Annotated in this window: 54 protein-coding genes, 1 tRNA gene, 4 pseudogenes and 1 riboswitch (2 of these 60 only partly in view); of the genes and pseudogenes, 37 read left to right on the top strand and 22 right to left on the bottom strand. The window is 53.6% G+C overall.

Translation table 11 applies throughout. The features are described 5' to 3' along the window. The 4 genes from mutY to EH206_RS17765 form a co-directional block, all read left to right on the top strand. On the top strand, positions 1-1,058 hold the 3' portion of the coding sequence (gene mutY, locus EH206_RS17750) for an A/G-specific adenine glycosylase (RefSeq protein ID WP_009114199.1). It extends 34 nt beyond the left edge of the window; 1,058 of the gene's 1,092 nt are visible here — the last part of the coding sequence; its start codon lies beyond the left edge, outside the window; the stop codon is at positions 1,056-1,058. Next, positions 1,055-1,327 carry an oxidative damage protection protein gene (locus tag EH206_RS17755; RefSeq protein ID WP_009114200.1) on the top strand — a complete coding sequence of 91 codons (273 nt, stop codon included), beginning with the start codon at positions 1,055-1,057 and terminating at the stop codon, positions 1,325-1,327. Before mutY ends, EH206_RS17755 begins: the two co-directional genes overlap by 4 nt. A 55-nt stretch (positions 1,328-1,382) precedes the next feature. Beyond that, positions 1,383-2,456, top strand: a complete 1,074-nt coding sequence (mltC, locus tag EH206_RS17760; RefSeq protein WP_009114201.1) for a membrane-bound lytic murein transglycosylase MltC — start codon at positions 1,383-1,385, stop codon at positions 2,454-2,456. Positions 2,457-2,545: 89 nt separating this feature from the next. Continuing rightward, entirely contained in the window at positions 2,546-3,607 is a 1,062-nt protein-coding gene (locus tag EH206_RS17765; protein WP_009114202.1) for a helix-turn-helix domain-containing protein, read from the top strand. Here EH206_RS17765 and EH206_RS17770 read toward each other — a convergent pair. Next, entirely contained in the window at positions 3,543-4,583 is a 1,041-nt protein-coding gene (locus tag EH206_RS17770) for an alpha/beta hydrolase family protein (protein ID WP_009114203.1), read from the bottom strand. The two genes, EH206_RS17765 and EH206_RS17770, sit on opposite strands and share 65 nt — an antisense overlap. Positions 4,584-4,785: 202 nt before the next feature. On the opposite strand from EH206_RS17770, the gene EH206_RS17775 reads away from it, so the two are divergent. The 4 genes and pseudogenes from EH206_RS17775 to EH206_RS23445 form a co-directional block, all read left to right on the top strand. After that, positions 4,786-5,409 (top strand): TetR/AcrR family transcriptional regulator, encoded by a 624-nt coding sequence (locus tag EH206_RS17775; protein ID WP_009114204.1) that lies wholly within the window; start codon positions 4,786-4,788, stop codon positions 5,407-5,409. 39 nt (positions 5,410-5,448) lie between these two features. Continuing rightward, entirely contained in the window at positions 5,449-6,126 is a 678-nt protein-coding gene (locus EH206_RS17780; RefSeq protein WP_009114205.1) for a type 1 glutamine amidotransferase domain-containing protein, read from the top strand. Positions 6,127-6,164: 38 nt separating this feature from the next. Next, positions 6,165-7,622 carry a coniferyl aldehyde dehydrogenase gene (locus EH206_RS17785; protein ID WP_009114206.1) on the top strand — a complete coding sequence of 486 codons (1,458 nt, stop codon included), beginning with the start codon at positions 6,165-6,167 and terminating at the stop codon, positions 7,620-7,622. A 14-nt stretch (positions 7,623-7,636) separates the two neighbouring features. After that, positions 7,637-7,789: pseudogene (locus tag EH206_RS23445) on the top strand (amino acid permease); the annotation flags it as partial. 125 nt (positions 7,790-7,914) lie between these two features. Here EH206_RS23445 and EH206_RS17795 read toward each other — a convergent pair. Together EH206_RS17795 and EH206_RS17800 are read right to left on the bottom strand one after the other, a co-directional pair. Continuing rightward, entirely contained in the window at positions 7,915-10,071 is a 2,157-nt protein-coding gene (locus tag EH206_RS17795; RefSeq protein WP_009114207.1) for an ornithine decarboxylase, read from the bottom strand. A 233-nt stretch (positions 10,072-10,304) separates the two neighbouring features. Continuing rightward, positions 10,305-10,628: a hypothetical protein gene (locus EH206_RS17800; protein ID WP_136163998.1), complete on the bottom strand. Its 324-nt coding sequence runs from the start codon at positions 10,626-10,628 to the stop codon at positions 10,305-10,307. Positions 10,629-10,727: 99 nt separating this feature from the next. Between EH206_RS17800 and EH206_RS17805 the strand changes: the two genes are divergently transcribed. Both EH206_RS17805 and EH206_RS17810 read left to right on the top strand, forming a co-directional pair. Continuing rightward, positions 10,728-10,803: transfer RNA gene (locus EH206_RS17805), tRNA-Phe, on the top strand. 161 nt (positions 10,804-10,964) lie between these two features. Continuing rightward, complete coding sequence (locus EH206_RS17810; RefSeq protein WP_009114274.1) at positions 10,965-12,236, top strand: tyrosine-type recombinase/integrase; 1,272 nt, start codon at positions 10,965-10,967, stop codon at positions 12,234-12,236. 434 nt (positions 12,237-12,670) lie between these two features. Here EH206_RS17810 and EH206_RS17815 read toward each other — a convergent pair whose 3' ends face one another. Further along, entirely contained in the window at positions 12,671-13,540 is an 870-nt protein-coding gene (locus EH206_RS17815) for an integrase domain-containing protein (protein ID WP_009114275.1), read from the bottom strand. Between the two features lie 475 nt (positions 13,541-14,015). On the opposite strand from EH206_RS17815, the gene EH206_RS17825 reads away from it, so the two are divergent. After that, a complete protein-coding gene (locus tag EH206_RS17825) occupies positions 14,016-14,222 on the top strand; it encodes a hypothetical protein (RefSeq protein ID WP_040343412.1) in 207 nt (68 codons plus the stop codon). Between the two features lie 83 nt (positions 14,223-14,305). Here the strand turns inward: EH206_RS17825 and EH206_RS17830 are convergent, their stop codons facing one another. Continuing rightward, positions 14,306-14,527: a helix-turn-helix domain-containing protein gene (locus EH206_RS17830; protein WP_009114276.1), complete on the bottom strand. Its 222-nt coding sequence runs from the start codon at positions 14,525-14,527 to the stop codon at positions 14,306-14,308. Beyond that, positions 14,524-14,985, bottom strand: a complete 462-nt coding sequence (locus EH206_RS23450; RefSeq protein ID WP_009114277.1) for a hypothetical protein — start codon at positions 14,983-14,985, stop codon at positions 14,524-14,526. The genes EH206_RS17830 and EH206_RS23450 overlap by 4 nt, the downstream gene beginning before the upstream one ends. A 513-nt stretch (positions 14,986-15,498) precedes the next feature. Between EH206_RS23450 and EH206_RS17840 the strand changes: the two genes are divergently transcribed. The 6 genes and pseudogenes from EH206_RS17840 (at position 15,499) to ccdB (ending at position 20,662) form a co-directional block, all read left to right on the top strand. Beyond that, the gene (locus tag EH206_RS17840) at positions 15,499-16,431 is read left to right on the top strand and encodes a COG2958 family protein (RefSeq protein ID WP_009114278.1); all 933 of its coding nucleotides are present in this window, start codon (positions 15,499-15,501) and stop codon (positions 16,429-16,431) included. Between the two features lie 342 nt (positions 16,432-16,773). Further along, entirely contained in the window at positions 16,774-17,556 is a 783-nt protein-coding gene (locus tag EH206_RS17845; protein WP_009114279.1) for a type IV toxin-antitoxin system AbiEi family antitoxin domain-containing protein, read from the top strand. After that, positions 17,543-18,472: a nucleotidyl transferase AbiEii/AbiGii toxin family protein gene (locus tag EH206_RS17850; protein WP_009114280.1), complete on the top strand. Its 930-nt coding sequence runs from the start codon at positions 17,543-17,545 to the stop codon at positions 18,470-18,472. Before EH206_RS17845 ends, EH206_RS17850 begins: the two co-directional genes overlap by 14 nt. Before the next feature lie 542 nt (positions 18,473-19,014). Further along, positions 19,015-20,019, top strand: a pseudogene (locus EH206_RS17855) (tyrosine-type recombinase/integrase); the annotation flags it as partial. Between the two features lie 113 nt (positions 20,020-20,132). After that, a complete protein-coding gene (gene ccdA / locus EH206_RS17860) occupies positions 20,133-20,351 on the top strand; it encodes a type II toxin-antitoxin system antitoxin CcdA (RefSeq protein WP_009114282.1) in 219 nt (72 codons plus the stop codon). A gap of 5 nt (positions 20,352-20,356) precedes the next feature. Beyond that, positions 20,357-20,662 carry a type II toxin-antitoxin system toxin CcdB gene (gene ccdB / locus EH206_RS17865; RefSeq protein WP_009114283.1) on the top strand — a complete coding sequence of 102 codons (306 nt, stop codon included), beginning with the start codon at positions 20,357-20,359 and terminating at the stop codon, positions 20,660-20,662. Positions 20,663-20,780: 118 nt separating this feature from the next. Here the strand turns inward: ccdB and EH206_RS17870 are convergent. Beyond that, positions 20,781-20,921: pseudogene (locus tag EH206_RS17870) on the bottom strand (CcdB family protein); the annotation flags it as partial. 46 nt (positions 20,922-20,967) lie between these two features. After that, positions 20,968-21,381 (bottom strand): RidA family protein, encoded by a 414-nt coding sequence (locus tag EH206_RS17875; protein ID WP_009114284.1) that lies wholly within the window; start codon positions 21,379-21,381, stop codon positions 20,968-20,970. Between the two features lie 530 nt (positions 21,382-21,911). Between EH206_RS17875 and EH206_RS17880 the strand changes: the two genes are divergently transcribed. The 3 genes and pseudogenes from EH206_RS17880 to EH206_RS17890 all read left to right on the top strand — a co-directional run bounded on the left by EH206_RS17880 (position 21,912) and on the right by EH206_RS17890 (position 24,334). Beyond that, positions 21,912-22,325 carry a GNAT family N-acetyltransferase gene (locus EH206_RS17880; protein WP_009114285.1) on the top strand — a complete coding sequence of 138 codons (414 nt, stop codon included), beginning with the start codon at positions 21,912-21,914 and terminating at the stop codon, positions 22,323-22,325. A 28-nt stretch (positions 22,326-22,353) separates the two neighbouring features. Continuing rightward, a pseudogene (locus EH206_RS17885) lies at positions 22,354-23,043 on the top strand (helix-turn-helix transcriptional regulator). 19 nt (positions 23,044-23,062) lie between these two features. Continuing rightward, on the top strand, positions 23,063-24,334 hold the full coding sequence (locus EH206_RS17890) for a cytosine permease (protein WP_009114286.1): 1,272 nt from the start codon (positions 23,063-23,065) through the stop codon (positions 24,332-24,334). Between the two features lie 69 nt (positions 24,335-24,403). Here EH206_RS17890 and EH206_RS17895 read toward each other — a convergent pair whose 3' ends face one another. Further along, positions 24,404-25,288: a LysR family transcriptional regulator gene (locus tag EH206_RS17895; RefSeq protein ID WP_009114287.1), complete on the bottom strand. Its 885-nt coding sequence runs from the start codon at positions 25,286-25,288 to the stop codon at positions 24,404-24,406. Positions 25,289-25,396: 108 nt separating this feature from the next. Here EH206_RS17895 and EH206_RS17900 point away from each other — a divergent pair, with 108 nt between their 5' ends. Both EH206_RS17900 and ydfZ read left to right on the top strand, forming a co-directional pair. Then, positions 25,397-26,476 (top strand): tartrate dehydrogenase, encoded by a 1,080-nt coding sequence (locus EH206_RS17900; protein ID WP_009114288.1) that lies wholly within the window; start codon positions 25,397-25,399, stop codon positions 26,474-26,476. Positions 26,477-26,665: 189 nt separating this feature from the next. Continuing rightward, a complete protein-coding gene (ydfZ, locus tag EH206_RS17905; protein ID WP_009114289.1) occupies positions 26,666-26,872 on the top strand; it encodes a putative selenium delivery protein YdfZ in 207 nt (68 codons plus the stop codon). A gap of 114 nt (positions 26,873-26,986) precedes the next feature. Here the strand turns inward: ydfZ and EH206_RS17910 are convergent, their stop codons facing one another. The 5 genes from EH206_RS17910 to manD form a co-directional block, all read right to left on the bottom strand. Next, a complete protein-coding gene (locus EH206_RS17910; protein WP_009114290.1) occupies positions 26,987-27,673 on the bottom strand; it encodes a GntR family transcriptional regulator in 687 nt (228 codons plus the stop codon). Between the two features lie 208 nt (positions 27,674-27,881). Next, positions 27,882-29,372, bottom strand: a complete 1,491-nt coding sequence (locus EH206_RS17915; protein WP_009114291.1) for a mannitol dehydrogenase family protein — start codon at positions 29,370-29,372, stop codon at positions 27,882-27,884. A gap of 70 nt (positions 29,373-29,442) precedes the next feature. Further along, a complete protein-coding gene (locus EH206_RS17920) occupies positions 29,443-30,813 on the bottom strand; it encodes an MFS transporter (RefSeq protein ID WP_009114292.1) in 1,371 nt (456 codons plus the stop codon). Positions 30,814-31,028: 215 nt separating this feature from the next. Beyond that, positions 31,029-32,048, bottom strand: coding sequence for a Zn-dependent oxidoreductase (locus EH206_RS17925; RefSeq protein ID WP_009114293.1), 1,020 nt, complete (start codon positions 32,046-32,048; stop codon positions 31,029-31,031). Positions 32,049-32,059: 11 nt separating this feature from the next. Continuing rightward, on the bottom strand, positions 32,060-33,274 hold the full coding sequence (manD, locus tag EH206_RS17930; protein ID WP_009114294.1) for a D-mannonate dehydratase ManD: 1,215 nt from the start codon (positions 33,272-33,274) through the stop codon (positions 32,060-32,062). A 799-nt stretch (positions 33,275-34,073) separates the two neighbouring features. On the opposite strand from manD, the gene EH206_RS17935 reads away from it, so the two are divergent. The 3 genes from EH206_RS17935 to EH206_RS17945 are packed head-to-tail and all read left to right on the top strand — an operon-like array spanning position 34,074 to position 37,111. Further along, complete coding sequence (locus EH206_RS17935; protein ID WP_009114295.1) at positions 34,074-34,778, top strand: 4Fe-4S dicluster domain-containing protein; 705 nt, start codon at positions 34,074-34,076, stop codon at positions 34,776-34,778. Beyond that, the gene (nrfD, locus tag EH206_RS17940; protein WP_009114296.1) at positions 34,771-35,730 is read left to right on the top strand and encodes a cytochrome c nitrite reductase subunit NrfD; all 960 of its coding nucleotides are present in this window, start codon (positions 34,771-34,773) and stop codon (positions 35,728-35,730) included. Before EH206_RS17935 ends, nrfD begins: the two co-directional genes overlap by 8 nt. A 4-nt stretch (positions 35,731-35,734) precedes the next feature. Continuing rightward, the gene (locus EH206_RS17945; protein ID WP_009114297.1) at positions 35,735-37,111 is read left to right on the top strand and encodes an MFS transporter; all 1,377 of its coding nucleotides are present in this window, start codon (positions 35,735-35,737) and stop codon (positions 37,109-37,111) included. 11 nt (positions 37,112-37,122) lie between these two features. On the opposite strand, the gene alkB is transcribed toward EH206_RS17945, so the two are convergent. Further along, complete coding sequence (gene alkB / locus EH206_RS17950) at positions 37,123-37,782, bottom strand: DNA oxidative demethylase AlkB (protein WP_009114298.1); 660 nt, start codon at positions 37,780-37,782, stop codon at positions 37,123-37,125. Then, positions 37,772-38,866, bottom strand: coding sequence for a bifunctional DNA-binding transcriptional regulator/O6-methylguanine-DNA methyltransferase Ada (gene ada, locus EH206_RS17955; RefSeq protein WP_009114299.1), 1,095 nt, complete (start codon positions 38,864-38,866; stop codon positions 37,772-37,774). Before ada ends, alkB begins: the two co-directional genes overlap by 11 nt. A 207-nt stretch (positions 38,867-39,073) precedes the next feature. On the opposite strand from ada, the gene EH206_RS17960 reads away from it, so the two are divergent. Then, positions 39,074-39,754, top strand: coding sequence for a DNA-3-methyladenine glycosylase family protein (locus EH206_RS17960; RefSeq protein WP_040344085.1), 681 nt, complete (start codon positions 39,074-39,076; stop codon positions 39,752-39,754). Between the two features lie 41 nt (positions 39,755-39,795). Here EH206_RS17960 and EH206_RS17965 read toward each other — a convergent pair whose 3' ends face one another. Next, entirely contained in the window at positions 39,796-40,287 is a 492-nt protein-coding gene (locus tag EH206_RS17965) for a multidrug/biocide efflux PACE transporter (protein WP_009114301.1), read from the bottom strand. Positions 40,288-40,403: 116 nt separating this feature from the next. Between EH206_RS17965 and EH206_RS17970 the strand changes: the two genes are divergently transcribed. The 3 genes from EH206_RS17970 to tehB all read left to right on the top strand — a co-directional run bounded on the left by EH206_RS17970 (position 40,404) and on the right by tehB (position 44,600). Beyond that, a complete protein-coding gene (locus tag EH206_RS17970; protein WP_009114302.1) occupies positions 40,404-41,303 on the top strand; it encodes a LysR family transcriptional regulator in 900 nt (299 codons plus the stop codon). Between the two features lie 427 nt (positions 41,304-41,730). Further along, positions 41,731-43,374 (top strand): class I fumarate hydratase FumA, encoded by a 1,644-nt coding sequence (gene fumA / locus EH206_RS17975; RefSeq protein ID WP_009114303.1) that lies wholly within the window; start codon positions 41,731-41,733, stop codon positions 43,372-43,374. A 365-nt stretch (positions 43,375-43,739) separates the two neighbouring features. Further along, positions 43,740-44,600 (top strand): SAM-dependent methyltransferase TehB, encoded by an 861-nt coding sequence (gene tehB / locus EH206_RS17980; RefSeq protein WP_009114304.1) that lies wholly within the window; start codon positions 43,740-43,742, stop codon positions 44,598-44,600. A gap of 60 nt (positions 44,601-44,660) precedes the next feature. Here tehB and ribB read toward each other — a convergent pair whose 3' ends face one another. Continuing rightward, positions 44,661-45,314: a 3,4-dihydroxy-2-butanone-4-phosphate synthase gene (ribB, locus tag EH206_RS17985; RefSeq protein WP_009114305.1), complete on the bottom strand. Its 654-nt coding sequence runs from the start codon at positions 45,312-45,314 to the stop codon at positions 44,661-44,663. Positions 45,315-45,442: 128 nt separating this feature from the next. Beyond that, positions 45,443-45,633: riboswitch (FMN riboswitch) on the bottom strand. A gap of 161 nt (positions 45,634-45,794) precedes the next feature. Here ribB and ubiK point away from each other — a divergent pair. Then, positions 45,795-46,082 carry a ubiquinone biosynthesis accessory factor UbiK gene (gene ubiK, locus EH206_RS17990; protein WP_009114306.1) on the top strand — a complete coding sequence of 96 codons (288 nt, stop codon included), beginning with the start codon at positions 45,795-45,797 and terminating at the stop codon, positions 46,080-46,082. Positions 46,083-46,128: 46 nt separating this feature from the next. On the opposite strand, the gene yjeH is transcribed toward ubiK, so the two are convergent. Both yjeH and zipA read right to left on the bottom strand, forming a co-directional pair. Next, positions 46,129-47,382: an L-methionine/branched-chain amino acid transporter gene (yjeH, locus tag EH206_RS17995; protein WP_009114307.1), complete on the bottom strand. Its 1,254-nt coding sequence runs from the start codon at positions 47,380-47,382 to the stop codon at positions 46,129-46,131. Positions 47,383-47,463: 81 nt separating this feature from the next. Then, on the bottom strand, positions 47,464-48,417 hold the full coding sequence (zipA, locus tag EH206_RS18000) for a cell division protein ZipA (protein WP_009114308.1): 954 nt from the start codon (positions 48,415-48,417) through the stop codon (positions 47,464-47,466). A 224-nt stretch (positions 48,418-48,641) separates the two neighbouring features. Between zipA and cysZ the strand changes: the two genes are divergently transcribed. The 5 genes from cysZ (at position 48,642) to crr (ending at position 53,565) form a co-directional block, all read left to right on the top strand. Next, complete coding sequence (gene cysZ / locus EH206_RS18005; protein ID WP_009114309.1) at positions 48,642-49,415, top strand: sulfate transporter CysZ; 774 nt, start codon at positions 48,642-48,644, stop codon at positions 49,413-49,415. A 152-nt stretch (positions 49,416-49,567) separates the two neighbouring features. Then, on the top strand, positions 49,568-50,536 hold the full coding sequence (gene cysK / locus EH206_RS18010) for a cysteine synthase A (RefSeq protein ID WP_009114310.1): 969 nt from the start codon (positions 49,568-49,570) through the stop codon (positions 50,534-50,536). Between the two features lie 448 nt (positions 50,537-50,984). Further along, the gene (ptsH, locus tag EH206_RS18015) at positions 50,985-51,242 is read left to right on the top strand and encodes a phosphocarrier protein Hpr (RefSeq protein WP_009114311.1); all 258 of its coding nucleotides are present in this window, start codon (positions 50,985-50,987) and stop codon (positions 51,240-51,242) included. Positions 51,243-51,288: 46 nt separating this feature from the next. Then, positions 51,289-53,016, top strand: coding sequence for a phosphoenolpyruvate-protein phosphotransferase PtsI (ptsI, locus tag EH206_RS18020; protein WP_009114312.1), 1,728 nt, complete (start codon positions 51,289-51,291; stop codon positions 53,014-53,016). Between the two features lie 39 nt (positions 53,017-53,055). Then, entirely contained in the window at positions 53,056-53,565 is a 510-nt protein-coding gene (gene crr, locus EH206_RS18025) for a PTS glucose transporter subunit IIA (RefSeq protein WP_009114313.1), read from the top strand. Between the two features lie 111 nt (positions 53,566-53,676). On the opposite strand, the gene EH206_RS18030 is transcribed toward crr, so the two are convergent. Beyond that, positions 53,677-54,999, bottom strand: coding sequence for an ATP-binding protein (locus tag EH206_RS18030; protein ID WP_009114314.1), 1,323 nt, complete (start codon positions 54,997-54,999; stop codon positions 53,677-53,679). After that, positions 54,999-55,679, bottom strand: coding sequence for a response regulator transcription factor (locus EH206_RS18035; RefSeq protein ID WP_009114315.1), 681 nt, complete (start codon positions 55,677-55,679; stop codon positions 54,999-55,001). The genes EH206_RS18030 and EH206_RS18035 overlap by 1 nt, the downstream gene beginning before the upstream one ends. 185 nt (positions 55,680-55,864) lie before the next feature. Here EH206_RS18035 and EH206_RS18040 point away from each other — a divergent pair, with 185 nt between their 5' ends. Both EH206_RS18040 and EH206_RS18045 read left to right on the top strand, forming a co-directional pair. After that, on the top strand, positions 55,865-57,064 hold the full coding sequence (locus EH206_RS18040; RefSeq protein ID WP_009114316.1) for an efflux RND transporter periplasmic adaptor subunit: 1,200 nt from the start codon (positions 55,865-55,867) through the stop codon (positions 57,062-57,064). A 2-nt stretch (positions 57,065-57,066) separates the two neighbouring features. Beyond that, a protein-coding gene (locus tag EH206_RS18045) for a MacB family efflux pump subunit (RefSeq protein WP_009114317.1) crosses the window boundary here: on the top strand, positions 57,067-57,378 show its 5' portion. It continues 1,641 nt past the right edge of the window; only the first 312 of its 1,953 coding nucleotides appear in the window; the start codon lies at positions 57,067-57,069; its stop codon lies beyond the right edge, outside the window.

The raw sequence follows: 57,378 nt of genomic DNA on the forward strand, positions 1-57,378 counted from the left end.
TGAACTGGTACCAACGCTATGGCCGCAAAACCCTGCCGTGGCAGCTTGAGAAAACGCCGTATAAAGTATGGCTGTCCGAAGTGATGTTGCAACAAACGCAGGTCACCACGGTTATTCCCTATTTCCAACGCTTTATTTCCCGCTTCCCGGACGTGAAAGCGCTGGCCGCCGCGCCGCTGGACGAAGTGCTGCACCTGTGGACCGGGCTGGGCTATTACGCCCGCGCCCGTAATCTGCACAAGGCGGCACAGACCATCGTCGCCCGGCACGGCGGCGAATTCCCGGTTACCTTCGACGAGGTGGCGGACCTGCCGGGCGTCGGGCGTTCCACCGCCGGCGCCATACTCTCGCTGTCGCTGGGGCAGCATTACCCCATTCTCGACGGCAACGTAAAGCGCGTGCTCGCCCGCTGCTACGCGGTGGACGGCTGGCCGGGCAAGAATGAGGTGGAAAAAAAGCTGTGGGCCATCAGCGAAGATGTCACTCCGGCGCAGGACGTCGGCCGGTTTAATCAGGCGATGATGGATCTGGGCGCCATGGTGTGCACCCGCAGCCGCCCCAAATGCGAGCTTTGCCCGCTCAATACCGGCTGCGCGGCCTACGCCGATCACAGCTGGGCGCGGTATCCCGGCAAGAAACCCAAACAGACGCTGCCGGAAAAAACCACCTGGTTTTTACTGCTGCAACAGGGCGGCAAAATATGGCTGCGGCAGCGCCCCGCCGTCGGCCTGTGGGGCGGGCTATTCTGCTTTCCGCAATTCGACGAACGCGGCGAGTTGGAACTCTGGCTGCAACACCGTGGTCTGAACGCTGACGGATTGCAACAGCTGGTGGCTTTCCGCCACACGTTTAGCCATTTTCATTTGGATATCGTGCCGTTATGGCTGAATGTCTCACAACAACACTCCTGCATGGATGAAGGCGCGGGTCTCTGGTATAACTTAGCGCAGCCGCCTTCCGTCGGACTGGCTGCCCCGGTCGAGCGCCTACTGCGCGAGTTAGCCCGACCACAACCGACACTATTGAATTCCTGCGCCATTGATGAGGAAGAAGCATGAGCAGAACGATTTTTTGTACTTTTTTACAGCGCGAAGCCGAAGGGCAGGACTTTCAGCTCTATCCGGGCGAACTGGGCAAACGCATCTATAACGAAATATCCAAAGAAGCCTGGGCGCAGTGGCAAACCAAGCAAACCATGCTGATTAACGAAAAGAAACTCAGCATGATGAACGTCGAAGATCGCAAGCTGCTGGAACAGGAAATGATCAAGTTCCTGTTTGAAGGTAAGGACGTACATATCGAAGGCTATACGCCTCCGAGTCATTGATATTGCAGGGCCTGACGGCCCTTTTGCGTCCTTATTCCCGACACGGCTTTATTATATGAAGAAAATTTTAGCTCTGCTGGTTATCGCACCGTTACTGGTTTCCTGTTCAGGAAACAAAAGCAGCACCGACAATGAAGAATTTATCAAGGATACCAACGCTTTTGATATTCTGATGGGGCAATTCGCCCACAATATCGAGAATATCTGGGGCATAAACGAGGTGCTGATTGCCGGGCCGAAAGACTACGTAAAATATACCGATCAATATCAGACCCGCAGCCACATCAACTTCGATGCCGGCACCATCACCATTGAAACCATTGCGCCGACGGACTCCACCGCCAGCCTGCGCCAGGCGATTATCACCACTCTGCTGATGGGTGACGACGCCACCAACACCGACCTCTATTCCGACGCCAACGACATCCAGATCAGCCGGGAGCCGATGCTGTACGGCCAGGTGCTGGACAACACCGGCCAGGCCATCCGCTGGGAAGGCCGCGCCGCCAGCTTTGCCGATTATCTGCTGCAAAACCGGCTGCAGAGACGCACTTCCGGGCTGCACGTTATCTGGTCCGTCACCATTCAGCTGGTTCCCAACCATCTGGACCAACGCGCGCACAAATACCTGCCGCTGGTGCGTAAGGCCGCCGAGCGCTATGGCATTGAAGAGTCGCTTATCCTGGCCATCATGCAGACGGAATCCAGCTTCAACCCCTATGCGGTAAGCCGTTCCGACGCTCTGGGACTGATGCAGGTGGTACAGCACAGCGCCGGCCGCGACGTGTTCAAAATGAAAGGAAAATGGGGGCAGCCGAGCCGCAGCTATCTGTTCGATCCGGAAAACAACATTGATGCGGGCACCGCCTATCTGTCGATTCTGAAGAACAGTTATCTGGCCGGCATCAACAACCCCACCTCGCGCCGCTATGCCGTGATCACCGCCTATAACGGGGGCGCGGGCAGCGTACTGCGGGTGTTCTCCAGCGACAGAAGCCGCGCGGTAAGCGTTATCAACAATATGTCGCCGGGCGAGGTATACGACACGCTGACCACCAAACATCCGTCCGGCGAGTCGCGGCGTTATCTGTACAAAGTGAATACCGCGCAGAAAAATTATCGCCGCTAGCGCGTAACCGCCGGCAATATCGGCCGAGCCTGCGGCATCATTATCCGCAGGCTCGGCATCATTATATCACCGCTTATCAAAGGACTGGCATGCCTGCGATACCATTGCCTTTTATTACCGCGTTCCTGTTGATGGTACTGTTTTTGCGCTTTCGACGTTTAAACGGCAAAAAACGCGCCGCAAGAACAGCAACCGCGTTTGTCGCAACCAGCTGTCTGGCCATCACCCTGTGCGGATTACGCTGGGGAACATCGCTTGCGCCGCCCCCTTTTTTGCAGCCGATCGCCGCCTCCGCAATACCTCCGCTGTTTTGGCTATGCATGACATCGGCTGAATCTGACCGGACGCAAAACGTATGCCGCTTCTGGCATCTGCTGCCAGTGGCCCTCGTCGCGGTTCTGGCGATAATGAAAACGAACCTACTCGATTTATCACTGGTGATGATTTACGGCGGCTATGGCATCGCGCTGATTTACGCGGCACGCGGCTCGTCATCTGACCAGCCTTTATGGCAGAAGACGACGTTTCTGGCCGGCGTTTACTTTATCCTCTCCGGCATGGCGGATATCGCCATCGCGCTTGATTTGGGTATGTTTGGCGGTCGGCGGGCGCCGCAGATTATCGCCGTCGCCCATATCGCCACGCTGATGGTTCTGACGTTTCTGATAGTGACCAGGAATGCCGCCCCGACGGTAATATCAGCGACAGGACGAGGCATTTCCGCAGTACCTCCAGCCAGCCCCGACGACCGGACGCTGGCCGATAAGCTGGATCAATTTATCCGCATCAATAACCTCTACACCGACCCAAATATGACGCTCCAACGCCTGGCAAGGCGGATGGGCATACCCGCCAGGAAAATTTCGGAAGCCATTAATCGCGTCCACGGGCGCAATATCTCTCAGGTAATGAATGGCTACCGTATTGATGAAGCGAGGCGATTGCTCAGCCAGACGGATTCACGTATCACCGATATCATGCTGGCCTGCGGTTTTCAGACAAAATCAAACTTCAATCGAGAGTTTTTGAAATCCACGGGGATAAGCCCCAGCCAGTGGCGACGCGCCAACGCTTCATCAGCATCCGCTACTTCCGTTGCCATGCCTGCGCCAGAAAGCCGTCGATCTTCTCGATCAGCGCAAGATGAATAGCCTCACGGGAGCCCGCTGCGCCATCCGTGCAGATAATGCCTTCACCCGGCTCTGACGCATTGATGAGATCTACCGCCCCCGGCTTGCAAAGTTGCATAAAGCTGAAATGCGTGGCCGCGGCGACTTCCCAATATTGGGACGTTTTTTCCGGCAGAAACTTCATCAGATACTGTGATTCAAGCGAGGCCGGAAGAACGGGATCGGGAACACCGGCGGCGATAATCAACACGGGCAACGTCACGGCGGCCAGGCTCGCCGGGGTAAACCCTCTTGCCAGTCCCAGATCCAGTGAAACCGCCGCGGTAATCCGTTTGTCCCGCGCGGATTCGCCAAGCTGCGCCCTCGCGGTGGCGCCTTTCCCTACGCCCATCGCCTGATAGATCTTACAGGAAGCGAGTTGCGCATGTGTCAGGCAATCTTTTTCAAACTGCTCAGCGTTAAAACGCGCCCCGGCAATGGCTAACGCCGTCCACCCGCCCAGTGAATGCCCGACGACGGCAACCCGATCGGATGCCGTATTCCCTGCGATATCCGGTTTTTCCTGCAAAGCGGTAATCACCCGGCTGATATCGTTGGGACGCAGCCAGAGCTCGGCCGCTACCGCCGGATTCATATCCATAAAAGTCGTGCCGGGATGGTTCGGCGCCGCCACCACATACCCTTTTTGCGCCAGCGCGTGGGCCAGCCAAAGCTGATTGCGCCAACTTCCGCCATAGCCGTGGGAAAGAATCACTAAAGGATGTAAACCGGCCTGCGGCCGTGCCTGCTTAATCACCGGCACGCCGAAGAACGCGGGATTTTCGCCAAGCGATTCGCTTTCCCCGATCGCCGCCGTCGGATACAGCACCGCCACGCTAAGCGCGCGCCCGTTCTTTCCGTCGGCCAAATCAAGATGCCGGTATCCCACTGACTGAGAAGCCAGCGCAGGAAAACACACCAGCCAGCCCCAGATAAAAATGATAAATGCAGATTTCATTACAAGACACTCCGTATTTATAAAGATAAACAAACAGCGTCTTTTTACTGAGAGCGCACGCCACGCGCGACCTGAAACGCTATTCAGTACCTTTTATTTTCCAGGATAGCCTTTCTTCTGCTTAAGTCTTCAGCACTGGCGAACCGGACAAACCAGTAATTTTTTATAGACGACCGGTCTATTAACAAGTTAGAGTAGGCGCATGAAAACGACACGCAAAGCTGAACTCACCCGCCAACATATCCTCGACATCGGTCGCAAGCTGGTGCTGCGCAAGGGGTTTATCGGGGTGGGTCTGAAGGAAATACTCGACGCCTGCAACGTGCCCAAAGGTTCGTTCTATCACTACTTCGCGTCCAAGGAACAATTTGGCTGCGAACTGCTGGAGCAGTACGTCAGCGATTATCAACAGCGCCTGGAGCTGTTGCTGGCGCCGGACGCCGGCAGCGGGCGCGAGCGCCTGATGCGCTATTGGACGGCATGGATCGACGATCCGCTGCTGGGCGGCTGGGCCGAGCAGTGCCTGGTGGTCAAGCTCGCCGCCGAAATCGCCGACCTGTCCGAGGACATGCGCCTGATCCTGTGCGATGGCGTAACGCGGCTGGTGGCGCGCATTGCAGCAACGGTGGCGGACGGCCAGCGCGACGGCTCGCTGCGCTCGGCGCAGGCGCCGCTGGCTACTGCTCAGATGTTGTACCAGCTCTGGCTGGGCTCCGCCCTACTGTCTAAACTGAATCAAGACCCGGCGCCGTTGCGGCAAGCGTTAGCGACCACCGAATTACTGCTCACCGCGACGGGCAGCGTGGCTGACACCCGCTCGCCTTGATGCTGCTCAGTGAAATTCACCCCCCAAGGAATTGTTGATATGAATATTTTGATTGTTCTCACCTCACACGACCGCCTTGGCGATACCGGCAAGAAAACCGGTTTCTGGCTGGAGGAATTCGCCGCCCCTTACTACGTGTTCAAGGACGCCGGCGCAAATCTGACGCTGGTTTCGCCGCTGGGCGGTCAACCGCCGCTGGATCCCAAAAGCGACGAACCGGAAGCGCAGACCGCCGCCACCGAGCGTTTCCGTAAGGATCCGCAGGCGCAACGGGCGCTGGCCAACACCGGTAAACTGGCCGACGTGCGCGAAGCCGATTTTGACGCCGTATTTTATCCCGGCGGCCACGGCCCGCTGTGGGATCTGGCTGAAGACGCCGACTCGATCGCGCTGATTGAAGCTTTCAATCGCGCCGGTAAGCCTTTCGGGCTGGTCTGCCACGCGCCGGGCGCACTGCGCCGCGTGCGCGCCGCCGACGGTCAGCCCCTGGTTAAAGGGCGCAAGGTTACCGGCTTCTCCAACAGTGAGGAAGAGGCGGTGCAACTGAGCAATGTGGTGCCGTTCCTGATTGAAGACGAATTCAAGCGTCAGGGCGGCCGGTATGAGAAAGGCGCCGACTGGCAGCCCCACGTCGTCATCGACGGTCATTTGATTACCGGGCAGAACCCCGCCAGTTCCGAAGCGGTGGCCGAAGCCTTAATCAACCAGCTGTCTTGAGCGACCCTTTCCCTTTTCAATACTTTTTGGAGTCAATAATGAACTCTCCCATTACCGCGGCAACGCTGGCCGCAGCCGTAGCCGCGATGAAACAGGCGCACATTCAGGACGGTCCGGCCAGCGCCGAGTTACGCCGCGACCGTCTGACCCGCGCCGCGCAACTGCTTACCCGGCACCACCGGGAACTGGCGGCGGCGATCGGCGCCGACTATGGTCATCGCAGCCCCTATCAGAGCCTGTTGGCCGACGTATTGTCTGCCGTCGATGCGTTGCAGTACGCCGCGGAAAATCTGCAGCAATGGATGCAGGCCGACGAACAGCCGGCCCCGGCCCCTGGAATGCAGGCCCGCGTACAGTACCAGCCCTTGGGCGTGGTCGGCATCATCAGCCCGTGGAACTTTCCGCTCAACCTGGCTTTCAGCCCGCTGGCGGGGGTATTTGCCGCCGGCAACCGCGCGTTGATCAAGCCGTCCGAGCTGACCCCGCGTACCGCTGAACTGCTGGCCGAACTGATTGCCCGCTATTTCGATCCGCTGGAGCTGACCACGGTGCTCGGCGATGCCGACGTGGGCGCGGCCTTCAGCGCGCAGGCTTTCGACCATCTGGTATTCACCGGCAGCACCGGCGTCGGCCGCCATGTGATGCGCGCCGCGGCCGAAAACCTGGTGCCGGTGACGCTGGAGCTGGGCGGCAAGTCGCCGGTGGTGCTCGATACCGATGCCGATGTGCAGGTAGCCGCCGAGCGAGTGCTGACGATCAAGACCTTCAATGCCGGTCAGATCTGTATTTCTCCCGACTACGTCATGCTGCCTGAAGGCGCCCGCGATGCTTTTGAGCAACACGCCCGCCGTTTCATCGCCCGGACCTTCCCGACGCTACAGGGCAACCCGGACTACACCGCAATCGTCAGCGATCGCCATTTCCAGCGCCTCCAGGGTCTGCTGGACGATGCGCGCGCCAAGGGCGCCACGGTCATCGGGCTGGAACCGGAAAACGAAGTCAACGCCGATGCGCAAACCCGCAAGATGGCGCCGACGCTGGTGTTCGACGTCACCGATGAGATGCTGGTGATGCAGGAGGAAATATTCGGTCCGGTTCTGCCGATCAAGACTTATCGCCACGTTGACGAAGCGCTGGACTATATCAATGCGCATCCGCGTCCGCTGGCCGCCTATTACTTCGGTCAGGATCCGCTGCGTCAACAGCGGTTCGGCGAACGCACCACCTCCGGCGCGCTGGTGATCAACGACGTGATGACCCACGCCTCGGTCGAGAGCGTGCCATTCGGCGGCGTGGGAGCATCGGGAATTGGCGCCTACCACGGCATCCACGGTTTCCGTCGTTTCAGCCATGCCAAGGCGGTGGTGGTGCAGAGCCCGGGCGGAGAATCCAATCTGCGTATGCGCGCGCCCTATGCCGCCGGCCTGGCGGAAATAGAAACCCTGCTGGCGGCGGCCTCCTCAGCCAATATCAACGGACAAAAGAAAAGCGGGTAAAACCGGCCGACAGAGGCAGATTCATCGCCTATACCACTGAATTTTTAAGTGAAAAAGCCTCTTACGCGGCAGGCTGGATGGATTTCCTCGACTGGGCGATAGCAGGTATCGTGGATATCAGCGCGGTGGCGCTCTACATGCACTATTGGGAAATCTTCGCCGCTATCGGCATCACTGCCGGTGAATGTAAAAATCCCGCAAACGGTGCTGCCTAAAGCGCGGGAGCAGGAGTCGGCCGCCGCCTGATGGCGCAGCGGAGATCAGCAGGCCCGGTTCCCCGGGCCTGCTGTTTTTATCGCTCGATCACGTAGCCATAAAGACGTTTAGCGCCGTTTTCCTCCGCGACGCTGTAAACCCCTTGCAGTTCGGGCGAAAACCCCGGCAGCAGGTTGATCCCGGCTTCCAGCGCCAGAAAATAACGCTGCACCGCCCCGCCCCACACTTCCCCCGGCACCACGCACAGCACGCCCGGCGGATAAGGCAAGGCGCCTTCCGCCGCGATGCGGCCCGCGGCCCCGGCAATGGGCACCAGCTCAATATTGCCGCGCACAAAGGCGCTGTTTGCCTCCTGCGGCAACATCTCCGCCGGCGGGAACGTGTCTTTACGGAACATCGCTTTTTGCAGGTCTTTTACCTTGTGGCCGGCGTAAAAATCATGCATCTCCTGACACAGCCGACGCAGCGTGTAGCCCTGATAGCGCCGTTCATATTTCTGATACAGACTCGGCAGAACCTCGCTCAAGGGCGCGTCCCGAGCAATAAGCTGCTCGAAATAGACGATGGCCTCAACCAGGCGCTGCATTTTGATGCTGTCTTCCGCCGGCGTCAGCAGGAACAGGATCGAGTTCAGATCGCACTTTTCAGGGATGATGCCGTGCTCGCGCAGGTAGTTCGCCAGAATGGTCGCCGGAATGCCGAAGTCGGTATATTCGCCGCTGGCCGCATCAATGCCCGGCGTGGTTAACAGCAGCTTGCAGGGGTCGATAAAATACTGGTCCTGAGCATAGCCGTCAAAGGCGTGCCACCTTTCACCCGGCTCAAAATTAAAGAAGCGCACATCATGGGCGATAATCTCCGTGTCGTGATCCTGCCAGGGGATCCCCGCGACCCTGGGCGGCACAAACGGCTGAATCAAATCACAGCGCGCCAGCAGCTGTTTACGCGCCTCGATACCGGTTTTCACACACTCCAGCCACAGGCGACGTCCGCTGGTGCCCTCATGCATTTTGGCATTGACATCCAGCGCGGCGAACAGCGGGTAGAAGGGGCTGGTGGAAGCGTGCAGCATAAACGCATTGTTAAAGCGCTTATGGTTGCAGAAACGCCGCTGCCCTTTGATGTGGGTATCTTTCTTATGTATCTGCGAAGTCTGCGAAAATCCCGCCTGCTGTTTATGCACCGATTGGGTGACAAAAATACCCGGATCGTTTTCATTCAGATCCAGCAACAGCGGCGAGCACTGCTCCATCATCGGAATAAACTGTTCGTACCCCACCCAGGCGGAATCAAACAGGATGTAGTCGCACAGGTGGCCGATGCTATCAACCACCTGACGCGCGTTATAGATCGTACCGTCATAGGTGCCGAGCTGGATCACCGCCAGACGAAACGGACGCGGCTCATCGGCGCGTTGCGGCGCGACTTCTCTCACCAGCCGACGTAAATAGGCTTCATTGAAACAGTGCGCATCGATCCCGCCGATAAAGCCGAAAGGGTTGCGTACCGTTTCCAGATAAACCGGCGTTGCCCCGGCCTGGATCAGTGCGCCGTGATGATTGGATTTATGATTGTTGCGATCGAACAACACCAAATCGCCGCGGGTCAGGAGCGCATTGGTCACCACTTTATTGGCGGCGGAGGTGCCGTTCAGCACAAAATAGGTTTTGTCCGCATTGAACACGCGGGCGGCGAATTTCTGCGCTTTCTTGGCCGCGCCCTCGTGGATCAGCAGGTCGCCCAACTTGACATCGGCATTGCAAATATCCGAACGGAAAATATTTTCGCCGTAAAAATCAAAAAACTGCCGCCCTGCCGGGTGCTTACGGAAAAACTGCCCCCCCTGATGCCCCGGGCAGGCGAAGGTGGTGTTCGCCATATCGACATACTTGATCAGGGTATCGAAAAACGGCGGCAGCATCGTATCCTGATACGCCTGCGCCGCGCTTTCCAGCATGGCGGCATGCTCGCCGGCGTCGTCCAGCGGCAACCACGCGCTGCCGACCGGTAATATATCGGACGGGGAGTCCGCGTCATTATTCGGTACGACGAAAGTCGGAATGGTAAAACCGGTATGGTGCAATAACGACAGGATCCCGCTGCGCGCTTCCTCAATAGAGACCACCACGGCCGCCACATCGGTAAAGTCGGTCTGACTTAGCGCAACAATTTCACGCGCCGTGATTAAACGGCCGGCAAGCGCCGCATTAGCCGCAATTTTTAACTGTTTCATTTAACCAAACCCAAACGGTTAAGGATGAGTGTACGTGCCCGGAAGACACGGCGCAGGGATAACAATCCCGACCAATCACAATGCCCGATCGATAACGCCAAGCGCACGATCCCTACAGCCATAACTGTAGGTGAAGAATGGATAAACTGGAGCCAGCACCATCCGATAGACATCAGTAAAATCAGAGTAAAACTCTATTTTTAATCATGCCTAACAGTGAGCGTACGAACGCCTCACCGCATGGTGGCGAAGGAGGATAATCGAAGAGACGAAGAGAGGCGGCTGAAACGGGCGGCATAGCGCGACATCATCAAAGATCCGGTGCGGTAATCCGGCACCATGAGCAATGAATCCGACATATCAGCAGCCCCCGTTAACCACAGATGAACAGAGCGTTCAAATGAACTGAAAGTTAAAAACCGCGCAATATTGGCATTCTTTTTCATCAAATTCAAGAAACGCCCGGCCCCAATTTTGTATCCAAGCCGGGCATGGCGGCAAAAGGCGCCACTGCCAGGAAAAACCATAACCGCACCCACTGGCAAACGGGCGAACAAAACCTGACGCCATTATTGCCTGAAAATAGAGCAGGCATGCGGCTTTGTGACAGAAACCCGTTGACGACGCCCGGCCAATACGGTTTAATTCGCCCCGTTGCCCGGATAGCTCAGTCGGTAGAGCAGAGGATTGAAAATCCTCGTGTCCTTGGTTCGATTCCGAGTCCGGGCACCACCTTTCCTTTTTTATGCCTCCTTATCAATTCCTATGTGCATGTAATTCAATAAGTTGGCGTAAAAATCTTTCCCGATGCGTTTTGATTTATCCCTTCGTATCCGGAAAATTTGGGGTCAGATTGCGGGTCGTTCAGTTCGATGAACGAAGGAGACCCTCACATGGCCCTGAATGACAGTAAAATCCGCGCAGCCAAATCCCGCGCAAAATCCTACAAACTTACCGATTCGCAAGGTCTGTACCTGACGGTATCCGCCAGCGGCGCTAAGCTATGGTATTTCCGCTATCGCTTCGGCGGTAAGGAAAACCGTCTGGCCTTTGGCCGCTATCCTCAGATTACGTTGGCGGAAGCCCGTGAAAAGCGCGACGCGGCGCGTAAGCTGCTGGCGTCCGGCCTCTGCCCTTCCTTGATCCGCAAAACGGATAACACCGCCGTTGATGAATCCCGCACCTTTCAGTACATCGCCACCACATGGCACACCAGTTGCCTTAAGCTCTGGTCGGACGCTCACGCCGATAAGATCCTCACCTGCCTGAAACGCTACGTTTTCCCCGCGATCGGTGCGATGGATATCGCTCTGATTGAGACCCGGCATCTGGCGCAGTTGGTTAAAACCATCGACGATAAAGGCGTGCATGACGTCGCCGGGCGGGTACGCCAGCATCTGACCAAAATCATGCGCCACGCGGTACAGCAGGGCGTAATCAAATACAATCCGGCTTACGATTTGGACGGCGTCGTGCCCCCGGTTGTGACCCAACACCACCCCGCCCTGCCGCTGAAACGCCTGCCTGAACTGCTGGCGAAGATTGACAACTACAAAGGCCAGATGCTGACCCGTCTGGCGCTGGAACTGAATCTGCATGTTTTTCTGCGCTCCAGCGAACTGCGTTTTGCTCGCTGGGATGAATTCAATCTGAAAGCGCATATCTGGAGCGTGCCCGCCCAGCGCGAAGCGGTAGACGGCGTGCGATTCTCAGAGCGTGGCGCAAAGATGAAGGATGAACATCTGGTGCCGCTGTCACGGCAAGCGGTCACCCTGCTGAAACAGATTCAGGCGATTTCCGGTGAGTCGGTCTTCGTTTTTCCGGGCGCGCATACCCTGAACAAGCCGATGAGTGAAAACACCATCAACAAGGCGCTGCGCGTGATTGGCTATGACACCAAAACCGAAATCTGCGGCCACGGCTTCAGGACCATGGCCTGTAGCGCCTTGAACGAGTCCGGACGCTGGTCAAAGGATGCCATCGAGCGGCAGATGAGCCACAAAGAACGCAACGGCGTGCGGGCGGCTTATGTGCATAAAGCGGAGCATCTGGAAGCCAGAATCGAAATGATGCAGTGGTGGTCGGATTATCTGGACGTCAACCGTGAGGGCTACGTCGCACCATATATTTATGCGCGACAGCATAAAGCCTCTGGTACAGCCTAACGGTTAATTCTCTGACAAAAGCAGATCCTGATGCGAGGGATCTGCTTCTTTGCTTTCTAAAAGGTTTTACCTTCTTATTTTTAACGATCAATCGGGAAACGCCTAAAATTATTCCGGCAGAATATTTTTAGGTCGTTACCTATCAATAAGGGAAATTTTTGAGGTATAGCTTATCGTCATTGCGACGATAAAAAATCTGCACCACAGGCTGATTTTCTGCCGACACGATACTGCGCCAGAACCCGTATTCCGGCCAACTGAACCAGATTCCTGTTGCCAGAAAGTCGCAGCTCTGCACCAAAGCATTGTCGAACGAACATCGAACTGCGCCAATCACGACCTTTTCAGCCCTTTGGCCCTTTCCGGTTTGGCGCTGTTACCCTTAGCCTTCCTTTTCCCTTTCGCTGCACCAGAGACAAGAATGCCCCATCGTTTCAACGCCCATAAACCTGCGCCACATAACGCCCACGCCCGTCGCCGTGGCCTAAATCCATCGCGACCAATGCCAGAGCCTCTTTTTCACTGAATCTCTGCGCCAGGTAATGGCGAATGGCATCCTGCGCCCAGGCGTAGCGCAATGAATGCGGGGAATATGCGCCGGTCAAGCCGATACGCGACGCCTGACCGTGCCAGTATTTCATCGCGCTTTTCAGATCGGGCTTATCAATCAGCCTGCCGTTGCGTTGTTCCGCCACAGCTAACGCATTTTCCAGCGCTTTTCTGACTGCGCCAGCATCCAGAATTACCGTTTCGCGAGGCCGTCCGCCTTTGGTGCCGAAAACGATGGTCAGCCGGGTTTCATCACGCTCCAGCGCCTGTTTCCATGTCCTAAGCGATTGCGCACACTGCACTGCTTCCTGAGAGCGCAATCCCATCAACCTTGAAAGCTCCAACACCGCAGCCATGCCCGCGTCTTTTGCACGAATGGTTTCCAGCACCTGCCAATAATGCTCCGCCGTGATGGCCTGCCGAGTACCGTTGCGGGATGCGCCGGATAAGCCGAGCGATTTATTAGATAGCCGTTCACTGGCAGCCAACCGATCACGCCCGGCCTGCTTCAGCAGACAGCGGAGCGCTGCCATTTCGTTTTGCAGGCTGCGTTTCGTTATACCCTGTTCCAACCGTTCACGAACGTAGCTTTCAATATGTCGGGCTTTCAGTTGCTCCACCCGCCGGATCTGCACATTTTGCGCCAGTAAGCGCTCACAAAATCGCTGCGCCAGCGCCATACGGTCATGAACGGTTTTATGACTGCCGCCCGCCAGCCGCGCCAGCGTTTTCATTTCCTGCTCCAAAAGACTCATTTTTGCATGTCCACTTTTCATGATTGCCGCAAAATCCAAAACAGATACAACCTTCCCCGGCGCATAGGCCGATAGCCCCTGATTTTTGTCGGGCTGCGAACGATACCTGAGCGCCGGGGCGGCAGCCGTTGAGGTGTTGCGGGGCTTCGGTGGTGCTCTCTGAGCAGCCGCCCGCTTGCGCGGGTTATCCCCCGGATCGTCCTGATCCCCCTCCGGTATCGGTTCAAGTTCTCCTGTGAGTGAAAGTGGGTTTAGTTAAGGTGTCAGAATCCCGCCGTGCGTTGGCGCAGTTGAATTGTCTGGTGCAGTCAAAAGGAGCTGGTGCGTCACTTTCCCGCTTGGCGCGGTTAAAGTGACGCACTGGACTGGCTCAGTGATTGAAAATTGAAATTTTGGTGCAAGATTGCGGCCACGCGGCAGCGAAGTCTGACAGCAGCCCGTCACGCCGCTTATAGATTGGAGCAGAGAGTGAAGGATGACCTTAACCATCGGTAGGATGGCCCGGCGGTTTACAAAGGTAGCCGCCGGTAAGGGATTGACCATCCTGATTCATCAGGCGCTTCTCTCAGGTCGTGAAGCATTTTGTGCAGGCGAAAACTTACACCCGTGGCAACAAGGCAGAAAGGGAAAACTGTTTTTTGCTTTTATAGAGTTGTTTGTTGGTTTTTTAGTCATTTTATGAGTGACAAACTGCCGCGCTTCGCTTGCCTTCTCCCGTCCCGTTATCCGCGTTCACCGATAACGGGACGGGAGATATTTTTTACTTTAGTGCTCCTCTGGCTTGCGGTAACGGAAAGGCCAGATTTCCGCAGGCGCAACACCCAACGCTTCCGCAATCAGCCGTTCTCCCTTGGGCCAGTGTTTTGTCAACGCATTCGCCAGCGTGGAAGAGGCTAGCCCCGCGTTACGCGAAACCGCCGCCAGCGACGTTCCCCGCTTTTTCAGCGCCGCAATAATATCGGCGGGATGCCAATCCTGTCGATTCATGCAGCCTCCTCATTAATACATTTCACACCGTCGGCGGTACGTATCCAGCGCGGGGCTTTCAGTTCAGCAGCAAAGTAATCAACCAGTTCCGCCAGAAGCCAACGCAATTGTTCTTCCGCTTGTGGTGGAAACATCCGGCAAAGCAGAAGTTGAGTCAGGGTAAAACAGTAATCGCAAAGCGTATCCGCATCGGGGGCAAAACGGGGAGAATTTGTGGGCAAGGTATCAACGGTCAGGCTGTCTATCAGGTGAGGCGGAATGGGATCGCTTAGGCCCGGTTTCAGCAGCGCAAGACCGGCGGCAAGCCGACCGCAGAGAGCCATCTTCAGCGCCGGATCGTAGCATTCCGCCTGAGTATCTGCGCACTTTTCACAATGCTCGGCCAGCACGGTAAAATCTGTATCGGCATTAAAAGGGTGGGTAAGTAACGGGTGAGTCTGGTTGAGGGTTGTAGCCATAATGGCAGCCTCCAGTGAGAAGTTAACTTATAACCACCACCAGAGGTTCCAATCTCAGGGTGGTGGACTGAACGGGGTTGGAACTACCGGCCTCACTGAAACCGGCGCACCTTGCGGTGCCCCCGCCCAGCCCACCATAATTTGGGTGTAGCTAAACGCGCGACATAAAAAAAGACGCGTTGGCGTCTCGTCGCCAGTGAGGTTCATCGGGGTTCCAATCCCGGCACCTGATTTTGCAGGTGCGGGTAAAAGATACCGCGACAGGGAATAAACGGCAAGAGGGTGCTATCGTGTTTTTCGTAATATCATGTAGAGTAGTGTTAACCAGTTGAAGTTACAGCGATCGTTCTCACAATGAAAGTGAGATTCAACCATCATTTCGAAAATGTTATGCAAGATGACACCGATCTTGGCTCTTCTACCCTGTAACGGTAAACTGTGTACCTTTACAGGAGTTATTAACCCAAGACATCAGCGCTGCCTGCGTTGAATGTGGCTCTTACAGGCGTGTCCATGACCAGTCGTCCCCAAATGATTATCAACGTATTACAGGCGAATCCTGATGAGCAATTTACTGCTCGTCAACTGGCGCAAAAAATCATCGAAATCTATGCGGATGAGTTGGCTGAAAAACGTAAAAATCCGCGTTTTGCCAGCGATGACGCTTTTTTGAGCCAGATAACGGCAGAGGTAGGCGGTAGCCGCACCGTGAAGGCAAAAGCCATGTGTCCGTTAGTGATGACGCGTGATAAGCCCCGACCGAGGCTGTTTTATTGGGGAGGCGAGCCTGCGGACGATGCTCAGGTGCAATTGCCTTCTGATACCACCCCGGTACCTTCGGCAGAAACGGTGAGTTTATCTGAACATGCGCTTTATCCGTTGCTGATTGAGTATCTCTCTGAAGAAGAGGATTTACTCTGCCGCCGTATCGATGAGAAGCGCTCAAGCAACAACAAAGGCTTAGGGGCCAACCACTGGCTTTATCCCGATATTGTTGCGTTGCAGCCTCTTGATAAGGGCTGGGATACGGTGGTGCAAAACTGTGTCCGCCATAGTGAAGGGCGTTTAACCCGCCTGTGGTCATTTGAAGTAAAACGACAGCTTAACCGTAGCAACGTGCGCGAATGTTTCTTTCAGGCAGTGAGCAATTCAAGCTGGGCGCACTTTGGCTATCTGGTCGCCACCGAGATTAACGAAGATAAGCAGCGTGGCGTTGAGCGAGAGCTTCAGATGCTGTGCGCGCTGCACGGCATTGGGGTGATCCTGCTTAACCCACAGGATCCGGGCAATAGCCAGACGCTGATCCCGGCGCGCGAGCGGACCAGCATCGACTGGCAATCTGTTAACCGGCTGGTGGAAGAGAATAGAGACTTTAAAGAGTTTATCGATCTGGTGGCTGAGTATCACCAGACCGGAAAAGTACATAAGGCGTTATGGAATAAGTAACGCGGCACTCTCCTTTGCTCTATACATCAGTGATGGGTCATTATTCAAGTTCAGAAAGTATTTATGCACAATGATCAGAGCGACAGACGAGTAATGGTAGCTGCTCCAGCTTGGTCTGAAGAGATGGACGCCACACTGACAGTTAACCATGTCAAACTGGTAATATGATATTTCATTAATCGGATATCATCCTGCCACATAGAACATTCGTTTATATTTTATCTTTAATGTCGCTCTTTAATCGACTTTTACGAAAATAATTAAACCAAATATTGCATCTGTACATTGTCACATAATATATTGGTTTAATAATTTAGTTTTTCGTCGATCCAGAGGCGACACTTGACAAACTATCTAAACTGGCTGATGCGAAACACTCTACCCGGTCAGGTGTTGCTCCAGTCATGGCTTAGCCGCAACGGCATAGATCGTAAGCTCTCTTACCGCTATGTACAGAACGGCTGGCTCAGGCGGGTAGCGCATGGTGTTTACTGTCGGACGGGTCGCGAACCCGACTGGGTCGATGCGGTTTCCTGTCTGCAAACTCAGTGGGAAAAACCGGTACGGGTGGCAGGGCTGACCAGTCTTGCGCTACAGGGCCATGCTCACTATGCCGAACCGGGCAGGCCAAAGGTCTGGCTCACGCTCCCGGCTTACGTCAAGCTACCGGGATGGTTCGCCACCTTTAAACAATCCGCCACCTTTATCACGTTATATACGTCGGGCCTGTCCGCTGATGTAACACCATTCACTACAGAACTGAAAATCGGCGATCGGCGAGTAATGGGCAGTTGCCCGGAACTTGCCGCGTATGAAATCGCCAGCGGCGTTCCTGCGCATATCTCGTTTGAACATGCCGACGCCCTGTTTCAGGGGCTAAACCTTCTCAGCCCGCGTAAGTTACAGACGCTGCTCTCTGCCAGTCATTCGGTGAAAACCAACCGGGTGGTGCTCTACCTTGCGCAACGCAACGGACATCCTTATTTCCAGTATCTCGATCAGAGTGGTGTAGATACCGGGACAGGAAAGCGGCAAATCGTCCCCGGCGGCTGGCTGGAGCCGGATTACCAGATCACCGTTCCCAAGGAATTTGAACCGAAAGGAGTCGAAGATGGATCAACGTGATATTTACGCCCGACAGGTCAAACTGTTGATGACTGCCCTGCCGCATGTAGCGAAAGAATCCTGTTTCGCTTTAAAAGGCGGTACGGCAATTAATTTATTTGTGCAGGACTTCCCTCGCCTATCGGTAGATATCGATCTGGTTTATAAGACCTTCATGGACCGCGATACCGATCTCGCTGCCATCGACGATGCATTGAGGCGTATTACCGAATCTCTGAATAGCACGCGGGGGCTCACCGCAATTCGGCAGGATAATAAAGCCGATGAAAAACGCATTATCGTTAACGCCGCTTATGCGCAGATAAAGATTGAAGTCAGTCCGGTCTGGCGTGGATTGCTGTTGCCTCCGGCAGAAATGCCGGTGTGTGGGCAGGTGGAAATGGAATATGGCTTCACCACCATGAATGTCGTCTCTCTGGCGGATCTCTACGGTGGAAAAATCTGCGCCGCATTCGATCGCCAGCATCCACGCGATCTGTTTGACGTACTGAATATGCTGAAGAAACCGGGTCTCACGCGCGAGATCTTTGACGGTTTTCTTTGTTATCTGGCAGGTCATCCCCGCCCCATAGCCGAACTGCTGGCCCCAAACTGGGACACGGGGCGGATCGCCACGCTGTACCAACAGGAATTTTCGGGCATGACGCAGCAGGAAACCTCTCTGGAATCACTTCTGTCGGTAACGACATTGCTGCCGCAGGCGTTGAAATCTCATTTTACCACTCAGGATCAACAGTTCTTACTCAGCTATAAGCAAAACACCCCTGACTGGTCGCTGTATCGCTATCCTGATATTCAGTATCTCCCCGCCATTCGCTGGAAACAGCGTAACTTATGGGCGCTGAACGCTAAAAATGCGGCTAAATTTACGGCGGCGGTGAACAAACTGAAGAGGGTTCTGGAGCATTACTTTTAGCTCTGGTTCAGAGAGATTGAATTAAGCCATGATGTTTAATTATCTCAACTGAGTTCTGACGATATCTCAAAAAAATAATAAAAATACAAATTAAATCAATAAACTAATCATATCCATTTCAATACATTATCTCAAAAACACCTAATTCACATGTCGTCTCTTCGTTTAACACCACTATATGTGGACCTCAGACCGTTATGTGTGGACCTGACTCCACACATAACGAAGCCTCTCCCCTTAAACACCGATTCCTCGTGACAACCATCACAAAAACAAAGCGATTTTTTATGGGGGCTTTAGTGGGGGCTCTGTTTCAAGAATTTCGCAATTAAACCAATAACAAACAGCATGTTAATCGTGGATATGATTCCGAGTCCGCCACCTTTCCTTTTTTATGCCTCTTTATAAATTTCCATGTGTATGTAATTCAATAAGTTGGCGTAAAAATCTTTCCCGATGCGTTTTGATTTATCCCTTCGTATCCGGAAAATTTGGGGTCAGATTGCGGGTCGTTCAGTTCGATGAACGAAGGAGACCCTCACATGGCCCTGAATGACAGTAAAATCCGCGCTGCCAAATCCCGCGCAAAATCCTACAAACTTTCCGATTCGCAAGGTCTGTACCTGACGGTATCCACCAGCGGCGCTAAGTTATGGTATTTCCGCTATCGCTTCGGCGGTAAGGAAAACCGTCTGGCCTTTGGCCCCTACCCGCAAACTACACTGGCGGAAGCCCGTGAAAAGCGCGACGCGGCGCGTAAGCTGCTGGCGTCCGGCCTCTGCCCTTCCCTGGTGCGCAAAACGGATAACACCGCCGTTGATGAATCCCGCACCTTTCAGTACATCGCCACCGCATGGCACACCAGTTGCCTTAAGCTCTGGTCGGACGCTCACGCCGATAAGATCCTCACCTGCCTGAAACGCTACGTTTTCCCCGCGATCGGTGCGATGGATATCGCTCTGATTGAGACCCGACATCTGGCACAATTGGTTAAAACCATCGACGATAAAGGCGTGCATGACGTCGCCGGACGGGTACGCCAGCATCTGACCAAAATCATGCGCCACGCCGTCCAGCAGGGCGTAATCAAATATAATCCGGCTTACGATTTGGATGGTGTCGTGACCCCGGTGGTGACCCAACATCACCCCGCCCTGCCGCTGAAACGCCTGCCTGAACTACTGGAGAAGATGGATAGCTACAAAGGCCGGATGCTGACCCGTTTGGCGCTGGAACTGAATCTGCATGTTTTTCTGCGATCCAGCGAATTGCGGCTCGCTCGTTGGGATGAGTTCAACCTGAAAGCGCATATCTGGAGCGTGCCCGCCCGGCGCGAAGCCGTAAACGGCGTGCGGTTCTCAGAGCGTGGAGCAAAAATGAAGGATGAACATCTGGTGCCGCTGTCGCGGCAGGCGGTCGCCCTGCTGAAACAGATTCAGGCGCTTTCCGGCGAATCGGTCTTCGTTTTTCCGGGCGCACATACTCTGAACAAACCAATGAGTGAAAACACCGTCAACAAGGCGCTGCGCGTGATTGTCTATCAAACCTGCCAGACTACTGACTAGTCGCGCACCCCGGAATACAACGCTACCTCTTGGTTAATTGCTGAATAATCACTTGGAGTATATACTCACAGTATGCATAAATGAGGATCTCTATCATGAAACACCGCGTTAGCGTTACCGTGGACAAAGACAATTATCAGGTTCTGAGTGCTGCCGGAGTTAACATTTCTGGTCTGGTAAATGACGTCATTGGCAAGGAAGCCCGCCGTATAAAGGCTGAGGAGTGGAAGAAGGAAAACCGCGAAGGGATGGAAGAAGTCGCCAGATTTATCGCACAGAATGGCTGCTTTGCTGATGAAAACAGGAACTGGTAATCATCATGCAATTCATTGTTTATCAATACAAACGCGCCAGTCACTACAAAATGTTTGTCGATGTGCAAAGTGATATTGTCGAAACGCCAAAGCGGCGTATGGTCATTCCGCTTATAGAAGCGCATCACCTGTCTGAGAAAGTGAATGAGACACTGTTCCCTCGACTCCACATCAACGGCGAAAATTATCGGCTGATGACCACTGAACTATCGAGCGTTCCCGCTGAAGTCATAGGTGAAGTGATTGCGGATCTCGGCGACTACGCGGATGAGATCAAGGATGCTATTAATCTTATGTTTTTGGGGATTTAAGAGAGATCCTGAATGTTCGCATCACATTCCCTCCTCCCCCGAAATTAGGTAACACCAACGAGCCAAAAGACCTCTAAAAATAAATGGCTCGGTTTAGCGGGATACTTACAAAGACGCTTTAAATTCCGTCAATGAGGAAATCTATTGCTGCCTTTATCTGAATACGATACTGCGAGGCATCACAAAACATAGCTCCCAAGGAGCGGACAGGTATACTTGCCAGTTCGTGAGTCATAACAGCGTACTCTTTGCCGTCCGTACCCGCAGCCCTTGATCTCTCCTGAAGACCTTGGCAGCGAGGAGGATCAGGCTGGCTTATTCGTACTTTCAGGCAGGCGTGCGATCACCTTGATCTCGAACTGGAAGCCATAAAGCCATGTGACGCCAACCCCCGTCAGAGCTGGATATGGCGCATCGCCCCAGTATTCCGGCAGCACCTTCCAGACGGTGTCGAGCGTGGATTGAGGATCAACAACAAACAGGGCGACATCGACCACGTCATCGAAGCTGCAGCCGGCAGCCTCAAGCACCGAGTTGAGGTTGTCGAAAGCAAGCCGGATCTGTGCTTCCAGTTCTGGCTCCGGCGAGCCATCATCCCGGCTGCCGACCTGGCCCGAAACGAAAAGAAAACCGTTCGAGCGCACGGCGGGCGAATAGCGGTTGCGTTCGTACAGGGCTTGGCGCCCGGCAGGAAATACTGCATCACGGAATACGGTCATGGCCGGGCCCCTCTTTTGGCTGTCACTCTCTTGATGTGCCGACAACAACGATATTAGCACCGAAATTGATCGCTGATTAGCCGGACAGTAGCGGACAGTCCGTACGAAACGGCGAACAATGCGCGCCGCAACTTGCACTCCAGAATAGATCGGCATTTGATCGTCCTCGCAGCTGAGCAGGCTGCCTGGGCGCCTAATGGGACGCGGCTGTCGTTATTAACAATTTCTCCTTGGCGTTCAGCTGATTGATATAGTCAACGAAGGCATGAGATTAGGCGACACGGCATCCCGTTGTTGTCCCATCTGAAAATATTCCCCTGGTGAAGGACATTATTCACACGCCCCGGTTAATCTGACATTATATAAATAGCTCGATCTTTATATTCATAGCGCTGCTTACCATAGCGCAATACGCGATCGTGAGAACGGGGGGAAATCCCTCTTGTTTCAGAAAAATATTTATGTTATTAGCCAATTCTGAAATTTGAAGAGATAATTTAATATATCAATAATAAGGATGCGAATAATAAATGAATTTAAATGTTACCGACAAGCCGTATCAAAGTGAACAAGACTTCGTTATTCAAAGTCTGTGGAAACACAATGAAAAATATGACGCCGTCGATATTCACCCGTTATTTTTAAATTTCAGAGACGATACCGGCGCCATCGTGGCCGGTCTGGTGGCCAGAACCTGGTGGGGAGGGCTTGAAGTTCAATATCTGTGGGTCAGCGAGCAACACAGGAAAACCGGATTAGGCAGCCAACTGATGAAAAAAGCCGAAGAGGAAGCGCTCAAACGCGGTTGCCATCTGGCCTATGTCGATACCTTCAGTTTTCAGGCGCGGGGCTTTTACGAAAAACTGGGGTATCGCGAATACGGAAACCTGCCGGGATATGCCCACAAGCACACGCGGCACTATTTAGCTAAATCGATCCGCTGAGTCAGCATTAGCCTAAAAGGAGGGCAGGATGCCATCGTCGCCTAAAAGTATAAATGATTATATCCGCAGTCTTATTACCATGATGGAGTGCTTGAATGAGCCCTGGGGTATCAAAGACTTGAAATCCTGACATATTTATATGAATAAAGCGGCATATCTTTATACCAACACTCCCCTGAATTTTGATATCGAGGGGAAGTTTGATGATGAGTTTCCTGCCGATTGGGCTGAGTTATCCGATGACTTGCAAGAGCATGACCGCCGTACGGAAAATAGCGCACAGCGCGTTACCGTTATCGAAACCCACTATTGGTATGGCAAAAAAACGCTAACGCCGTTCATTAGCGAGAAAATCCCCATCTTTAATGCAGAGCGGATTTGCATCGCAACCATGTGGAACGCCAGGCCGCTTAATACGCTGTCTCCTTTGGTTTATATTAACCACAAAAAGCCCACCACGTTGAACACCGAATTAACCACCAACATTTTCACCAAGTCTGAACTTGATATTGTTTTTCTGATATTGCAAAGGTTTAGCAATAAAGAGATCGCCAAAAAAATGAACGTTTCATATAAAACCATTGAGAACAGGGTATATAGCATGTATCAAAAGGCGAACGTCCATTCGTTGAATCAATTTGAAGCGTTTTGCCATCATCTGGGACTGGATAATTACCTTCCCAATTCACTCATAGAGAAAGGCATTCAATTTATTTAAATATAAGGAATATATTCAGATGGAAAGAATAGATGATTATCCGGTCAGCCGGGTGCCGATGAATGTACGGCTGCCCTTTTTTAATGTGGCATTGGTCCATATAGGGATGCTGACCGCGCTGGATCAATTTATGTTAGGCGCCGTACTGGGCAACGCGATGACACTACGCGATGCCTTTATATCGATTTTTATCGGCAGCGCGATTTTCGGGGTAGTAACCTTGGGCCTTGGCTATGCGGGCATGAAAGAAGGATTATCCGGCAGCCTGCTGGCCAGATGGTGCGGCTTCGGACGCGTTGGTTCCGTATTGATCGGCGTAGTGATTGCCGTCAGCCTGTTAGGCTGGTTCGGCGTGCAAAACGCCGTATTTGCCAAAGCCCTCAACTTCGCCCTCGACGACAGGTTAGGCTTCGGCTGGTCGGCCGCCCTGTCCGGCGCCGCGTTGACGATTCTGGTCGCCTTTGGCTTCAAGGCATTAAAATTTACCGCGAAAATAGCCGTTCCGCTGTTTATCCTTATTGTCGGCTACATCTCCGTTATGACCCTCAGCGGGCACAATATTGCCGAATTACTGCGTTCCGCTCCCACCGGCGCGGCCATTTCCATCAGCGCCGGGGCCACAATGGTGGTCGGCGGCTGTATTGTGGCCAGTTTAATTACCCCCGATATGACCCGCTACTCCCAAAAAGGCAACCACGTTTTCTGGATCACCATTATGTCGATCATCGTGGGGGAATTCATCGTCAATGGTTTGGCGATATTAATTGCCCGGGCGCTGAATACCGCCGACGTGGTGACCATCATGTCGCAAACCGCCGGGGGAATCGGGCTGATCGCGGTTATTTTTTCCACCTTGAGAATCAACGACATCAATCTTTATTCGTCATCGCTGGGCATTGCCAACGCCATAGAAGGCATGACCGGCAGAAAACTCAGCTATATGTCGATCACCTTGGTAATTGGGTTTATTGGCACCTCTCTTTCCGTGATGGGTATTTTAGATAGATTCGTGGATTTTCTTACCCTGCTTGGCGTGTTGTTCCCGCCGATTATCGGCATCATGCTGGTCGACTATTATATTTTAGGGACTCATCGGCAATTGCTCGCCGCGAGCAGAAAAGAAGGCAAACTCCCGGAAATCGCCGATACGCCGTTGATCGGCTGGGCGGCCATCGCCGCGAGTATTGTCGGCGCCGTGGTAGGCTTCGCCATAGAATGGGGGATCCCGGCGCTTAACTCACTGTTGGCGGCCAGTATGCTGTATTGGGTGATTAAAGCCCGCAGGATATGATTTTCGGCTGAACATTAAACAGGGCCGCACCCTATAGCATAAGAGTGCGGCTTCAGGAAACAGGGGCATTTACCCCAAATGCTCGGTTAAATAATCAATAAACGCAATAATTCTCGCCGGTACGTGTCGGCGCTGCTGGTAAACCGCGTGGATATCCGCCGCCGGGGTGGCGAAATCGGTCAATAGCGCCGCCAGTTCGCCGCGCGCGAGATAATCTCTGACGTCCCAGAACGAGCGCAAAATAATGCCGTGTCCATCAAGCGCGTAGCACATAATCACTTCGCCATCATTACTCGACAGGCTGCCGCAGACTTTATGGGTAAATTCCTTGCCGTCCTGGTAGAAACGCCATAATGAATAATCGCTTTCAAACTGCCGCAGCACCATACAGTTATGTTCGGACAGTTCGGCCACCGTCTTCGGGGTGCCGGCGCGGGCAATATAGGCCGGCGACGCGCACAGCACCCGGGGATTATCCAGCAATTTCCGCGCAATCAAACGCGAATCGGGCGGTTTCCCCACGCGGATATCAATATCGATTCCGGCGTCGAGCATGTTGACCGGCTGGCTGGAGAGCTGGAGCTGCACTTCAAGGCCGGGGTGCAGCCGTGAAAAAGAGGAAATCAGCGGCGCAATGTGGCGGCGGCCAAAACCAAAGGAGGCATTCACCGTCATCTTGCCGCACAGCGAACGCTGATTTCTGGCGACGGCGCTTTCCAGTTCGCTGATTTCTTTCAGTATCGGCGCCGCCCCTTCGGCATAAAGAATACCTTCCACCGTCAGGTCCAAACGTCGGGTGGTGCGTTGTATCAGCTGCACGCCAAGCCGCTTTTCCAACTGCGTCAGCCTTTTGCTGACCGCGGGCAGGGAAAGTCCAAGCTCGCGGGCCACCGCCGTCAGGCTGCCTAACGATGCAATACGGCTGAAAAAGAATAGATCGTTAACCGATGACATGGATTCTTCTCTTAAATTCAACAGTAACTTGCCATTTAGGCTAATTGTTCACCATTTACCAAAGAAATACACTCAATTAAACCCTCGCATAGCAACAAGGAACCTCTGATGGCGGTAAAACAACACAGCATCGCCGTAATACCCGGTGATGGCATAGGTAAAGAAGTGATGCCCGAAGGCGTGCGCGTAATCCAACGGGCGGCGGAAAAGTTCGGTATCGACATACGCTGGGACTGGTTCGATTTCTCCAGCGCCGACTACTATCTCAAGCATGGAAAAATGCTGCCGGATGACTGGTTCTCCACCCTGAAAAATTATGACGCGATCTATTTCGGCGCGGTGGGCTGGCCTGAAATCGTGCCGGATCATGTTTCTTTGTGGGGCTCGCTGCTGCAATTCCGCCGGGAGTTCGATCAGTACGTCAACCTGCGCCCGTGCCGGTTAATGCCCGGCGTCAAAGCGCCGCTTGCCGGGCGCAAACCAGGCGATATTGATTTCTACGTGGTGCGGGAGAACACCGAAGGCGAATATTCCAGCGTCGGCGGAACCATGTTTGCCGGCACCGCTCGGGAAATCGTTATTCAGGAAACGGTGATGACGCGCGTAGGGGTCGATCGCATCCTCAAGTTTGCCTATGAACTGGCGATGAAGCGCCCGAAAAAACACCTGACCTCCGCCACGAAATCGAACGGTATCGCCATCACCATGCCATACTGGGATAGCCGGGTGGCGGAAATGGCGAAACAGTATCCGCAGATCAAGGTCGATAAATTCCATATCGATATTCTGACCGCCAATTTTGTCCTGCACCCGGACTGGTTTGACGTGGTGGTCGCCAGCAATTTATTCGGTGATATCCTGTCGGATCTGGGACCGGCCTGTACCGGCACGATTGGCATCGCCCCTTCCGCCAACATCAACCCGGAGCGCCATTTCCCCAGCCTGTTCGAACCCGTTCATGGCTCCGCCCCGGATATCGCCGGCAAAGGGTTGGCCAACCCTATCGGCCAGATATGGTGCGGCGCGATGATGCTGGAGCATCTGGGCTATGCGCAGGCCGGCGCGGCGGTATTGCACGCCATTGAAAGCGTATTGTCTCAGGGCCCGCAGACCGCGCCGCTCACCCGCGATCTCGGCGGCAGCGGCAATACGGAAACCTTGGGAAGAGCGATTGCGGACCGGCTGTAACGCCGCCGGTGTTAACACAATATTGTCGCCAAGATAAAATGTTGGTCTATATCTTATTTTTTAGCAAAGCCTGTTAATAGCGCCGGGGTTGATAGACGGATTTTCTATAAAAACCGCAATCCGCTGGTGATGACTTTTTAAGAGCAATAAGATCGGTGCGGTTTTTATCGTCAAACGAAGGAGGTTAGTGTGTACAAGGCGTATGACAGATATAGAAATCCGCTCGATCCCGGCTGCCGCGTTATGCAAAGCGATTCACGCCTGATCGGCACCATTGCGGCCATTCATGCGGATAATCTGAAACGTGAAGAAGTCCGGCGCGCCAAGTGCGTTGAACTAAAAGGCGTTAATGGGTACTTTGCCCCTCAGGAGCTGATGCGTCTCGGCCGTTCCTGATTTTCAGAACAGAGGGTTTTTATCACGCATGGCTTTGATTATTCGGGCGTCGTTCTGTCGCCCGATATTGTGTTTCCCGCATGACTTTTTTATTTCCCCCGTAAGCGCCACGGCTCACGGTTGCTCGAACCAATCGCCGTTCTGCTGGGCGATGGGCGTAATCGAGTAAATCAATTCCTGTAAGTGCGCGCCAATCGCCTGCTCGGCAGCATCGGGATCGCGGGCCTTCAACCCATTGAAAATAAGATAATGTTGCTCAATAAGGCTCTCCGGCGGGGAGACCTGGCTTAAACTGAGGAAACGGACTCTGTCCATGGTCGCTTTAATCGACTCAATGGTTTCCCACGCCAGCGGACACCGTGCAATCTGGGTTAAATACTGATGAAAACTGTCGTCAAGGCTGAGAAACTCGCGCATCCGTTCATTTTGCGCGGCCAGTTCCTGGCGGCGCAGGTTATGTTCCAGCATTAATAATTGCTCGTCGGTAACCGTTTCCGCCGCGCGGCGAACGATGGCGCACTCCAGCGCCTGACGAATAAAACGGGCGTCGGCCACCCGTTTTTCAGAAATTTTCATCACGAAGGTGCCGCGCTGCGGCAGTATCTGCACCAGTCCGGCTTCGGCCAGCTTGATAAACGCCTCTCTCACCGGCTGGCGAGACACCGCAAAACGCATTGATATCTCTTTTTCGGACAGCAGCTTACCCGGCGGAATGATGCATTCCACGATGTCTTTACGCAACACGCGGTAAATTTGCTGGTTTACAGGTTCATTGTTGTTGATCTGAAAAGGAGTGTCCATACAGCCGCTTTTTTACTCAGAATAGTTATTGATTATGATACATGCATACTTAAGGCCGTATCTATCTTCTTTTCCCGGTAAAATCTGGCGTTATACGACAAATATTTATGCTGGCGGTACGGTTTTCATCATCATTATCGGAATGCGCCATACTGTTGCCGGCAGTATGGCGCGCATGATGTTCATTTTCGGCCGCCGAATGATTAACTCAGCGTCTATTTTTCTTCTGTAACACCAGAGCGACGGACTTTTTGGCGCCATGGGTCTGCAATAACCGATAAGCCTCAGCGACCTGTTGCATAAAAACGGGGTTGTCCGGCAAATCGTTGCCGAATACGTCGCGCAGGCTTAATAACGCCCGGACTCTGCCCTGCCCGTCCTCACTCTGCGCCACCAGCTGCGCCAGTTTTTCCCGCAGCGGATCGCTGATGTCGATGGGTTGCCCCCGGTCGTCCACGCCGCCGACGTAACGCATCCACCCCGCCACCCCTAACGCCAGCAGATCGAAAGACTCGCCCCTGGCCAGATGGACGCGAATGGAATCCAGCATACGTTGCGGCAGCTTCAATGTTCCGTCCATGGCGATTTGCCAGGTGCGGTGTTTCAGCCCGGTATTGCGATAGCGCTCCAGCAAGGATTCGGCATAGGCCGCCAGATCGACATTCTCGACGTGCAGCGTAGTGGCCTGCTCATCCAGCATAAGCCGGCGCGCAGCCCGGACATAGTCGCTATCCTGCATACACTCATCAATATACTGATAGCCGGCCAGATAACCGAGGTAAGCCAGAAAGGAGTGGCTGCCGTTGAGCATGCGCAGCTTCATTTCTTCGTAAGGCAGGACGTCCGTCACCAGTTCGGCGCCAACCTTCTCCCATGCGGGACGTCCGGCGACGAAATTATCTTCAATTACCCATTGTCTGAAGGGTTCGCAGGCGATCCCCACCGGATCCTGAATCCCGCCGATAACCTGCGCGATCTTCTCCAGCGTCTCCGGCGTAACGGCGGGAACAATCCTATCCACCATGGTGGAAGGAAAGCTGACATTGTCCGCTATCCACGTTGCCAGGGCGGCATCCTGCGCCTGCGCCAGTGCGAGAACCACATTGCGGGTGACGCTGCCGTTATTCGGCATATTGTCGCAGGACATCACCGTAAACGGCTTGAGGGATTTGTCCCGCCGTAGCCGCAGCGCTTCAACAATCGCGCCGGGCGCGGAGCGGGGTTGCCGCGGATGAGCCAGATCGTGCTGAATCAACGGGTGATTGGTATCAATGGATGCGGTTGACGGCAGGTAGCAATACCCTTTCTCCGTCACCGTCAGCGAGACAATGGCAATATCCGGCTGCGTCATCGCGGTCAGCACGCGGTCAATCCCGTCCGCTTCGCCATGAAGAGCCTGGCGCACCACCCCCACAATACGGCCATGCCAGTGGCTGCCGCTCATTTCGCACACCGAATAGAGTAAATCCTGCTGCCGCAGATCGGCAATTTGCCGCTCGCCGCCGATCAGGTTAACTTCGCAATACCCCCAGTCGCTGCCGTGCCCGGCGGCCAACTGGTCGGCATAAACCGCCTGATGAGCCCGGTGGAAAGCGCCGAAACCAAGATGCACGATGCGGGTTTTCAGTAACTTGCGGTCATATTCAGGGATAATCGTTCCCTGGGACAGCCGGTGAAGATTGCTTGGTGAAAGATTCATCGCAAGAGTCTCATTTAATATTTTGCCGAATATTGCCAATAATCATTTAATTATCGGTACATAAAGACGTTTACGCCGCGTCTTCCAGCTCGTCCAAATCACGATCTTTTACTTCAGGCATGCAAATGGCCGAGAACAACCCTATCAGCGAATAGACGATGACCATCACCGCAATCGGCCACCATGAGCCGGTGATATTGCAGAAAATACCGGCCAGGACGGGACCGAACCCAACGGCGACCAAACCGCCGGTCTCTTTGGAAATAGCCATTTGAGTGAAGCGATTCCGCGCGCCGAAAATTTCCGCCATGGTGATATTTTCCAGAGCGAACAGGCCTAATACGGCGAAATTATGAATAACAATAATGCAGGTAATAATGATATTAACGTCGGTATTTTTATCCACGATAATTGAGAGCATAGGATACGCCAACAAAATCGCCGAGATATTCAGAATGATATAAGGCGTACGGCGGCCAATTTTATCGGAGAGCCAGCCTAGTAACGGAATGGTGATAAAGCCGATAATAGAGCTGATCATCAGTGCGTCGGTGGGAATATATTTATCGAATAACAGCGTCTGTACCAAATATCCCGCCAGGAATGTCTGAATCAGCCCCGAATTACCGGCTTGCCCGAAGCGTAATCCGGTTGCCAGCCAGAAAGACTTGCTGTTAAACATTTCCAGTAGGGATTTCGGTTCATTTTGCACGCTAACGCTATTTGATAATGAATGATCTTCGGCAGCCTCGTTATTCACTTTTTCAAACACCGGACTCTCTTTCAGATTCAACCGCAGCCAGATGGCAAACAGCATCACCACGACGCTGGCCAGGAAAGGAATACGCCAGCCCCACGCCAATAACTCTTCTCTGTCGAGGGCAAAGAACATAACGGCCCATATCGCCGTCGCGCTGAGCGTCCCGCAGTTGGTGCCCATCGCCACCAGGGAGGAAATTATGCCGCGCTTACCTTTTGGCGCATATTCGGCCAGCATCGTCCCGGCGCCGGATATCTCCGCGCCCGCGCCCAACCCCTGGACGATACGCAATGTCACCAGCAGGATCGGCGCAAAAATACCGATCTGGGCGTAGGTGGGTAACACACCGATTAATGTCGTACAGATCCCCATCATGGTGATGGTAATAAACAGCACTTTCTTCCGGCCTACCGCATCCCCCATTCTACCGAAGATAAAAGCGCCGACGATACGCGCCACATAGCCAGCGCCGTATGTTCCCATAGCCAGAATTAACGCCATGGCCGCCGACTGTTCAGGGAAAAATATTTCATGAAACACCAGCGCGGCGCCTAACGAGTACAACTGAAAATCCATAAATTCCAAAGCAGTGCCCAACCATCCGGATACGGCCGCTTTTACCAGGTCGGTCGTACTCCGCACAGGCTTATGCTGCCCGGTATCTATTTGTTTGTTGTTCATCTTTATACTCTCTACGGTTTGTAGTTATGCGCATAGCACAGCCGCACAATAACGTTAAATTGTGCGACAACTTGTCTAAGCCTTGGCAAATAAGGCTTAGGGCGATACAGAGGAAGATAATTGTTAGAATAAAATTGACGATATTTTATAGTTCAGTCGTTATCTCCAATTGAATAAATCATATTGCTGCCTGGCACAGACAGTTATTAACCTAACTAACGGTCAAACTTCAGTAATACCTTGCAGCAGCTTTTTTTATCCTTTTCGAATATATCAATCGCTTCCACCACCTGTTGATAATCAAATCGGTGGGTGATTAATTTTAACGGATCGATCTTTTTCTTTTGCAGCCATTCAATAACCAGCGGAAATTTATTCGCATTAAGCCTTGAAGAGAAAATAGAGAGCTCTTTGCTGGTAATACCCTGTTGGGTTATCTGACAGGGGTCGCTGGAAAAGCCCATAATCGCGATGCGCGCGGCGGGAGAGGCTATGGCTATCGCCTCTGATAAAATTGACGGATGGCAGGCCGCGTCAATAATCAACGTTGGTTTGATTTTCAGCTTGTCCAATTCATCTTTTAATGACAGTGAAGCGTTATTAATCACTTTATCCGCCCCGCAACGCTGCGCCATAGCTAGACGTTCGGGGATGCGATCGACGACAATAACCTCTTTTACCTGATAAACCCCTTTTAAAACCTGAACGGAGGTCAGCCCCATCGGCCCAGCGCCGTAAATCAGGGCAATATCCCTTTGCGTTGGCTTAACCTGGGCGGCGACATTGGCAGAAATGGTGAAAGGCTCTACCATTACCGCAAATTCATCCGCTATATCATCCGGAATAGGGTACGCATTTTTATCCGGCACCACACTGTACTCGCTAAACCCGCCATCGCGATGCACGCCCAGCACCACTAAAGACGTACAGACGTTTGGTTTACCGACGGAACAAGGGTAACAGCGTCCGCAGCTGACCACGGGATCAACAGACACTCTTTCACCGATACGCGAGGTATCCACGCCTTCGCCGACGGCGTCAATGACGCCAAAAAACTCATGACCGATTACCCGCGGGTATTTGGCGAAAGGATTGTGACCGCGATAAATATGGCTATCCGAACCGCAAATTCCGGCCAACGCCACCTTGACCCTGACATCGCCTTTGGCCGGTCGAGGCACGTCTCGTTGCTCGATCGCCAACTCATTCGGCTGTTTTATCACCACGCTTTTCATAACAGGTTCCTTTACCAATTCCACAGTGTGCCGTCTTCCAGGCGCGCGACCGGCAGATAGGCGGGTTCATAGGGGTATTTGGCGGCCAGCTTTTCATCAAACTCGATGCCCAGTCCCGGTTTATCGCCGGGGTGCATATAACCCTTGTCAAACACCCAGCTATGGGGGAACACTTCCAGCATCTGTTCGGAATAGCCCATATATTCCTGTACGCCGAAGTTGGGTACCCAGAGATCGAAATGCAGCGCCGCCGCCATGCAAATCGGCGACAGATCGGACGGGCCGTGCGAGCCGGTGCGCACCTGATATAAAGAGGCAAAGTCGGCAATCCGCCGCATACCGGTAATGCCGCCCGTATGAGTAATCGTGGTGCGGATATAGTCGATTAGCTGCTCTTCAATCAGCTGCTTGCAGTCCCAAATGCTGTTAAAGACTTCCCCGACGGCAATCGGCGTAACCGTATGCTGCCGAATCAGGCGGAAACACTCCTGGTTTTCCGCCGGGGTGGGATCTTCCATCCAGAACAGGCGGTAATCTTCGATGCTCTTGCCGAAGCGCGCGGCTTCTATCGGCGTCAGGCGGTGATGCATGTCGTGCAGCAGATGTTCCGCGAAGCCAAATTTGTCACGCACCGCCGCAAACAGTTTCGGGGTGAAATCGAGATATTTTTCCGTCGACCACAGTTGCTCTTCCGGCCAGTCGCCCTTGGTTGCCGGCTCATAGGCCAGGCCTTTGCCTTTCGCCATCCCGTAGGTGGTTTCCATACCGGGCACGCCGCACTGCACGCGAATCGCTTTAAATCCCATATCGCGGTGTTTGGCGTAATCATCCAGCACTTCATCGATGGTGCGGCCGGTGGTATGGCAATAAACCATCACGCCGGTGCGCGATGCGCCGCCCAGCAGTTGATAAAGCGGCATATTGGCCGCTTTGCCTTTGATATCCCATAGCGCCATATCCACGGCTGAAATGGCCGACATGGTCACCGGACCGCGACGCCAATAGGCGCCTTTATAAAAATACTGCCAGATATCTTCAATCTGTTGCGCATCACGCCCAATCAATTGCGGGCAAATATGATCCTGTAGATAAGAAGCGACCGACAGTTCACGACCGTTAAGCGTCGCATCGCCGATACCGGTCACTCCGCTGTCCGTGGTGATTTTCAAGGTGACGAAGTTACGCCCCGGGCAAGTCACAAATACTTCTGCGCTGACAATTTTCACTTTACCTATCCTTCTCTACTGGTGATCGCTAACGCCCTCTACACCAACTACCATACAAGTATATAAAGAGAGATACATTGAGTCACTTCACACTTATGTCATCGGGTTCAATGAATGGCGGACGATGGCGATGTCATATCCCACCGGGCTTTTGGCGACGGAAGAACAATCCGTTTTCCGATAAACACCTGAAACCCTGATGGCGAATTAACATTTTTGCAATATTACGATCGGCGTTAGCGCTTTTACGGCGCTTACGGTTTTTAACGGGATAAATCAATTTCCGATCACGTCTCGATTGACTGAAATAAATGCTTACCAGATCACAAATCAATTACCTCATTGGGGGTCGCATTAACAAATGCCAATACAACGACAAATCATTTGCCAAAAGCGATTCATTATGTTGCAGATTATTCAGCCCCTATAGAATTGAACAGCCAAGTGACTTATCTAAATAACAGCTCCTTATAATAGATTGAGATGAGTTTTATATAGATATACAAAGAAATAAATGTGACTAAGAGCACAACTATACCCTTGGCCCTATGGTCAAATAAAAACAATAAAAAGAATATGGATACGGGTAAGTAAGCTATCGGAACCGGAATATTTTAAGTCAAAAATTTACCTCTGATGCCAAATCGGTACCACTTTCCCCATAGGTTTTTTGTTGCATGGCGTAGGATTATCTCGTTTACCGTCATGATGACGCGAATCCGCCAAAAGCCTATCACGACGATTTTTGATATCGGTACCGCTTTCAGAAAGGCTGCAGTTTCAATGTGAAGGTTATGTTATGGAAGAATTCTCTCGTCGTCGTTTTATCGCTTACATGGGAAGCGCTATTGTTGTAACCGGGAATTCCAGCCTGGCGCTGGCGCAAACTACGGATGAACCCGCGAAAACCGCCAAATCCACCGCCGTCAAATATGGTCTGCTGCACAATGAGCAACGCTGCATTGGCTGCAATGCCTGCATCGGCGCCTGTAAAACCACCAACAGCGTGCCGGACGGCGTGACCCGGCTGGAAATACTTAAAACCGTCGATCTCCCGGCCGAGGGGAAGACCCGGGCATTCAAGCAATATTTCCGCAAATCCTGTCAGCACTGCGAAAACCCGCCTTGCGTCTCCGTATGTCCGACCGGAGCCTCATTTAAAGATGCGTTAACCGGAATCGTCGACGTCAATGATAAACGCTGCGTCGGCTGCCGCTACTGCATCGCCGCCTGTCCGTATCATGTGCGTTTCATTAATCCGGTCAGCAAAACGGCGGACAAATGCAACTTTTGCCGGGAAACCAATCTGGCCGCGGGGAAACAGCCCGCCTGCGTTGAAATATGCCCGACCAAAGCCCTGGTGTTCGGCGATCTGAACGATCCCGATAGCGATATCTCGAAAATGATCAAGAGTAATTCAACCTATCGGTCAAAAGTTTATCTTGGCACCGAACCACAACTTTATCGCGTACCGGGCAGACGGGGAGAAATAGACAATGCTTAACGCCTTCCATTTCGACACCCTGGTATGGGACTGGCCCATCGCCATTTATCTGTTGCTGGTGGGCATCTCCGCGGGAATGGTGTCGCTGTCGATTTTGATTAAATACTATGCGCCCGCCGAATATAACGGCGGCAACAACGTTATAAAGTCGACGGCGATCGTCGCCCCGCTGGCCGTTATTATCGGTCTGCTGATTCTGATTTTTCACCTCACCCGTCCTCTGACATTCTGGTATCTGATGGTGTTCTACAGCCCTACCTCCATTATGTCGCTCGGGGTAATGTTATTTCAGGTCTATTTTGTGGTCATCGCCTTGTGGATTATCAACCTCTACCGCGAGCCTTTACTCCGCCTGATTGAAAGCAAAATCCGTCGTCCGGCGCTCACCGCGCTGGCGCAAAAAATCACCGGCGTGATTGCCGGTAAAGCCGGGCTGATTGAAAAAACGCTGCTGGTGCTGGCCGTGCTGCTCGGCTGCTATACCGGTTTCCTACTCTCCGCGCTGAAATCGTTCCCGCTGTTAAACAACCCGGTGTTACCGGTATTGTTCTTGGCGTCCGGCACCACCTCCGGCATTGCGGTTGCGATGCTGGCCAACGCCATCAGCCGTAGCGCCTCCGGTAATACCGCCACCATGCACTTTATTCATAAAATAGAGAATCCGGTTATCTATGCCGAAGTGTTTCTGCTGTTCGCCTTCTTTGTCGGCCTGTTTCTGGGCGGCGGGCAAAAAACGGTGGCGGCGCATACCGCGCTTACCGGCTTCTGGGGCGGCGTGTTCTGGATCGGCATCATCGGGCTGGGGATTGCCGTTCCGTTAATCGCCAGCTTTATGCGTAAAAAGCGGGAACCAGGCAGAGGCAGTCTCGCGGCGATGGCGGCGTTAAGCCTGCTGGGCGTTTTCCTGCTGCGCATGTTCGTGCTCTATGCCGGACAAATGACGGTGGCCTAAGCCGATGAATACGCCATGGGTCCTATTCTGGATTGCATCCATCACTTTTTTTATGCAATCCCTGGATACCACCATGCTGTATATCGCCATTCCGGCCATCGCCGACTCCCTGCATCAACCGGTGCTGCGTATGGAAATGATCGTAATTTCCTACGTCATCACCGTGGTGGCTTTCACTCCGGTCAATGGCTGGCTGTCTGAGCATTTAGGCGAAAAGAAAACCTATCTGCTGGCTATCGGCATATTTATGCTGGGGTCGCTGTTGTGCGTAACGGCGCATTCCATTATCAGCCTGAGCGTCTTTCGTTTTATTCAGGGAATCGGCGGCGCGCTGATGCTGCCGATCATCAGAACCGTGATATTAAGAACCACGCCGCAGGCCATGAAACTGATATTTCTCAACCGGATTACCCTGCTCGGTTTATTGGGCACCATGATTGGTCCGGTATTAGGCAGTTTTCTGGTTAATCTGTTTTCATGGCGGATTATTTTTATAGCCAATATCCCGCTGTCTTTTATCTGTCTTTTTTTGGCGAAAAATCATATTCCCGACGAAGCGGTCGGCGTGGAGCGCCAGGCCGATCCTTACGGGCTGGTATTGCTGGTATTAATGCTGTTTCTGGCCGCATTCACGCTCACGGCCATGCCTAAAAATATTATTCCCACACCTGTCGCCATCTTGCTCTGCTTATCCGGAACCGGTTTGGCGTTTCTTTATTTCAAAAGGGATATCACCAAAAGAGAGACGTTATTTCCCTCGTCGCTATTTGAAATAAAAACCTTCTCCATCGGTATCTTTGGCGGAATTTTAACCCGGGTGCTACTGTCGTCCACGCCCGTGGTGCTCTCATTGATGTTGCAAACGACGTTGGACTGCAAACCGGTGGAAACCAGCACGATCCTGCTGCTTTTTTCTAGCGGCGCGCTGCTGTCAAAAGTGCTTTTCGAGCCAATGATTAAACGCGCCGGCTACCGCAGGCTGCTAATGACGACCACCGCGTTTACCTCGCTATTTATTCTTGCCATGAGTTTTGCGGTACAGGAAAAATCAATGATGCAGATCGGCATCATCGCCACTATTCTGGGAATATTGATCTCAACGCTGCATTCCGCAGAAAATACCCTGGCGTTCAGCAACCTGAGCAATTCAACGTATAATAGCGGCAATAACCTGCTGACCATGGCGCAATTAATCTCGGTGATGGTCAGTATGACGCTCACCTTTCCGGTATTACGCTTTCTGTCTCAATTTGAAACGATCTTTAACGTAAGTAGCTTTAGCCTCTTATTTTTATTGCTTGGCATTGGATTACCGATTTGCTGTCTGGTATTCAAGCATCTGAATGAAGACGACGGCCATCATTTTATTCACGGCAGATAACCATTAACGGTTCAGGCTCCCGCTTTACGAAACGTCAGATTAAAACGATATTCCCCCGGCAGGTACGAAGGCACCGAACCGCCTTTCAGCGGCGAAATGCCGTGATAGCGCAGCCGGGACGCCCCGCCCCACACCACCACATCGCCGTGCGTCAGCGGCAAACGCCGTACCCGATCGTTACGCGCCATGCCGCCAAACAAGAACACGGCGCTTAATCCCAGGGAGAAAGAGACGATGGGCTGCCGGCGATCATGTTCGTCCTTATCCTGATGCAGCGACAACCGGGCGCCGACCTCATAACGATTAATCAGACAGGCATCGGGTTCAAAATCGACAAAACCGGCTTCAGCGGCAGCTTTTTTCGCCAGTTGAGAAAAGATTTCCGGCATAGCCGGCCACGGCTTCCCGCCGAGCGGATCAACGGGAGAATAGCGATAGCCGGTTTCATCCGTCACCCAGCCTAACGGCCCGCAGTTGCTCATGGCGACCGACATGGTATAGCCGCCCGGCGTCGTCATATGGCGGAACGGCGCCCGCGCGGCAACGGCGTTGACCGCCGCCATCAGGTCCGCGGCCTGCTGCTGAACAAATCCCCGCAGGATAACCGCGCCGGGCGCCAGCGACTCCGTCCAGCGTCTCGGTTCTTCCTGCGCAAATAAATCAAGATTCATGACGCGCCGGCTCCCCCGCTGCTTTTGCCAAGGCTTCTTTGTTTAACAGCGCGCTTTTGCGCGCCACTCCCCAGCGATAGCCCGACAACGAACCGTCGTGGCGTACCACCCGATGACAGGGGATCGCCACCGCCAGCCGGTTCGCCGCACAGGCCCCCGCCACCGCCCGCACCGCGGCGGGAGAACCGATCCTGGCGGCGATATCGCTGTAGCTGGCGGTTTCCCCGATCGGAATATCGCGCAGCGCCTGCCACACCCGCTGCTGAAAGGCGGTTCCCCGGATATCCAGCGGCAACGCCAGTCCGATTTCCGGCGCATCGACAAAGCCGACGACCTGCGCCACCCGCCGTTCAAACGCCGCATCCCCGCCCACCAGTTGCGCGTTGGCGAACATCTCCTGCAACTCCTCGACCAGTTGCTGAGGATCTTCGCCTAACAGGATGGCGCAAATCCCCCGTTCGCTTTCCGCCACCAGAATATCTCCCAGCGAACAGGCGCCAACGGCAAAATATATCGTCATGCCCCGTCCTTTATGTTGAAAGGTTTTCGGCGTCATGCCCAGCTGCGCATCGCTGGCGGCGTAGAAACGCCCGGCGGCGCTATAGCCGTTATCCAATATCACGGCGGTAACGGCGTCGTTTTTCGCCAGCTGTTGCCGCACCTGCCGTTGGCGGTGGGCATTGGCATACTGCCTGGGCGTCACGCCGGTTATCGCCTTGAACAAACGGTGAAAATGGAAAGGACTCAGCCCCACCGCCTGCGCCAGCGCATGCAGCGCCGGGGGCTTCGCGATCTGCTCGATCATCCGGCAGGCGCGGGTAATCTGTTCCGCCTGCTGCGCCTCCCGCGATAGCCTGCCCTGACGGCAACGCTTGCAGGGGCGGAATCCCGCCGCCTGCGCCTGGTCGGCGGAGGCGAAAAACAGCACATTTTCACGCTTCGGTCGGCGTGAGGCGCAGGACGGGGAGCAATACACGCCGGTGGTTTTCACCGCATAAATAAAGCCGCCATCCGCCGCCTTATCCCGCGTGAGCACCGCCAGCCAGCGCGCATCGTCATCCTGAGGGTTATCGCCGGATTTCATTTTTCACCTCCCGCGTAATAGAGCAGTAAAACCTGATTAAAAGACGGCTACCACCATAAGATGAAAAAACATCGCCAACAGGCCCGAATCTTGCTTTTTAATTCCGCCTCCCGCCTGATGCCGCATATAACATAGCCGATCGCCATACAATCGCTTATGCTCGGTTTTCTGACGCTTAATTTTATCACCGGGCAGGTAAACACCTTTATGATATTCGAGCAGCAGCGGAATTTTGACCGTCAGGCCAGGGAACATCTCAGCGCGATTAATGACCGGTGGGCCGAGTTGATAGCACAAATCGGCGACTGCCGTCATCAAACGGCGCCGCACCGGGAACCCTATGAGGCGTTGATTCGCGCCGTGGCCTACCAGCAGCTCACCGCCAAAGCTGGCGATTCGATGATAGCCAGGCTGCTGCGACTGCATCAGTACATGGAGCAAACCTTTCCCAGCGCGGCGCAAATAGCCGGTTGTTCCAACGAAACTCTGAGACAGTGCGGCTTTTCCGCCCGGAAAGCCGAAACGCTGCGCGCTATTGCGCAGGGCGCGCTTAACGGAACGGTGCCTACCCTGGAACAGGCGCTGACGATGGATGACGAAATCCTTATCGAACGGCTCTGCGCGCTAAAAGGCATCGGCCGCTGGACGGTAGAAATGTTTCTGATTTACTCCCTTGAACGCACCGACATTATGCCGCTGGACGATCTGGGAATTAAGCAAGGGCTGCGCTATGTTTACCGACTGCGGGAAACGCCGACCCGGCGGGCGCTGCATGAGCTGAGCCATTCCTGCCGGCCCTACCGTACCGTAGCCTCATGGTATTTATGGCGCGCTCCGTCGCTGCCGGCGTATCAGGAAGTTAAAGCGACATGGCGGCAGAAACGCTGACGCCGCGGCTTGCGGCCGTACATCCCGCCGGCGCGCGAGCGTCAGCGCAGGCGGGAATGCGCCGACATGCGGCAGGCGTTGATAGCGCGCCGGCGAATAATGCGCCCGCGCAGAATATCGTAGCACCAGTTATATGCCACGGTATAAGGCAGGAAGAACAGGAAAAAACCGATCTCGACCACCAGCGCTTGCCACAGCGTAATATTCAGCATCCATGCCGCCAGCGGCAGGCCGATAAAAATAAATCCGCCCTCAAATCCCAGCGCATGCGCCATCCGCAGCGGCAGACGCCGTTTAACCCGGTCGGCGGGCCAAAGCCCGTCAAATATCGCGTTATAAATCATGTTCCAGATCATCGCCACGCTGGATAACAAAAGCGCCAGCGCCCCGATATCAAATAGCGGCTTATTCAGCACCCAGGCCCCGACAGGCGCGCAAATCAGCAGGGCAATAATTTCAAATCCCAGCGCATGAAAAATGCGTTCGCGCAGCGTTTTCTTTTGCATAGCGTATTCACTTTTTATCATCTTCATTCGTAACGACCCCTCTTTGTCGTTTATTCCTCTCTTTTGGCTGAATCCGGCCATCTTCATCGTATTAACTGATAGAATAAAATTAGAATCCATCGATAAAAGCGATAGAGTGAGATATGCGCTACTCCCCTGAATCCTTGCTGGCCTTTATCGCCGCCGTTAATACCGGTTCATTTTCAGCGGCGGCGCGGCATCTGCATAAAAGCCAATCCACCGTCAGTAGCGCCATCGCCAATCTGGAAGCGGATTTGGGGCTGACGCTGTTCGACCGCGCCAAGCATCAACCCACATTAACGTCGGCGGGCAAAAAAATACTGACCTACGTGCAGGCAATACTTGCCGCCAGCGATGCGCTGGATGAACTGGCGATCCGGCTGGCCGACAATATTGAACCCCGGCTGACCTTTGTGCTGTCCGATACCTGGAAAACCATGCATTACGAACCGGTACTGCAACGCTTCGCACAGCGCTTTCCCGATATTGAGTTTGAATGCCTGATTGCCGAAGATGACGATGTGATTGATTTGCTGCAATCACAGCGCGCACACGTCGGGCTGGTGCGGGCGCAACCCGCTTATCCGCCGGACATCGCGGTTTCCCGATCGCAGATAAAAACAGAAATGGCGGTATTCGTTGCGGCTACCCATCCGCTGGCGGCGGAAAAAAACGTCACCCGCAGCCAGCTTGCCACCGCGCGCCAGCTTTATCTCAACACCTATAAACGCGGCGACAGGATGCAGGCTGAAGGCGCCGTCTGGTCGGCGCCCTCCTATCTTATGCTGCTGGAGATGGCGGAACAGGGTTTCGGCTGGAGCATCCTGCCGCGCTGGCTGGTTTCACAATTCGGCCACCGGCTTTTGGTTGAGCTGCCCGTCGCCGGCTGGCCGCAGTTGATTGAAGTGGATATCGCCTGGTCTAAACCCCATCCGCCCGGCCCGGCGGGCTTATGGATGATAGATAACCTGCTGGCTCAGCAGGACGTAGCCGCTATTTCACCGGCAAAATCACGCCCGTAAAACAATAAAGCGCAACGCTGCAATGGCGACTTCGCTGCGTTTCGCTTATATTATTTTGCGCTTAGGCAATAGATTTAAAAAATTAACCGCGTACATTAACGCCTTATTTTGCCCAAACCCCTCATTATTTTAATTAAGTAATTTAAATAAATTACTTAACACATCTAATCCCGCTAATTAAAGCTATTTCATTACAATGATTTTACTTTTCCCATGAGGTTGTAAATAAAAAGTATTTTCCCGATTTTCTTGCCAATTATGTGATGCAGCAAAGTGGTTCTACCCGGCGTAAAACCCTACTATTATAGGGATTATTGCTTTTGCATTTGTGCCCGATGCGTATGCCGCCAGTCAAGCCTTATGCGAAGGTTATTAGAATCATGCAGGATATAAACCCACTAATAATGCAAACGCAAGTGAGAAAAAAATGTCGACTAAACCCTTTTATTACCAAGATCCTTTTCCACTAAGTAAGGATGACACCGAATATCGCCTTCTTAGCAGCGACTTTGTTTCCGTTACGCAGTTTGAAGGCCAGGACATCCTGAAAATCGAACCGGAAGGGCTGACCCTGCTCGCCCAGCAAGCCTTCCATGATGCTTCCTTCCTTCTTCGCCCTTCTCATCAGCAGCAGGTCGCCAGCATTCTTCACGACCCGGAAGCCAGCGAGAACGACAAATACGTGGCGCTGCAATTTCTGCGCAACTCTGAAATTGCCGCCAAAGGCATTCTGCCGACCTGTCAGGATACCGGCACGGCGATTATCGTCGGCAAGAAAGGCCAGCGGGTGTGGACCGGTGCCAATGATGCCGCAGCGTTGTCCCACGGCGTTTACAACACATTCACCGAAGATAACCTGCGCTACTCGCAGAATGCCGCGCTGGATATGTACAAAGAGGTCAATACCGGCACCAATCTGCCGGCGCAGATCGATCTCTACAGCACCGAGGGCGAAGAGTATAAATTCCTGTTCGTCAGCAAAGGCGGCGGTTCCGCCAACAAAACCTATCTGTATCAGGAAACCAAGGCGCTGCTGAACCCTGAGAAATTGAAATCCTTTTTGCTGGATAAAATGCGCTCGCTGGGTACGGCCGCCTGTCCGCCGTACCATATCGCCTTTGTCGTCGGCGGCACCTCTGCCGAAACCACGCTCAAAACCGTGAAGCTGGCGTCGACCAAATATTACGATGAACTGCCCACCGAAGGTAATGAACACGGCCAGGCATTCCGCGATATCGCACTGGAGCAGGAACTGCTGCAAACCGCGCGCGATTTCGGCCTGGGCGCGCAGTTCGGCGGTAAATATTTCGCCCACGATGTGCGCGTTATCCGCCTGCCGCGTCACGGCGCGTCCTGCCCGGTCGGGATGGGCGTCTCCTGTTCGGCTGACCGCAATATCAAAGGGAAAATCAACCGCAAAGGGGTTTGGCTGGAGCAGCTTGAACACAATCCGGGTAAATATATTCCTGAAGAGCTGCGTCAGGCGGGTGAAGGCGATGCGATCAAGATCGACCTCAATCGCCCGATGCCGGAAATTTTAAAAGAGCTGTCGCAATACCCGGTGTCCACCCGCCTTTCCCTGACGGGCACCATCATCGTCGGTCGCGACATTGCCCATGCCAAACTGAAAGAGCGTCTGGATAACGGCGAAGGCCTGCCGCAGTACGTTAAGGATCACCCAATCTACTACGCCGGTCCGGCGAAAACCCCCGCCGGTTACGCTTCCGGTTCATTAGGCCCGACAACGGCCGGACGCATGGACTCCTACGTGGACCTGCTGCAAGCCAACGGCGGCAGCATGATCATGCTGGCGAAAGGCAACCGCAGCCAGCAGGTGACCGATGCCTGCCACAAACACGGCGGTTTCTATCTCGGCAGCATCGGCGGCCCGGCGGCCATTCTGGCGCAGAACAGCATCAAGAGCCTGACCTGCGTGGAATACCCAGAACTGGGTATGGAAGCGATCTGGAAGATTGAAGTGGAAGACTTCCCGGCCTTTATTCTGGTTGATGATAAAGGCAACGATTTCTACCAGATAATCCAGTCTTCTCAATGCGCAAAATGTAGTTAAACGCCCATAGCGATCACGGAATACCCCGGCATACGCCGGGGTATTTCAGACCATTGACAAAGCTCGTTATTAGGGAGAGCGTGGCGAGGGGCCGTAGCGGCGTAAGCCGCCGGAGCGCCCCTCGGTACGGTAGGCCCGGGTATCGCCGACTTACAGGCGATTTTGTCAGCAATCCCGGCATACGCCGGGGTATTTGTATCTTAATTCCCCCCAATCAACCTGGTTGGAAACATCTCCGCGCTTGCCGCAGCGAAAGTGATTCCATATCTCGCCGGTAATATAAGATGCATTTAAAATACATTTTTCTGGTCAGCCTGTGCGCAGCTTTATAGAATACGGCAATAAACCTATCCACCGAGGTAACCATGCAAGATCTCATTTGTTATAAAAAAATACCGCAATGGAACAGCGCTACGCTCCCGGCGGCCTTTCAGGAAAAGCATAATACCCAGGAAGGCACCTGGGCCCGGCTCGCCATCCTGCAGGGAGAGATGACGTTTGCGCTGTTGCTCGACAACGGTGAAACCAAAGAAACCTTTCATTTCTCGGCGCAAAACCCACCGCCGCTGGTGGAACCGCAGGCATGGCACCGCATCGTTTCCTTTTCCGACGATCTGCAATGTCAGCTGAGTTTTTTCTGTAGCGCGGAAGATTTCTACCATAAAAAATACGCGCTCACCCGTACCCATTCCGAGGTCGTTCACGCCGTGCAGGTTATCAAGCCCTGCAAAACGCTGGATTTAGGCTGCGGCGGCGGACGTAACGCCCTGTATTTGAATCTGCGCGGCTTTGACGTCACCGCCTATGACAAAAACGAGCAAAGTATTTATTCGTTAAATGAGATCATCAAAAGCGAAGATCTGAAGAATATTCAGGTCGGTATCTACAATATCAACCTGGCGGAAATAAAAGATCGATACGATTTTATTCTCTCCACCGTGGTGTTGATGTTTCTGGAGAGCGACCGTATTCCGCACATCATTCGCAATATGCAGGAGAGCACCGCGGACGGCGGATATAATCTGATTATTGCGGCCATGTCGACCGATGACTACCCTTGCCCGCTACCGTTTTCTTTCACCTTTAAAGAAGGCGAACTGAAAAATTATTATGCGGACTGGGAGATTATCAAATATAACGAAGATATCGGCGAGTTGCACAAAACCGACGTGAACGGTAACAGAATAAAACTGCGTTTTGCCACGCTGCTGGCAAGAAAAGCATAGCGGCGCTATAAGGAACAAAGGGCCGATAATATCGGCCCTTGCGGTATGCCCGTCTAAAAATCAGCTTGCCTTGCGTTCCGCCGCCTGGCGATAAGCCACCAGATCCTCAATCGTCAGCACCGGCATATTATGTTTTCTACCAAAGGCGATCACTTCCGGCGCGTGCGCCATGGAGCCGTCATCGTTGGTCAGTTCGCACAGTACGCCGGCGGGCTTCAGACCGGCCAGCCTGGCCAAATCAACGGACGCCTCGGTATGTCCGCCGCGGGTTAATACGCCGCCCGGCTGGGCGCGCAGCGGGAAAACGTGCCCCGGGTGATTCAAATCGCTCGGTTTGGCGTCATCGGCGATTGCCGCACGGATGGTGGTGAGGCGATCGGCGGCGGAAACCCCGGTGGTGACGCCGTTGGCCGCTTCGATAGTAATGGTGAACGCCGTCTGATAATGACTGGAGTTGTGCGTCACCATCATCGGCAATTCCAGCTGTTGACGACGCTCTTCCGTCAGGCACAGGCAAACAATGCCGCTGCCGTGGCGGATGGTCAGCGCCATTTGTTCCACGGTCATATTTTCCGCCGCAAAAATGATATCGCCTTCGTTTTCGCGATCTTCATCATCCAACACCAATACGCCACGACCTTCACGCAGCGCGTCAAGTGCGCGTTCCACACGTTCAACCGGATTGCCAAATTCAGAAAGTAATGTCTGATTCATGGTAAAAAAACCTCAATGTTAATATGGATTACCAGAATCAGGGCGAACTTGAGGAGTAACCATTACCACTGGCTGCATGGCAATGACTAACAAAAATAACGCGAGCGGGCATCACACCCGACAGGTATCGTTACTCTCTCCCATCCGGACTCTAACCGTCGGCTCCGGGATTACACCGGATCTGCTGACCTCACGCGGGAAAAACCAACCATTGTTGCTGGCAAACCAACCATGAGCGCTCGCGGGCTTCCAGCACGTATACGGAATATACGCCTGGTTTACCGCCGGTGGGGAATTACACCCCGCCCTGAGAATAAGCGGATTTACTATAACGCTAATAAAGTGACAGGGCAATTGATCGGCAACAGGAATTGTGACATCGCAGCGCTGAATAATTGCAATGTAAAGCGGGTTTTGGTTTATCCCTTCCCCAACTCGCATTACACTTACTCCTATCTATAACAGAATCAGGAAAGCGCCATGATTGACCCGAAAAAGATTGAGCAGATCGCCCGTCAGGTGCATGAGTCCATGCCGAAAGGTATCCGGGAATTGGGCGATGACGTAGAGAAGAAAATCCGTCAGGTATTACAGGCGCAATTCAGCCGGCTTGATTTGGTAAATCGTGAAGAGTTCGACGTCCAGACCCAGGTGCTGCTGCGCACTCGCGAGAAAATCGCCCGGCTGGAGCAACGCCTGACCGAGCTGGAAGCGCAATTTCCCGCCGCGGAAAAACCCGCCGCCGCCCCAGACGGCGAAAACGCATAAGCCATCCGGTAATCAACGCCTCTCGCCTTGGTCCGGAGGCGTTGCATCAATCAGCGACAAATTTGGCTTGTCGCCGCGGCAGAAAAATCCACAGCAGCGCCAGCATGGTTAGCGCATATAGGGATTTCCAACCGATCATCAATAGCAGCACGCAGCAAAGCAGGCTGCCAATCATCGCCATCACCCTGGCCCGCCCTTGCAGCAAACGCCACCCGGCAAGCATGCACAGCAGATAGATCAAAACAAAAATCCCGTTCGCATACACAATCAGCAGGTCCAGCGGCAACACCAGCCAGTAAATAAGCAGGCAGCTGATTAAACAGCATATCACCACGGCCGACAGCGCATTGGCCGGCGCCCGCCCGACGGAGAGTTTCGCCAGCGAACTGCCCTTCGGCGCCTGCGACCACACCAGCCGGGCAAAACCCTGCGTATAGATATTCACGCCGGCAAAGCAGGCCAGATACCCGACAATGCAGGCGATCCACAGCGCGTGCTCGCCGAACAGCCGCACCACAATCCGCGGTAATGAAGCCGTGGCCGCCCAGCCGTCGCCATAGACATGAAAGTGCAAAACGGCGACGGTGCATCCCCAGTAAACCGCCCCCGCCAGCAGCATGCCGATCAGCAATGCCCGGGGGAAATCGCGTTCAGGCACCCGGAACTCCGTCGCCAGATGGGCGAAGGCCTCCAGACCGACAAAACACCAGAACATCACCGCCAGCGCGCTAAAGGTATTGCTCCAGGAGAGTTCGCCGGCCGACGGCCAGGGAATATGGCTTGGCGTAATATCCCCCCGCCACCAGATGGCCGCCACCAGGCCGACCACCAGCATGGCGATGATGACCTGGATATTGGCGCTGGAACCCGCGCTACGCAGCCCGAGCAGCCAAATGCCCACCAGCGTCAGCAATTGCACCAGCAGCAACCCTGATGCGCTCCAGCCAAACGCCGCCTGCCAGAAACCAGCGGCAATCTGCAGCGCCGCCGGCAGCCCCAGCGGGATCACTGAAAGAAACAGCCAACCGGAAACCCTAGCCAGGCGAGTGCCAAAAGCCAGATTGACGAAATGGGCGACGCCGCCGGCGTTGGGGAAACGCTGCCCCAGCGCCGCAAACCCAACGGCGATAGGGAACACAAAAAGCATTAACAGCGGCCAGGCCCACAAACTATCCTGCTGAGCGATTTGCGCCACCAGCGCCGGCACCGCAAAGACGCCGGTTCCCAGCAACGAAGTAGCAAGCAGGCCGATGCCCTGTATCAGCCCCAGATCCTGTTTTAGTCCCTTTGCTTCACTCATCTTTCAACCTGCAGTACGTGAAAATCAATAAAAAAACCTCCACGAACGGAGGTTTTTTATCACTGTCAGCCAGTCGCGCCATCAGGTATTGACTTTCAATACGTCCCGGATACGCGCTTTGTAAGATTCGACTTTCTGCGGCGTCATCATTCTGCGTTCATCGTCCAGAACCACACCGCCGACATCGTCGGCAATACGCTGCGCCGACTGTAACATCAGCTTAAAATTCTGCCCGGCATCGCCGTATGAAGGCACCATCATAAACATGGAAACGCCGGGGGTGGAAAATTCGGACATCTCGTCCGGGTTAAATGAACCGGGTTTCACCATATTGGCCAAGCTGAACAATACCGGCCCGGCTCCGGCCGGGTTGACGTGACGGTGGAAAATATTCATCTCGCCGAACTGGAACCCTGACTGCAGCACGCTTTGCAGCAGCAGCTCGCCGCCGATAACCCCGCCCTGATGCGCGGCGACGTGCAGCACCAGAACGGCCTCTTTCGGCTGTTCGTTTTGAACCGACTCCGCGGCAGGAGGCTGAGCGTGGTCGGCGGTTGATGCTGTTTCCTTATGGGAATTATCCGCGGGCGGGAAATCGTCGGAGAATGCGGAGGTTTCCCGCGGCGGAAAATCCAGTTTCGGTTCAACAACCTTGGGACGATCGTCGCCGCGAGGCTGGGTACGCGGGGAGTCAATCGGCGTGGCTTCGTCCAACAGCGGATCGTAGGCGGAACCTGGTTGCGCAGGCGTCTTGCCAAACGGCGATTTGGCTGCGGGACGCGCCTCTTCCTTTTCATCATAACTACCGAGGGAAGGCTCATTCTGCGAACGAGAGCTTTTTACCCGAACTTCGCCGACGCCTTCGTCGAGATCGTCAAGCGGCGTTTCATCACGCTCATTTTTAAAACGTTTAACCGGGCGATCACGAAAAAGGGACGAACGCTCTTTACGGCTAGTCCACAAGCCGTGCAGTAACAGCGCTATTATAGCGATCGCGCCAACGACGATTAATATCAGACGCAAGTCCTGCATCATTGCTATCCCAATTGTTTCAATACATTGCCACCACGGCAAATACTTATATATCACTAACTCTATTTGCCTGCGTACACAAGTGCAAGTCTGCACGGTACATTATGACAAGAAAGATGGATACAACGCATTTTTTTGCTGTTTTTTCATCCAAATGCAGACTGGTCAGTCTAAAATCATCCCGATATGATGCAATCACGAATAATAGACGACTGAGAACATTACCCATGCTTCATTCCAAACCGGTTGCCAAACCACACGGCGGCATACACTATTTTCTTGCGGGATGGCGGCTGATCTCACTGCCAGGCATCCGGCGTTTTGTCATCCTGCCCCTGCTGGTGAATATTTTACTGATGGGAGGAGCTTTCTGGTGGCTCTTCACCCGCCTCGGCGATTGGATACCACAGCTTATGAACCACATTCCGACGTGGCTGCAGTGGCTTAGCTACCTTATCTGGCCGATCGCCGTGCTCTCCGTGGTGTTGGTTTTCGGCTATCTGTTCAGCACGCTCACCAATTTTATCGCCGCCCCTTTTAACGGCCTGCTGGCGGAACAGTTGGAAGCGCGCCTGACCGGCCAGTCGCTGCCCGACGCCGGCATCCTGAGTATTGCCAAAGACGTTCCCCGCATCATGAAGCGCGAGGTGCAGAAACTGGCCTATTATCTGCCGCGCGCCCTGTTTCTGTTTTTGCTCTACTTTATACCGGGCATCGGTCAAACCGTCGCGCCCGTGCTATGGTTTCTGTTCAGCGCCTGGATGCTGGCCATTCAGTACTGCGACTATCCTTTCGATAATCATAAGGTCGACTTTCCCGCCATGCGCCAGGCGTTGCGCCAGCATAAAGTCGCCAACATGCAATTTGGCGCGCTGATCGGTCTGTTTACGCTGATTCCTTTCCTGAATCTGGTGATTATGCCGGTCGCGGTTTGCGGCGCCACGGCGCAGTGGGTTGATCGCTACCGCCATCTTTCCGCCACGCAGCGAAAACAGTTGTGAGATCTGACGCACATGAACCGATGCTTTCTATTGTAATGAAAAGATATTTCCTAAGAACATAACGATATAGCAATTCTTTACTTCACTGAAAAGTATGAACGGGTATTCTCTTTAATGTTCGCAAAAATTTCATACAGTTATAAGGACAGGCTATGAGCAAGATCTACGAAGACAATTCTTTTACAATCGGCCATACGCCGTTGGTTCGTCTGAACCGTATCGGCAACGGACGCATTCTGGTCAAGGTTGAATCACGCAATCCCAGTTTTAGTGTTAAGTGCCGTATCGGTTCCAACCTGATTTGGGATGCGGAAAAACGCGGCGTGCTGAAAGAAGGCGTCGAACTGGTTGAGCCAACCAGCGGCAATACCGGCATCGCGTTGGCCTATGTGGCCGCCGCCCGTGGTTATAAGCTGACGCTGACCATGCCGGAAACCATGAGTATCGAACGTCGCAAACTGTTGAAAGCGCTGGGCGCCAAACTGGTGCTGACCGAAGGCGCGAAAGGCATGAAGGGCGCTATCGCCAAGGCGGAAGAGATTGTCGCCAGCGATCCGCAGCGCTTTCTGCTGTTACAGCAGTTCAGTAACCCGGCCAACCCGGAAATTCACGAAAAAACCACCGGGCCGGAAATCTGGGAAGATACCGACGGCAAAGTCGACGTCTTTATTGCCGGCGTAGGTACCGGCGGTACGTTGACCGGCGTTAGCCGTTACATTAAAAACACCAAGGGCAAGGCTATCACCAGCGTGGCGGTAGAACCGTTTGATTCGCCGGTTATCAGCCAGGCGCTGGCGGGTGAAGAGCTGAAACCAGGCCCACACAAAATTCAGGGGATCGGCGCCGGATTTATTCCTGATAACCTCGATCTCAAGTTGGTCGATCGGGTAGAAAAAATAACTAACGAAGACGCTATCAGCACCGCCCGCCGTTTAATGGAAGAAGAAGGCATTTTAGCCGGGATCTCTTCGGGCGCCGCAGTTGCAGCCGCGTTGAATCTGCTTAAAGAAAAAGAATTCGAGGATAAAACCATCGTTGTTGTCCTGCCGTCTTCCGGCGAACGCTACCTGAGTACGGCGCTTTTTGCGGACCTGTTTACCGAGCAGGAACTGCAACAATAAATTCTTTTTTTCTCTGCACCACGGCAAGTAAATTAAATGTTAAAAAAGCACCTGTTCAGGTGCTTTTTTTAGTGCTTTTTTGTGGCCTGGTTCAAATTTTACAGCATAGATGGATTGCTTTTCTGCGTCAGGTCTAGTATTTAACCGGACAATTATTTTGATGCGTGAAATTAATACCCGCAAAAAAAAGCCGCTGAACGCTGAATCGATTTAACCGGTGCAAAAATGGCTGTATCATCGTTTTGCTTGTTGAGTTCAAGCAATGATTTGAGAATCAGGCGATATTTGGTGGTATTTTATTCAGGAAATACTTTTCGCCGTTTCCTTGCCGCATCCCGGCCTGCCCCTGTAACATAATCAGGTGCTAACCACACAGGCTAAAGTTAAGTGGATACACTAAGCTTTAGTTCCACAACATCAATTTAATCCATAAGTTGGGGAAAACAGAATGTTCCAGCAAGAAGTGACTATTACCGCACCGAATGGCCTGCATACTCGTCCTGCTGCTCAGTTTGTCAAGGAAGCCAAAGGTTTTGCTTCTGAAATCACCGTAACGTCCAACGGTAAAAGCGCCAGCGCCAAAAGCCTGTTTAAGCTACAGACTCTCGGTTTAACTCAGGGCACCGTGGTTACTATCGCTGCAGAAGGTGAAGACGAACAAAAAGCCGTGGAACATCTGGTTAAACTGATGGCAGAGCTTGAGTAACAGGCGGGCTTTTTTAGTGAACATCAGAATCGAGTAAGGTAGGGTTATGATTTCAGGCATATTAGTATCACCGGGTATCGCTTTTGGTAAGGCGCTATTACTAAAAGATGATGAAATAGTCATCAACCGGAAAAAAATCTCTGCGGATCAAGTAGAGCACGAAGTTGAACGTTTTCTGACTGGTCGGGCCAAGGCCGCAAAACAGCTGGAAGCCATCAAGAACAAAGCGGGTAAAACGCTGGGCGCAGAGAAAGAAGCCATCTTCGAAGGCCACATCATGTTGCTCGAAGATGAAGAGTTCGAGCAGGAAATCATAGCCCTGATTAAAGAAGAACACGCTTCCGCCGACGCCGCCGCATTTTCAGTGATTGAAAACCAGGCGAAGGCGTTGGAAGAGCTTGACGATGAATATCTGAAAGAACGCGCCGCGGACATGCGCGATATCGGCAAACGCCTGCTGAAAAACATTCTTGATATGAACATCGTCGATCTGGGCGATATCGAAGAAGAAGTCATTCTGGTCGCCACCGACCTGACCCCCTCCGAAACCGCGCAGCTCAATCTGGACAAGGTGCTGGGCTTTATTACCGATATCGGCGGCCGTACGTCCCATACCTCCATCATGGCCCGCTCGCTGGAATTACCGGCGATTGTCGGCACCACGGACGTCACCAAACAGGTTAAAAACGGCGATTATCTGATTCTGGATGCGGTAAATAACAAAATCTACCAGAACCCCTCCGCTGAAGTTATCGATGAATTAAAAGCCGTTCAGCAGCAATACCTCACTGAAAAGCACGAACTCGCCAAACTGAAGGATCTGCCCGCCGTCACGCTGGACGGCCATCAGGTAGAGGTTTGCGCCAATATCGGAACCGTGCGCGATGTCGGCGGCGCCGAACGTAACGGCGCCGAAGGCGTTGGTCTGTACCGTACTGAATTCCTGTTTATGGATCGTGATGCCCTGCCGACAGAGGAAGAGCAGTTCCAGGCCTATAAAGCCGTTGCCGAAGCCGTTGGCGCTCAGGCGGTGATCGTCCGTACGATGGATATCGGCGGCGATAAAGATCTGCCTTATATGAATCTGCCAAAGGAAGAGAATCCTTTTCTGGGCTGGCGGGCGATCCGTATCTGTCTGGATCGCAAAGAGATCCTTCACGCCCAGCTGCGCGCCATCCTGCGAGCTTCCAGTTTCGGCAAACTTCGCATCATGTTCCCCATGATCATCTCCGTTGAAGAAGTTCGCGAACTGAAAGCGGAACTGGAGATACTGAAAGCGCAGTTGCGGGAAGAAGGCAAAGCCTTTGATGAGTCCATCGAAGTGGGCGTAATGGTTGAAACGCCGGCGGCGGCGGCCATTGCTCATCATCTGGCGAAAGAAGTTGACTTCTTTAGTATTGGGACAAATGACTTAACTCAGTATACTCTGGCAGTTGATCGCGGTAATGAGCTGATTTCTCATCTCTACAACCCGATGTCCCCAGCAGTATTGACCCTGATTAAACAGGTGATTGACGCATCCCATGCCGAAGGTAAATGGACAGGAATGTGTGGTGAGCTCGCTGGTGACGAACGTGCTACACTACTGTTATTGGGAATGGGTCTGGACGAATTCAGCATGAGTGCAATCTCTATCCCGAGCATCAAGAAAATTATCCGTAACGCAAATTACGGGGATGCGAAGGCGCTGGCGGAACAGGCGTTATCCCAACCGACAGCACAAGAGTTGAGTAACCTGGTGAGCCGATTCATTAAAGAAAAAACGCTCTGCTGATCCACATGCTGGCCCAATATTAATGCTTAGGAGAAGATCATGGGTTTGTTCGATAAATTGAAATCTCTGGTTTCTGATGACAAAAAAGACACCGGCAACATCGAAATCATTGCCCCGTTGTCCGGCGAAATCGTCAATATTGAAGATGTGCCGGATGTCGTATTTGCTGAAAAAATCGTCGGCGACGGTATTGCCATTAAACCTACGGGTAACAAAATCGTCGCTCCGGTAGATGGCACTATCGGTAAAATCTTTGAAACCAACCATGCTTTTTCTATCGAATCCGATAGCGGTATCGAATTATTCGTTCACTTTGGTATCGATACCGTCGAACTGAAAGGCGAGGGTTTCAAACGCATCGCCGAAGAAGGCCAGCGCGTCAAGAAAGGCGATCTGATTATCGAGTTCGATCTGCCTTTGCTGGAAGAGAAAGCCAAGTCCACTCTGACCCCTGTGGTTATCTCCAATATGGATGAAATCAAGGAATTGATTAAGCTGAACGGCACCGTAGTTGTGGGTGAAACGCCGGTTATCCGTATTAAGAAATAAACCATATCGTCTTCGATGGTTTGAAAACGGCGTTCACAAGGGCGCCGTTTTTTTATGGCGGGCACGCCACCTTTCAGGCCGCCGCAAGCGACGTTGAAAGACTCGCCTGCGTTATTTCCAGCGCGGAATAAGCAGACAGATAACCAGCCCGCCCTGCGCCCCGTTTTCCGCTTCAATATGCCCGCCGTGCGCCTGCACCACTCTACGGGCGATAGCCAACCCCAACCCGTATCCTTTGCCGGAAAGCGGTGATTTAATGCGGATAAAGGGATCAAAAATGCTGGATAGCTTACTTTTCTCTACGCCGGGCCCCTGATCGGCCACGCGGATAGTCCATTCATGCTCGTCGCCGCTCAGTGAAACCTGAACCTGCTGCGCCCGTGAGGAAAAACGCAACGCATTACGCACAATATTGTCGATCGCCCGACGCATCAGTTCGGCATTGCCCTTCACGGTGTGATCGATGCCGTCATCCGCCTGCAGCAGAATTTCAACGCCGGGAACCTGCGCCTCATAGCGCGCATCGTTGACCACCGCGGTTACCAGCCCCAGCAAATCAAAATACTCTTCGTCAACATCGGCATTTTGTGTGCGTGATAATGCCAGCAGTTCGCCAATCATCTTGTCCATACGGGCCGCCTCGCGCTCTATGCGCGATAGCGAGCTTTCCGTATTGCCGGCGTTCTGGCGCGCCAACCCGATAGCCAGCTGCAGCCGGGCCAGAGGAGAACGCAACTCGTGGGAAACATCGTGCAGCAGCTGTTCTCTGGTGCTGACCAATATCTCCAACCGTTCGACCATCGAGTCGAAGTCACGCGCCACCTCGCTGATTTCATCATGCCGTTTGCGCATCGCCGGCAGCAGACGCACCGCAAGATCGCCCTGCGCCACGCGCTCGAAACCGCCGCGCAGCTGATTAAGCGGCCACACCAGATGCCATGCCAACAGCCAGCTGAAAAGCAGCCCGCCCAGACCGGCGATCCAGAACAACGGGGAGGGAATATTGAGAATCAACAGCGGCCGGTTGGGACGGAACTCGTCACGCAGCTGATTGACATTAAAACCGATCTGATACCGCTCTCCCTCCGGCCCGCTCACCTGCTTTAGCGGATGAACGTCCGGCGGTTCGCCTTTAGGCGCCGCAATCTCCCCATCGGGCAATGACGGCGATAACGAGGTTACCGCGAGATAGCGTCGCTCTTTTTCCGGCCATTGCGCCATTACGCGGTTCAGCTCAGCTAATCCTCCCAGTTGCAACGCCGCGGCGGCAGTGGTCGTCTGCATGGTTGCAATACGCGTGACCACCTCCTCTTCCAGCGGCTTATGCCGCTCGCCGTACAAGGAAAACGCCAGCCATAGGAGTTGAGACATTACGATAAACGTCAGCCAGAACCCCAGTAATATCGTCCAGAACAGCCGCCCGCGTATCATCATTAACGAATCCGATATCCCACGCTGCGCACCGTTTCAATGGTCAGTTCGTTGCCATCCAGCGCGCCGAGCTTCTGGCGGATATTGCTGACGTGCACGTCCACGCTGCGATCGTAGGCCTCGCGGCGGCGTCCGAGGCACTTTTCCGAAAGCTCATCTTTTGATACCACCCGTTCCGGTGAACGGAGCAGCAACTCCAGTAAATTGAACTCCGATGCGGTGAGATCGAAAGGCTGCCCCCGCCACTCGCTGCTGCGGGTCGACGGATTAAGCACCAGCTCGCCGTATGAAGCTATGCTCTCATCCAGCTTTTTACTCGGCCGGTCGTCATAACGGCGCAGCACCGCCCTAAGCCGGGCCACCAGTTCACGCGGGTAACAGGGTTTCGGCATGTAATCATCGGCGCCCATTTCCAGCCCGATAACGCGGTCGATATTGTCGCCCTTGGCCGTGAGCATAATCACCGGCAACTGCTGGTTTTTTCTTATCTGCCGCAAGACGTCGATACCGCTCATGTCCGGCAGCATGATATCCAGGATAATCGCGGTGTATTCCCCCGACATCGCGCCATCGATCCCCTCTTTGCCGGTCAGTACCCTGGATGTCGCAAACCCTTCGGCGTTCAGATATTCGCAAAGCATATTGCCCAGTTCCACGTCGTCATCGACCAGTAAAATTTTCATACTCTGTCTCCATTCACGGATATCGTTGCATTCTCAGGCTTGACACTGATTTTAGCAGCCTAATTTACGCAATCCTTACCCTTTCTTTGACTAAAGATTACCCATTCCTTGTCATACTCGGAGTAAATTACCCGTTGCTGTTTTTTATCCTTGCCCCGCTGCAGATTTAAGGACGCATTCTCCTGATGCCATTACGATTCATGACAACCCGTAACATTACCGTGGCGGTTGGCGTTGTGCTTGCCGCCGTGCTGGTTTATCTGTTTTTATCGCCATCCGATCCAGGCGTAAACTACATCACCGCGACCGCTGAAGCGCGCGATATGGAAGAAACGGTTCTGGCGGACGGCACCATTGAGGCGCAAAAGCAGGTTAGCGTCGGCGCGCAGGTCTCGGGGCAGATAAAAGCGCTGCACGTGGCGCTGGGAGATAACGTCACCCAAGGGCAGTTGCTGGCGGAAATTGACGATCTGACCCAGCAGAACGCGTTGAAAAACAGCGAAGCCGCCTTGAAAAACGTACAGGCGCAACGGGCCGCCAAGCTCGCCACGCTGCGCAATGACCAACTCGCGTGGCAGCGGCAGCAGATGCTGATGAAACGCGGCGTCGGCGCCCAGGCGGATTACGACAGCGCCAAAGCGACGCTGGATGCGACAAAAGCCGATATTGACGCCCTGGACGCGCAAATCGTTCAGGCGCAGATTGCCGTGAACACCGCCCAGGTCAATCTGGGCTATACCAAAATTCTTTCCCCCATGGACGGCACCATCGTTTCGCTGCCGGTGGAGGCGGGGCAAACGGTCAACGCGGCGCAAAGCACCCCCACCATCGCCAAGGTCGCCAATCTGAATACCATGACCATCAAGGCGCAGATATCCGAAGCGGACATCGTTAAAATCAAGACCGGCATGCCGGTATGGTTCAGCATCCTCGGCGAACCCGAGCGGCGCTATCAGGCAACGCTGCGCGACATTGAACCCGCCCCGGACTCGATTGACGACGACACCACCTCCTCGTCATCTTCCAGCAGCACCAGCAGTACCTCGTCCAGCAGCGCCATCTATTACAACGGCCTGTTCGACGTCAATAACGCCGACGGGGTATTGCGCATCTCCATGACCGCGCAGGTCTACATCCTGCTGTCATCCGTCAAAAACGCGATAGTGGTTCCCGCCACCGCCTTAACCCACCAGGACGGCATCCACTATGTTCAGGTGGTCAACCGCCAGGGGAAAATTGAATCCAGAGCGGTCACCGTCGGTCTTAACGATAACGTATATACCCAACTGCGCGCCGGCGTCAGCGTAGGCGAGCACGTTATCGTCAGCCGGCAGTCGGGCAATACCACGACCACGCGCCGACCCGGCCCGCCTATGGGGCTGTAATCATGTCGCAACCCTTACTCGCGCTGCATAACGTCACCCGCCGTTTTATTAACGGCGAACAAACCGTTACGGTGCTGAAAGATATCAATTTGACCATCGACAGCGGGGAAATGGTCGCCATTGTGGGCGCGTCGGGATCGGGAAAATCGACGCTGATGAACATACTGGGGTGTCTGGATAAACCGTCGGACGGCGACTATCAGGTCGCCGGCCAGTCGGTGCGCACGCTAAGCGGCGACCGGCTGGCGCAGCTGCGCCGCGAAAATTTCGGTTTTATCTTCCAGCGCTACCATCTGCTGGGCGATCTCTCCGCG

Origin of the sequence: Brenneria nigrifluens DSM 30175 = ATCC 13028, from assembly GCF_005484965.1 — a bacterium.
GTDB classification, from domain to species: domain Bacteria; phylum Pseudomonadota; class Gammaproteobacteria; order Enterobacterales; family Enterobacteriaceae; genus Brenneria; species Brenneria nigrifluens.

Excerpts from the sequence above, each read along its gene's own strand:
- EH206_RS17925 (WP_009114293.1), bottom strand. The coding sequence starts at position 32,048 with ATGAAAAGCGTGGTGATAAAACAGCCGAATGAGTTGGCGATCGAGCAA.
- EH206_RS17765 (WP_009114202.1), top strand. The coding sequence starts at position 2,546 with ATGCCTGCGATACCATTGCCTTTTATTACCGCGTTCCTGTTGATGGTA.
- EH206_RS17945 (WP_009114297.1), top strand. The coding sequence starts at position 35,735 with ATGAATACGCCATGGGTCCTATTCTGGATTGCATCCATCACTTTTTTT.
- EH206_RS17780 (WP_009114205.1), top strand. The coding sequence starts at position 5,449 with ATGAATATTTTGATTGTTCTCACCTCACACGACCGCCTTGGCGATACC.
- EH206_RS17770 (WP_009114203.1), bottom strand. The coding sequence starts at position 4,583 with ATGAAATCTGCATTTATCATTTTTATCTGGGGCTGGCTGGTGTGTTTT.
- ubiK (WP_009114306.1), top strand. The coding sequence starts at position 45,795 with ATGATTGACCCGAAAAAGATTGAGCAGATCGCCCGTCAGGTGCATGAG.
- EH206_RS17880 (WP_009114285.1), top strand. The coding sequence starts at position 21,912 with ATGAATTTAAATGTTACCGACAAGCCGTATCAAAGTGAACAAGACTTC.
- ptsH (WP_009114311.1), top strand. The coding sequence starts at position 50,985 with ATGTTCCAGCAAGAAGTGACTATTACCGCACCGAATGGCCTGCATACT.
- ptsI (WP_009114312.1), top strand. The coding sequence starts at position 51,289 with ATGATTTCAGGCATATTAGTATCACCGGGTATCGCTTTTGGTAAGGCG.
- ada (WP_009114299.1), bottom strand. The coding sequence starts at position 38,866 with ATGAAATCCGGCGATAACCCTCAGGATGACGATGCGCGCTGGCTGGCG.
- ccdA (WP_009114282.1), top strand. The coding sequence starts at position 20,133 with ATGAAACACCGCGTTAGCGTTACCGTGGACAAAGACAATTATCAGGTT.
- cysK (WP_009114310.1), top strand. The coding sequence starts at position 49,568 with ATGAGCAAGATCTACGAAGACAATTCTTTTACAATCGGCCATACGCCG.
- EH206_RS17895 (WP_009114287.1), bottom strand. The coding sequence starts at position 25,288 with ATGTCATCGGTTAACGATCTATTCTTTTTCAGCCGTATTGCATCGTTA.
- EH206_RS17840 (WP_009114278.1), top strand. The coding sequence starts at position 15,499 with ATGACCAGTCGTCCCCAAATGATTATCAACGTATTACAGGCGAATCCT.
- EH206_RS17825 (WP_040343412.1), top strand. The coding sequence starts at position 14,016 with ATGACCTTAACCATCGGTAGGATGGCCCGGCGGTTTACAAAGGTAGCC.
- EH206_RS17795 (WP_009114207.1), bottom strand. The coding sequence starts at position 10,071 with ATGAAACAGTTAAAAATTGCGGCTAATGCGGCGCTTGCCGGCCGTTTA.
- EH206_RS18035 (WP_009114315.1), bottom strand. The coding sequence starts at position 55,679 with ATGAAAATTTTACTGGTCGATGACGACGTGGAACTGGGCAATATGCTT.
- EH206_RS17775 (WP_009114204.1), top strand. The coding sequence starts at position 4,786 with ATGAAAACGACACGCAAAGCTGAACTCACCCGCCAACATATCCTCGAC.
- EH206_RS17785 (WP_009114206.1), top strand. The coding sequence starts at position 6,165 with ATGAACTCTCCCATTACCGCGGCAACGCTGGCCGCAGCCGTAGCCGCG.
- yjeH (WP_009114307.1), bottom strand. The coding sequence starts at position 47,382 with ATGAGTGAAGCAAAGGGACTAAAACAGGATCTGGGGCTGATACAGGGC.
- EH206_RS17970 (WP_009114302.1), top strand. The coding sequence starts at position 40,404 with ATGCGCTACTCCCCTGAATCCTTGCTGGCCTTTATCGCCGCCGTTAAT.
- tehB (WP_009114304.1), top strand. The coding sequence starts at position 43,740 with ATGCAAGATCTCATTTGTTATAAAAAAATACCGCAATGGAACAGCGCT.
- EH206_RS17915 (WP_009114291.1), bottom strand. The coding sequence starts at position 29,372 with ATGAATCTTTCACCAAGCAATCTTCACCGGCTGTCCCAGGGAACGATT.
- EH206_RS17875 (WP_009114284.1), bottom strand. The coding sequence starts at position 21,381 with ATGACCGTATTCCGTGATGCAGTATTTCCTGCCGGGCGCCAAGCCCTG.
- EH206_RS17920 (WP_009114292.1), bottom strand. The coding sequence starts at position 30,813 with ATGAACAACAAACAAATAGATACCGGGCAGCATAAGCCTGTGCGGAGT.
- nrfD (WP_009114296.1), top strand. The coding sequence starts at position 34,771 with ATGCTTAACGCCTTCCATTTCGACACCCTGGTATGGGACTGGCCCATC.
- zipA (WP_009114308.1), bottom strand. The coding sequence starts at position 48,417 with ATGATGCAGGACTTGCGTCTGATATTAATCGTCGTTGGCGCGATCGCT.
- mltC (WP_009114201.1), top strand. The coding sequence starts at position 1,383 with ATGAAGAAAATTTTAGCTCTGCTGGTTATCGCACCGTTACTGGTTTCC.
- EH206_RS17965 (WP_009114301.1), bottom strand. The coding sequence starts at position 40,287 with ATGAAGATGATAAAAAGTGAATACGCTATGCAAAAGAAAACGCTGCGC.
- EH206_RS18030 (WP_009114314.1), bottom strand. The coding sequence starts at position 54,999 with ATGATGATACGCGGGCGGCTGTTCTGGACGATATTACTGGGGTTCTGG.
- EH206_RS17910 (WP_009114290.1), bottom strand. The coding sequence starts at position 27,673 with ATGGACACTCCTTTTCAGATCAACAACAATGAACCTGTAAACCAGCAA.
- EH206_RS17890 (WP_009114286.1), top strand. The coding sequence starts at position 23,063 with ATGGAAAGAATAGATGATTATCCGGTCAGCCGGGTGCCGATGAATGTA.
- crr (WP_009114313.1), top strand. The coding sequence starts at position 53,056 with ATGGGTTTGTTCGATAAATTGAAATCTCTGGTTTCTGATGACAAAAAA.
- EH206_RS17935 (WP_009114295.1), top strand. The coding sequence starts at position 34,074 with ATGGAAGAATTCTCTCGTCGTCGTTTTATCGCTTACATGGGAAGCGCT.
- ccdB (WP_009114283.1), top strand. The coding sequence starts at position 20,357 with ATGCAATTCATTGTTTATCAATACAAACGCGCCAGTCACTACAAAATG.
- cysZ (WP_009114309.1), top strand. The coding sequence starts at position 48,642 with ATGCTTCATTCCAAACCGGTTGCCAAACCACACGGCGGCATACACTAT.
- EH206_RS17810 (WP_009114274.1), top strand. The coding sequence starts at position 10,965 with ATGGCCCTGAATGACAGTAAAATCCGCGCAGCCAAATCCCGCGCAAAA.
- EH206_RS17900 (WP_009114288.1), top strand. The coding sequence starts at position 25,397 with ATGGCGGTAAAACAACACAGCATCGCCGTAATACCCGGTGATGGCATA.
- fumA (WP_009114303.1), top strand. The coding sequence starts at position 41,731 with ATGTCGACTAAACCCTTTTATTACCAAGATCCTTTTCCACTAAGTAAG.
- EH206_RS17850 (WP_009114280.1), top strand. The coding sequence starts at position 17,543 with ATGGATCAACGTGATATTTACGCCCGACAGGTCAAACTGTTGATGACT.
- ribB (WP_009114305.1), bottom strand. The coding sequence starts at position 45,314 with ATGAATCAGACATTACTTTCTGAATTTGGCAATCCGGTTGAACGTGTG.
- alkB (WP_009114298.1), bottom strand. The coding sequence starts at position 37,782 with ATGAATCTTGATTTATTTGCGCAGGAAGAACCGAGACGCTGGACGGAG.
- EH206_RS17960 (WP_040344085.1), top strand. The coding sequence starts at position 39,074 with ATGATATTCGAGCAGCAGCGGAATTTTGACCGTCAGGCCAGGGAACAT.
- EH206_RS17755 (WP_009114200.1), top strand. The coding sequence starts at position 1,055 with ATGAGCAGAACGATTTTTTGTACTTTTTTACAGCGCGAAGCCGAAGGG.
- EH206_RS23450 (WP_009114277.1), bottom strand. The coding sequence starts at position 14,985 with ATGGCTACAACCCTCAACCAGACTCACCCGTTACTTACCCACCCTTTT.
- EH206_RS17830 (WP_009114276.1), bottom strand. The coding sequence starts at position 14,527 with ATGAATCGACAGGATTGGCATCCCGCCGATATTATTGCGGCGCTGAAA.
- EH206_RS17815 (WP_009114275.1), bottom strand. The coding sequence starts at position 13,540 with ATGAGTCTTTTGGAGCAGGAAATGAAAACGCTGGCGCGGCTGGCGGGC.
- EH206_RS18040 (WP_009114316.1), top strand. The coding sequence starts at position 55,865 with ATGCCATTACGATTCATGACAACCCGTAACATTACCGTGGCGGTTGGC.